Genomic DNA, 55,417 nt, shown 5'->3' with positions numbered 1-55,417 from the left:
GGGTGGGGGCGATGGGGTGCGTGTGGGTGACGCCGCCGTGGGTGTGGGGGATTCCGTGCGTGTGGCTGTGGCCGTCCTCGTCGTGTTCGTGGTCGTGCGTGTGCCCGTGCTCATGGCTGTGGTCGTGCTCATGGCTGTGGTCGTGCGTGTGCCCGTGCTCGTGGTCGTGGTCATTGCTGTGGTCGTGCGTATGCCCGTGCGCATGCCCGCGGTTGCGCCAGGCCCGCCGGACGAGGGACGCGCCCGCCAGTGTGACGAAGACTCCGCTGGCCAGGCCGAGCCAGGCGATCACCGACGGCGCCGCCGCCGAACCGGCCGTGACCAGCAGGCCGAGGGTGACCACGCCCAGGGTGTGGGTGACCGTCACCGAGGCGGCCAGGGGCAGCACGTCCCTGAGCCCGGCCCGGCCGCCGCGGGCCGCCGCCGTCGCCGCCATCAGCGTCTTGCCGTGCCCCGGGGCGAGCGCGTGCAGCGCGCCCAGGCCGATCGCGATGACCAGGGCCAGCGCGGCGAAACCGGGGGTGAGGTCATGCCGTGCGACCAGATCCTCCAGCGCCCTGGTCCAGCGGTCGGCGCCGCGCGGCAGGACGGAGGCGGCCGGAGCGCCCCGCCGGTCGGCGGCGAGGGCGGGGCCGCCGGGCCGCACCCGCAGGGACGCCGTGACGGTGTCGGCCGGAGAGGAGAGCAAGTCCTTCGGGTAGCTGGTCAGTTCGCGGGACACGGAGGTCTTCGGAACATCCGACGCGGTGAGGGTCATCCGGTCGCCGCGTGCGGTGATCTCCCGCCAGCCCGGTCCGGTGGCCGTCCCCGCGCTGTGGAAGCCGAGGGCGAGGGTGCTCCTCCGGGGCAGCGGAGCCGTCAGCACGCACTCCACGCGCAAGGTGTGCAGTCCCGCCTGCCCCGGCCGCATCTGCGCGCGGCTCGTGCCGAGGGCGAGCGGGAGCGGGCGTCCCGAGACGGTGAGCCTGCCGCCTTCGGCCGCCCGCGCGCACCGCTGACGCGCCCATTCGGTCAGGCCGAGCCTCGTGATGTCGGGCCCGGCCTGGGTGGCGGGGATCTCCGCGAGGTCCTCGACATGGTCGATGCGCAGCTGTCCGGGAGCGGCGATCAGGCCGTCGTACCGGTTCACGGTGAAGTTGCCGAGCGGGTGGGCGCTCGCGGGGCCGGCCGGGGCGAGGACGAGGGCGCAGACGGCGGTCAGGGCGGCGGCACCGGAGGCGAGAAGGCGCCTGAGGCTCACTTCATCGCCTCCAGTGCCGTACGGGCCGCACGCTCGCCCAGCGGCGAGAAGCCGGAGTTGAGCCGCAGGGCCTCGGTGAGCGAGGCGCGGGCCTGGTCGATGTTCCCGGTGGCCCGCTCGATCATGCCGCGGTGGTAGAGGAAGGTGGCGCTGCGGTAGCCGGTGGCCGTGGCCTGCCGGGCGTACGGAAGGGCCTGCCGGTCCTGCCCGTTGACGTGCAGGGCCCAGGCGAGGGCGTCCGCCGTGTGCACGGTGTGGCGGCGCGTCCACTCGGCGCGGGCGGCCTTCAGCGCGGCCTTGCGGTCGCCGTGGTCGGCGGCGGCGAGCGCGGTGTCGAGGTCGGCGTCCACGCCGTTGGCGCGGGCCAGCGCGACCCAGGCGTCCACGAGGGAGTACTGGTCCCGGGCCTTGGCCCGGTCGCCCGCCTTCCCTCGCGCCTCGTACAACTCGCCCAGCTCGACCAGGGGCTGGGGGAGCGGATAGCGCTCGACGACCTGCTCCATGCCGCGGATCGCGTCCGCCGTGTCGCCCTGGGCCGCCTGAGCGCGGGCGCGGCCCTCCAGTGCGGGGAGGTAGGTGTCGTCCGCGGCCAGAGCCCGGGCGTAGTCGCGCAGGGCCGTCTTGTAGTCGCCCTGGTTCCAGGCGAGTTGGCCGAGCGCGGTCGCCACGTAGGCGATGTCCCCGTGCGAGGTGGCCGTGTCGAGGGCCTGTTCCAGGACACGGCGGGCGGTCTTCACATCGCCGCGCAGTTCGTGGACGTAGGCGTAGCGGGTGAAGACGGGGACGCCGGGGTGGCGCGCGTCGGCCAGGTCGGCGGCCTTCGACGCGTCGTCGTAGCGCCCGAGTTCCACGAGGGCGTCGATACGGGAGGACAGGGCCCGCTCGCTGTAGGGGTTCTGGGCGAGGGCGAGATCGGCGTACTTGAGGGCGCCGGTGAAGTCGTGACGTGCGGCGGCGAGCGCGGCCCGGCCGCAGAGCGCGGCGTCACCGCCGGGGCGCAGTTCCAGCGAGCGGTCGAGGGCCCGCCCGGCCTGCGGGTAGCGGGACGGGTCGCCCTTGGTGCGGGCCTGTTCGACGTAGGCCAGTCCGAGTGTCGCCCAGCCGCCGTAGTCGCGCGGCTGGGCGCGAAGATGGGCCTGGAGTGCGCGGATGCTCGCGTCGAGATCGTTCCCGGCGAGCAGTTCGGGGGAGACTCCGTCGGGCGAGGAGGCGACCGTGACCGCGCCGGCGCCGTCCCGTGCGGCACCGACGGCCACCGCGCCCGCGGTGAGGGCGACGGCCAGGGAGAGGGCGGAGAAGCCGAGTTGCGCGGCACGCCGGCGTCGTGCCGAGGCGGAGAACCGCCGCAGCGCCGAGACCCGTTCGCCGGTGTCGTCGGACGGCTCGCTCGCCGGATTGTCCTCGGGGCGGTCACCGTGCCCGCCCTCGGGCGCGCTCTCGTTCGTACGCGGGGACATCCCTCTCCTCAGTCTGGCGAGAAAAAAATCGGTGGTCGGGGGCGGCGCGGCCCGCCCCGTGGGGGGGGTGGGGGGTGCGGGCCGCGCCGGTCGAAGGGGACGGGCCCGGTGCGGGGCCCGTCCTGCGGGGTGGTGGGTCAGTAGGCCCGGTAGCGGGTGCGGCGGCGCCACCACATCACCGCGGTGCCGATCAGCAGGACCCCGGCCACGCCGGCCGCCGCGGAGCTCGCGATCAGCGCGGTGTCGGGGCCCTGGGAGCCGGTCGTCATCAGGCCGTCACCGAGCTGGTTGCGCACGCTGTTGCCGGTGCCCTTGGCGAGCGGACCGCGTGAGCCCGAGGTCGGCTCGGCCAGGTACGGGAAGGAGTGCCCGAAGTTCATGTCGTTCGCGTCGACCCCGTCGCCGAGGTCGTTCTTGGAGCCGACCAGTTCGCCCTCAACGACCTGGAGCGCCTCGTCGATCACGTCGTCACCGAGCCGGCGTCCGTTCGGGAAGCCCGCGTTGTCGCCGTCGAGCACCCCGAGCCGTTTCGGGGAGGCGGTGGGCTTGATGGAGGTGTTGAGCCGCAGCTCCTCCGCGGGCTTGACGTGCGGCGGCTGGTTGAGGCCCTTCACGCCCTTCAGGAAGACGTCCACCAGGTCGTTGCGCGGCTCGGCAGGCGCCTTGATCTTGTAGATCGACTCGATGAGCTTGGGCAGCTCCGGGTTGGTCACGTTCTTGAGGAACTGCGCGTCGTCCCACGGCGCGGACGCGTTGAACTTGTCCTTGTCCTTCTGCGGGTTGACGACTTCGTTGACGAGAGGGTTCCCGAGGCGTGAGACCTGTGACCAGTCGCCGTGGGCGTCCTTGCGCTGGACCGTCGACCAGATGCCGACGACCGGCTGATGCGCCGACTCGCGGATCATGTCGGTCGGCACCTGCAGGGCGAGGGAGTTGACGTTGTAGCCCTTCAGCGTGTCGTTGCCGACCTCCGACAGGTTCCCGCCGTACAGCAGGTCGAAGACGCGCAGGTCAGCGAAGAAGGGGTCGTCCGCCTGCCCTGCGAACGTGGTGGCGCCGCCCGCGAGCGGGTGGACGGCCTGGTCGCGCAGTTTGCCGTAGTCCGGCATCGACGCCTTGCCGACGTTCGACGGCGCCACCGGCACATCGTCGGCGATCCTCGTCCGCGACACCGGCTTCTGCTTGTGCAGCTTGATCAGGTCGATGTCGTACGTCTGCGTGATGTTCAGGTCCGGGTCGTCCAGGCTGGTGACCGGCCCCGTGTTGTAGAGGAAGGTGTTTCCGTTCTTGCGGTGCGTCTTGAAGGTGTAGCGGAAGACCAGCTCACCTTGTGCGTCGCCGTTGTTGTCGATGTGGATGTCGTACTGGGCGTCGTCCGCGAACGTGTAGAAGTTCGGGCCGCCCGCGGGCTCCTCGAACGGCACGAAGTTCGCGATGAGTGTCGTCGTGTCCGGCTTGTCGGGGCTCACGAACGCGTACAGATCGGTGTTGTCGTACTGCGGCTGCCCCGAGATCAGCGGCGCCTCCCGGTGGGAGGAGGCGGAGGCCGCCCGGGGTTCCAGCGCGGTCACACCGGCGGCCGCGAGCCCTCCGGCCGCCAGCGCGCCACAGATGAGGGCCGCGATACCCCTGCGTCCGGGGCCACTCCTGGAGATAGGTGTCATGCCGTCCGTCCTCCGTGCCAACTTGCCTGACGTACCGGTATTCGGAGCGGTGGGGCATGCGGATTGGCCGGATGCGGAAAAACTTTCCGTGCCCGCTCGACCCGCGTTTTCGGGCCGCTGATCCGTATCTCTTCCGTATGCGTGAACGCGGCTTGGGCCGTTCGTTCGGATCAGGCCGGATCAGGGAGAGATGCCAGGACCCGCGATCCCGGCCCGGCCCGGACGAGGGGTCCTGGAGCCGTGGTGGAGCGAGCAGGCCGTACGAGGCCGCGGAGAGGGGGGTAAGGGTGGAGGCGGACGAACTTCTGGTGCTGGTGGCCGGGGGTGACCAGAAGGCCTTCGAGGACCTGTACGGGCTGGTGTCCGGTCCGGTGTTCGGCCTGGTGCGGAGAGTGGTGCGGGATCCTGCGCAGTCGGAGGAGGTGGCCCAGGAAGTGCTGCTCGAACTGTGGCGCTCCGCCCCGCGGTTCGACCCGGGCCGGGGCAGTGCCCTGTCGTGGATCCTCACTCTCGCGCACCGCCGCGCCGTGGACCGGGTGCGCAGCGCCCGCGCGGCGGGCGAGCGCGAGCAGCGCGAGGCCCAGCGGGCACACCACCCGGCCTTCGACCAGGTCGCGGAGGAGGTGGAGGCCGGTCTTGAGCGCGAGTGGGTGCGGCGCTGCCTGGACCGGCTCACCACCCTGCAACGACAGTCCGTCACGCTCGCCTACTACGACGGATACACCTACCGTGAGGTCGCCGAGCGGCTCTCGTTGCCGCTCGGCACGGTCAAGACGCGGATGCGCGACGGGCTCACCCGGCTGCGCCAGTGCCTGGGAGGTGCCGCATGAGCCTGTTCTCCCGCCTGCGCTCCGGCGATCTGCACTCGCTCGCGGCCCCCTACGCGCTCGACGCCCTGGAACCCCGTGAGCGGCAGCGGTTCGAGAAGCACCTGGCCGGCTGTGAGCGCTGCGCCGCCGAAGTACGGGATCTGTCCGAGGACGCCGTGCGTCTCGCCTGGACCACCATGGCCCTGGCACCGCCCGGGCTGCGTGACCGCGTGCTCACCGCCGTACGCGAGATCCCCCAGGACGCCCCGCCCGCCCACAGCGCCGCCCGGGGGCGGGAGCCGCATCTTCCGCCGCATGTGTGGGGCACGGGACCGCTGCCCGCACGCGCTGCCCGTACGCCCCGGATGCGCCCCTTCTTCGCCCCGCTCGCCACCGCGACGGCCGCCGCGGCCCTCGTCGTCGCCGCGCTCTTCGCCGTTCAGGCCACGCAGGCGCGGAACAGCCTCGACGCCGAGCGCGCTCAGTCGCGTGAGATCGCCCACGTTCTCGCCGCCCCGGACGCCCGTGCGACGAGTGACCGCGATGCCGGGGGCCGAGGAATCGGAGTGATCGCTTCCGTGTCCGAGGGGCGCGCGGTCGTCACCCTCAGCGGACTGGGTGCGCCGTCCGGCGGACGTGTGCATCAGCTCTGGCTCATGCGCCCGGGCGCGCAACCGCGCTCCCTCGGGCTCTTCCATGACGACACGCCCCTGATCGCGAGCGGTCTGGCCAAGTCGGCGACGTCACTCGCCGTAACCGTCGAACCGGGCGGTGGCTCGGCTCAGCCCACCAGCCAGCCCATTGTCCAACTCGCCCTGCAATCCATTGGATTCGGACAGTAATCGTCAACACCCTTACCTGGAAGGTGAATCATGCGCCCGAGATACACGAGTGCCATGGTGGAGCGATAGGGTTACTCTGCCCGGGCCGGGTGGACTCGTACGGGTGGGGAGTGACATGGAACAGATAACAGTGCGCAGCAGGGCACGGGTCCCTGCGATCACCTGCGGGAGCAGCGCGACCAGTTCGCGCCTCGACCGCCATCTCTCGGTGCTGGGCGGCCCCGCCGTTCCGCAGCGGGACGCGGCCGAGGCGACCTTGCTGATGCGTGAACTGACCACACGTGACCGTGCGCACGAACGCAGCGGCAGGGGTGCGCGGGTGAGCAAGGTCTCGCTCTTCGCTCCGCTGCGCCGACTGCGCCGCTCGCTGTTCGGCGGGCACTGAGTACCGGCGTTCCTCACGGCGCCCGCGACGCGGGCGCTTGGGCAAGGACCCGCGCTCAGGCCGCCACACCGTCCCGGCGCAGCGCTGCGATCTCGTCGTCCGTCATCCCCACGGCACGCAGCAGCGTCTCGGTGTGCTCCCCGAGCGCGGGCACATCCCCCATGCACGCCTCCTTTCCGCCCGGCAGCGTGATCGGAGGCAGTAGAGCCTTCAGCGGTCCCACCGGTGTTCCCACCTTCCGCCACCGCTCCCTGGCGGCCAGCTGCGGATGCTCGGCCACCTCCCCCAGCTCCCTGAGGCGGGCGCACGCGATACCGGCCGCCTCCAGCCGGGCCACGGCCTCGTCCGTCCCGAGCGCCCCCAGCGCCTTCCCGACCAGAGCGTCCGTCTCGCCACGGTGGGCGACGCGCGCCGCGTTCGTCGCATACGCGGGATCCGTCGCGAGCTCCGGCCGACCGAGGACCTGCGCGGCGAGCCGCTGCCACTCCCTGTCGTTCTGCACGGAGAGCAGTACCCGCCCGCCGTCCGCCGTCGGATAGGCGTCGTACGGGGCGATGACGGCGTGCGCCAGACCCGTGCGCGCCGGGGACGTGCCGCCATGCATCGTGTGGTGCAGCGGATGGCCCATCCATTCGGCGAGCGCCTCCAGCATGGAGATCTCCACCGGGCCCCCGCGTCCCGTCGTACCCCGCCGCACCAGGGCCGCCAGCACCCCCGAGAACGCGTACATGGCCGCCGCGATGTCCGCAGCTGGGATGCCCGCCTTGGCCGGCCGCTCCGGTGTTCCGGTGACCGACACCAGGCCCGCCTCGCACTGCACGAGCATGTCGTAGGCCCGCTTGTCCGCGTACGGCCCCCACGCCCCGTAGCCCGAGATGTCCACGGCGATCAGCCGGGGGTGCGCCGCGCACAGCGTGGCCGCGTCCAGACCGAGCCGGGCCGCGGCCCCGTGCGCCAGGTTCTGCACGAACACGTCGGCGCCCGCGATCAGCCGCCGTACGGCGTCGAGCCCGCGGGGATCCTTGAGGTCCAGTGCGATCGACTCCTTGCCGCGGTTGCACCACACGAAGTGCGAGGCGAGACCGCCGGCCGTCGTGTCGTAGCCGCGCGCGAAGTCGCCGCCGTCGACCCGCTCGACCTTGATGACGCGGGCCCCGAGATCGGCGAGCTGACGGGTGGCGAACGGCGCGGCTACGGCCTGCTCGACGGCGACGACGGTGATGCCCTCCAAGGGCAGGGGGAGCTGATCCATGCCCTGGATCATGTCCCGTGCGCCGTGCCTTTGTCAGCAGGCGCCATGCCGGGGGCTGTCAGCGGCTTCCGCGCGTGTACCCGCGAACCGCGAGCGGACAGAAGACCAGGAGCAGCACCGCGCACCAGCCCAGTGCCCCGGCGACCGGATGGGCCACCGGCCAGGCGGCGCCGTGCGGCGCGGAAGCGGTGTTTCCGAAGAGCTCCCGCAGGGCGGTGGTCACCGCGCTGATCGGGTTCCACTCGGCGAGCACGCGCAGCCAGCCCGGAAGGTTGTCCGTGGGGATGTACGTGTTCGACAGCAGGGGCAGGACGAAGGTGGCGCCGCCCAGCTGCCCGGCCGCCTCCTCGCTGCGGGTCAGCAGTCCGAGGAAGATCCCGGCCCAGGTGCACGCGAACCGGAACAGCAGCAACAGGCCCACGGCGCCCACCACTTCGGGCCCCGATGCCTCGACGCGCCAGCCCACGGCCAGCCCGACCAGCAGCAGGGGGACCGTACCGGCGGCCGTGACGACGAGGTCGGCCACCGCCTGCCCGAGCGGCACGGCGGCCCGGCTCATCGGCAGGGTGCGGAACCGGTCCATCACCCCCCGGTGAGAGTCGTGGGCCGCCTGGAACATGCCGTTCATGATCCCGCCCGCTGCGGTCGCCACCAGCAGCCCTGGTACCAGGAAGCTGCGGTACTCGTCCCCGGGCATCGTGACCGCGCTGCCGAAGACGTACCCGAAGAACAGCAGCATCATGATCGGCATGGTCTGGCTGAGGACCGCCAGACCCGGGTTGTTCCGGACCTTCTGGATCTGGCGGCCGAGCATCGCCCCGCCGTCGTACACCCATGCGGTCATGCGGCAAGCTCCTTGCTGTCGGTGCGGTCGCTGTCGGGGAAGCCGCCGGTGAGGCGAAGGAAGACATCGTCGAGCGTGGGCGGTTTGAGGCTCGCGTCGAGCAACGGCACGCCTGCCGCGTCGAGTTCGCGCACGAGCCGGGGAAGGGTCAGCGTTGCGTCCGTGGTGACCGCGCCGACGGTGTTGCGGTCGAGGTCGAGGGACGGCTCGGAGCCGGTGAGCCGGTCGACCACGCCCGCCGCCTTCACCAGTGCGTCCGGATGCGCGACGAGCACCTCCGCGTACGACCCGATGAGCGCCTTGAGCTGCGCGGGCGATCCCGTGTGGGCGATGCGGCCCCGGTCCATGACGGCGATGTCGTCGGCGAGCCGGTCGGCCTCCTCCAGATACTGCGTGGTCAGCAGCACGGTCGTGCCCTCCTTCTTGAGGGCGCGCACCTCCTCCCAGATCCGGCCCCGGCTCTCCGGGTCGAGGCCGGTGGTGGGCTCGTCCAGGAACAGCACGTCCGGGCGGCGGATCAGACTGGCCGCCAGGTCGAGGCGGCGCCGCATTCCGCCGGAGTAGGTGGACGCCATCCGGTCGGCCGCCTCGGTGAGACCGAAGCGGTCCAGCAGTTCGCCGGCCCGAGCGGCCGTGTCCCGGATGCGGTGCAGCCGGGCGAAGAGCCTCAGGTTCTGCCGACCGGTGAGGTCCCCGTCGACCGACGCGTGCTGCCCGGTGACTCCGATCTTGCGGCGCACCTCGGCCGGCTCCCGTACGAGGTCGTGGCCCGCGACCCGCGCGGACCCCGCGTCCGGGTGCAGCAGCGTCGTGAGCAGCCGTACGGCCGTGGTCTTGCCCGCGCCGTTCGGCCCGAGCAGTCCGCAGACGGTGCCCTCGGCCACGGCGAGGTCCAGCCCGCGCACGGCGTGCACATCTCCGAACCGCTTCTCCAGACCCTCACTGAGTACAGCGTACGTAGTAGTCATGTCTCGACCATAGCGCACTACGTACGGTGTACGTAACTACGATGAGGGGAGAGGTGATGACCGATGGCGGGCCGAGCGGCCGAACCCGAAGTGATCTGGACGCGGCCCGAACGCGCGGGCCGGGGCCCGAGGCCGGCCTACAGCCGTGCCGACATCGCGGACGCCGCGGTGCGCATCGCCGACGCCGGAGGGCTCGACGCGGTCTCGATGCGGCATGTCGCGGCCGAACTGGGATGCGGCACGATGTCGCTGTACAACTACGTCCCCCGCAAGGAGGACCTGTACGAGCTGATGGTCGACGCGGTGAGCGGTGAGCACGAACTGTGGGAGCCCTCGGGCGACTGGCGTGCCGACATGCTGAGGGTCGCGCACCAGACCCGTGGCCTCATGCGGCGCCATCCCTGGCTTCCGCGCCTGATGTCGTCCCTGTACGGCTTCAGCCCCAACGTCCTGCGGTACGTCGAGCACTCACTGGCCTGCCTCGACCCGCTCGAGGTGTCCTACGGGACCAAGCTGGAGCTGTTCGCGATGCTCAACAGCACGGTGACCATGTACGTGGCCAATGAGCTGGCCACCGCCGAGCGCGCGCGAGCGTTGCCCTGGTCGGAGGAGCGGGAGAACGCCGTGCGGGCCGCGTATCTCGATGGGCGGCTCGCCACGGGCGCGTATCCGCGGCTGGCGGCGGCGTTCGCCGAGGCCCCCGGGCCGGTGGACCTTGAAGCGGTGTTCGAGAGGGTGGTGGGGCGACTGCTGGACGGGTTCGGAGGCGGCTGAGGGGGCGCGTGCGGCCGCCGGTGCGTCACAGCAGGGCGAACTGGCCCTCCGGGCCCTCCTCTTGATGGTCAAGTACTGAGGCCGGGCGGCGGGAGGACGGCGGGGGCGGGAGAACGCCTGCCTTGCGCAGAGAACCCGCCGTGAGGGGGGACGTCGCGTCCAGAACCGACTGCCGGGGACGCAGTTCCGCCAAGAGGGCCAGGACCGTGATCAGTTCCAGGAGCTCGGACGTCCAGGGCTGGGGCCAGGCCGGCGGGCGGATCGCCTCCAGCGTGCCGCGGGGTGCCTCGACGGTGCGTGCCGCGAACCACTGCTCCAGGACGCGTACCCCGCTCACCTCGAATTCCCAGGCCTGGGACGGCACCGGGCTGATGCGGCCCTCGCCGATGCACAGGGCCTCCTCGCCCTGGTCGTAGTGGAGCGTCAGCGGGCGCTTGGGCAGCGGCGCGCGCACGTACGGGCGCCGGCCACCGGGCAGCTTCGGGCGTTCGCCGTCCCGGCGCATCAGCCAGAGCACGCGACGGCCCAGTTCCACTCCGCGCGTCCACACGTCCGGGTTCCCGGTGAGCGGGACGGCCGGACCGTCCGGGCCGGGGCGTACCACCGACAGAATCCACGCGAGGACGTCGATCGGTGCCACGGGCAGGCCCAGACGGGCGCCGAGATGCTCCAGCAGGCCCGGCGCCAGGTTGGGTTCGGTGCCGCCGGGGCGGCGGTAGAGCGGGCGGATACGTCCGGCACGCAGCAGGGGCGGCAAGGAGGTCGCCAGCAGGAGCGGGCCGTCGGCACCGGGCGCCGGGGACGTCTCCACGGCGAAGATCTGGTGCTCGTCCGCCACACGCCACAACTCCGGCCGCGCCGCGTCGATCAGACGATGGTCCGGGATCAGCCACTGCTCGTCGAACGGCGCGCGCAGCACGCGTTCCGGCTCGGGGCAGCGGCCTGTGGCGCGCGCCAGCTTCTCCGTGCCGCCCGCGGGACGGCCGGGCAGCTGCCCCACGGCCGAGTGCAGCGTGCGCGCACGCGTGGGCTCGAACAGGGCCTCACGGTCGGGTCCTTCGGCCTTCACGAAGGCCTCCCACCGTGCCCTGAGCGAGGCCGCGTCGGGCGCCGACGGCCAGGCGCGGCCCGGACGCAAGGGGGCGACGGACCACGGCATGAGGTCCGCGAGCAGCGGAGTGTCGTCGTGCGTCACGCTGGGCATCGTACGACGGCTCTCAGGTCGCCTCGAGGGTGACCGTGAAGGAGAACCGGTCCCCGCGGTAGTGGATCACCGCGACGTCGAGAGGCCGGCCAGCGGTGTCGTAGGTGACGCCCGTGTAGTGCAGGATCGGGCTGAGCAGCGGGACTTCGAGCAGCCTGGCGGTGTCCGGATCGGCCAGCCGCGCCTCCACGGTGTCCGTGATGCGGCTGATGTCCGCCCCGACCACATCCCGCAGCACCTTGGTCATCGGCCAGCGCACCAGGTCCTCGCGGTCGATGCGCTCGGCCAGTTCGGGGCGTACGTAGTTGAGGGCGTGGTTGGTCGGTTCGCCGGTCTTCTCGTCGCTGCGCAACCGGTGGTACGTCGTCACCTCGGTGAGGTCCGGGAAGTACTCGGCCAGATCCGGCGGTACCGGCGACGTGCCGTGGTCCAGCAGTTCCGTCGCCATGCCCGACTGCTGGGCCACGATCGCGTCCACCGAGCCCAGCAGCCGCACCGGGGCGCCCCGGACCGCGCTGGGCTCGATGAACGTGCCGCGCCGGCGGTGACGCGTGATGAGTCCCTCGTCCTCGAGCTCCTTCAGCGCCTGCCGCATGGTCAGCACACTCACCCCGTAGTGCCCCGCGAGCTGCTCCTCGGTGGGCAGGCGCAGCGGGTCCTGGGGCGAGCGGCCCAGTATCGAGGCGCGCAGCGACTGCGACACCTGATACCAGAGCGGCAGCTTGCGGTTCAGGACGAGGGAGTCGGGGGCGAAGGAGGTCACGGGGCTATCCGTATCGGTCCGCGGCGCTCAGTGCAACGGGCGGAAGTGGCGCTCGAGGCCCTGCCACACCCCGTCGTACCCGCGCTGCAGATGCTCCGCGCGTGCGGCCCCTGGCGTCAGGGTCAGCGGCCAGCGCGTCTCGAACATGAACGCCACCCCGTCATCGACCTTCTGGGGCCTGAGCTCGGCGGCACTTGCCTTGTCGAACGTCTCCCGGTCCGGACCGTGCGCCGACATCATGTTGTGCAGCGAACCCCCGCCCGGCACGAAACCCTCCGCCTTGGCGTCGTAGGCGCCCTCGATCAGGCCCATGTACTCGCTCATCACGTTCCGGTGGAAGTACGGCGGCCGGAACGTGTTCTCCCCCACCAGCCAGCGCGGAGCGAACACCACGAAGTCGACGCCCGCGAGACCGGGGGTGTCGCTCGGCGAGGTCAGCACCGTGAAGATCGAGGGGTCCGGGTGGTCGTAGCTGATGGTGCCGATGACATTGAAGCGCCGCAGGTCGTAGACGTACGGCACATGGTTTCCGTGCCAGGCGACGACATCGAGCGGCGAGTGGTCGTACATCGCCGTCCAGAGGTTGCCGCAGAACTTGTTCACCACCTCGACCGGGCCCTCGACATCCTCGTACGCGGCGACCGGCGCCCGGAAGTCCCGGGCCGACGCGAGGCCGTTGGCGCCGATCGGGCCGAGGTCGGGGAGGTGGAAGGGGGCGCCGTAGTTCTCGCATACGTAACCGCGGGCGGAGCCGTCCAGCAGCTCCACGCGGAAGCGGACGCCGCGCGGGACCAGCGCCACCTCCCAGGGCTCCACGCGCAGCATCCCGAACTCCGTGCGCAGCAGCAGCCCGCCGTGCTCGGGAACGATCAGCAGCTCACCGTCGGCGTCACTGAAGACGCGGTGCATGGAGGCGTTGGCGTGGTACAGGTGCACGGCCATGCCGGTGCGCTGGGTGACGTCGCCGTTGCCGCCGAGGGTCCACAGCCCGCCGAGGAAGTCGGTCCCGGCCGGAGGCTCGGGCAGCGGGTTCCAGCGCAGCCGGTTGGGGTCGGGCACCGTCTCCGTGAACGGCCCCGAGCGGATCGTCCCGTTGTCCGTCCGGCTGAACTGCGGGTGGGCGGCCGAGGGGCGGATGCGGTACAGCCATGAGCGCCGGTTGTGTGCCCTCGGCTCGGTGAACGCCGTGCCGCTCAACTGCTCCGCGTACAGCCCGAGCGGCGCGCGCTGCGGTGAGTTGCGCCCTTCGGGCAGCGCGCCCGGGATCGCCTCCGAGCTGTGCTCGTTGCCGAAACCGGAGAGATAGGACAGCCCCTCCGCGATCTTCCTCGCGTCCCCGTTCATCACCGCTCCCTCGTCACTCACTTATTCCTATGCATCACCGTAGGATTCAGCAGGCGGGTGCGCAAGGGGGCGCGTGAGCGCCGCGTCGCCCGACGGGTGGCGAATGAGCGTTCGGGCCGCTGATTCCCGTACACACGGGGGAGGTTCACCGGCACCAGGCAAAGAGGCATCATGAATCCCGTGCCCCGAGCGACATCGCTGCGCCGCGCGCCCGTCCAGCGCCGCAGCGCCGAACGACTGACCCGGATCCTCGACGCGTGCGCCGATCTGCTCGACGAGGTCGGCTACGACGGCCTGAGCACCCGGGCCGTGGCCCTGCGGGCCGGAGTGCCCATCGGCTCCGTGTACCGCTTCTTCGGCAACAAGCGGGCGATGGCGGACGCTCTCGCGGAGCGCAACCTGGAGCGTTACATCGAGCGCGTCACGCGGCGCCTTGCCGGCGCGGAGGGGGGCGGCGAGGGGGGCTGGCGTGCGGCCATGGACGTGGTGCTCGACGAATACCTGGACATGAAGCGCACGGTGCCGGGGTTCTCGCTGGTCGACTTCGGCAACCAGATTCCGGTCGGGGCGCGACGCGCCGAGCCGAACCACCGGGTCGCCGACCGGCTGACGGAGCTCTTGCCGGCGTACCTCGGGCGCGAGCCGGACGACGATCTGCGCCGAGCGTTCCTGATCGCGGTCGAGACCGCGGACACACTCGTCCATCTGGCCTTCCGGATGGCCCCGGAGGGCGACGAGAAGGTCATCGACGAGACGCGGGTGCTCTTGCGCGCATATCTCGAAAGGCTCCTCGACTGAGGGCCCCGCACGACTCACACGACGCCACCCCTTGCGAGCGCTGGCGGCCACCCCGAAAGGGGCGCGGGGAACTCCGCGAGGAACCACGACGTGCCCGCAGATCAAGACACGCGCACCCCCCGGCAGGGCCCCGCCCTGGCGCCAAAAAACTAACGTCGCTAGTTTGGTCGTGATCGCCAGTTGAGGCATCTCGGCTCGGGAGGAAGACGATGAAGGCACACGAGGGCATGTACATCGGCGGCGCCTGGCGACCTGCCGTCGGCTCGGACATCATCGAGGTCGTCAATCCGGCCGATGAGCAGGTCATCGGCCAGGTCCCGGCCGGCATCGCCGACGACGTCGACGCCGCCGTGCGCGCAGCCCGTGCCGCCCTTCCGGCCTGGGCCGCCACGCCGCCGGCCGAGCGCGCCGCCCGGCTCACCGCCCTCAGGGACGTGCTCGTGGCCCGCAAGGACGAGATCGCCGAGACCGTGACGGCCGAGCTCGGTTCACCCCTGCCGTTCTCGCAGGGTGTCCACGTGGGCGTGCCGATCCTGGTCGCGGGCTCCTACGCCGAACTGGCCGCGACCCACGCCTTCGAGGAGAAGGTCGGCAACTCCGTCGTCCGCCAGGAGCCGGTCGGCGTCGTGGGTGCCATCACGCCCTGGAACTACCCGCTCCACCAGATCGTCGCCAAGGTCGCCCCGGCTCTCGCGGCGGGATGCACGGTCGTCCTCAAACCCGCCGAGGACACCCCGCTGACCGCCCAGCTCTTCGCTGAGGCCGTCCACGAGGCGGGCGTGCCGGCCGGGGTGTTCAACCTGGTCACCGGCCTCGGTCCGGTCGCGGGTCAGGCGCTCGCCGAGCACGAGGGCGTGGACCTGGTCTCCTTCACCGGCTCGACGGCCGTGGGCAGGAAGATCGGCGCGACGGCCGGTGCGGCCATCAAGAAGGTCGCCCTGGAACTGGGCGGCAAGTCAGCGAACGTCATCCTGCCGAGCGCCGACCTCGCCAAGGCCGTGGGCGTGGGCGTCGCCAACGTCATGTCCAACTCCGGCCAGACCTGCAGTGCCTGGACGCGGATGCTGGTACACCGCGAACAGTACGACGAGGCGGTCGAACTCGCCGCCGCCGCGGCGGCGAAGTACGGCGACCGCATCGGCCCCGTGGTGAACGCCAAGCAGCGCGAGCGGGTGCAGGGCTACATCGACAAGGGGGTCTCGGAGGGCGCCCGCCTGGTCGTCGGCGGGACCGAAGGCCCGGGTGAGCGCGGCTACTTCGTGCAGCCGACCGTATTCGCCGACGTGAACCCGGAGATGACGATCGCGCAGGAGGAGATCTTCGGCCCGGTGCTCTCGATCCTCCGCTACGAGGACGAGGACGACGCGGTGCGCATCGCCAACGGCACGGTGTACGGCCTCGCCGGTGCCGTCTGGGCGGGCGACGACGCCGAGGCCGCGGCGTTCGCCCTGAGGCTGGAGACCGGCCAGGTCGACATCAACGGCGGGCGCTTCAACCCCCGTGCCCCATTCGGCGGTTACAAGCAGTCGGGGGTCGGCCGCGAACTCGGCGCGCACGGGCTCGCCGAGTACCTCCAGACCAAGTCCCTTCAGTTCCAGGAGCGTTGAGTCAGATGGTCCGTGCCGCTGTTGTGCCCGCCATCGGTGCCCCGCTGGAGGTCACCGACATCGAACTCCCCGAGCCCGGACCCGGCCAGGTCCGCGTCCGGCTGGCCGCCGCCGGGGTCTGCCACTCCGATCTGTCGCTCTCCGACGGCACCATGAACGTGCCGCTGCCCGCGGTCCTCGGCCATGAGGGCGCGGGCACCGTGGTCGCCGTGGGCGACGGCGTCGCCCATGTCGCGCCGGGTGACCCCGTGGTACTGAACTGGGCTCCCTCCTGCGGAAGTTGCCATCTCTGTGCGCTGGGCGAGGTGTGGCTGTGCGTCAACGCGCTGAGCGGCTCGGGTGAGGTGTACGCCCGCCGCGCCGACGACGGCACCGACCTGTATCCCGGCCTGAACGTGGCCGCCTTCGCCGAGGAGACGGTGGTGCCCGCGTCCTGTGTGCTGCCGATGCCCGCGGGGATTCCGCTGACCGACGCGGCCGTGCTGGGCTGCGCCGTGCTCACGGGATACGGGGCGGTGCACCACTCGGCGAAGGTACGGCCGGGGGAGACCATGGCGGTGTTCGGCGTCGGCGGCGTCGGCCTCGCGACGCTCCAGTCCGCGCGGATCGCGGGCGCGGAGCGGATCATCGCCGTGGATGTGTCCCCCGAGAAGGAGGAACTGGCGCGGCGGGCGGGCGCGACGGACTTCCTGCTCGCCTCCGGCACCACGCCCCGTGAGATCCGCGGACTCACGGACAAGCAGGGTGTCGACGTGGCCGTGGAATGCGCCGGACGGGCCGTCTCGATCCGCGCCGCGTGGGACTCCACGCGGCGCGGTGGCCGTACGACGGTCGTCGGGATCGGCGGCAAGGACCAGCAGGTCGCGTTCAACGGCCTGGAGCTCTTCCACTGGGGGCGCACGCTCTCCGGCTGCGTCTTCGGCAACTCGAACCCGTCCGAGGACATCCCTGTGCTCGCCGAGCATGTGCGGTCCGGGCGCCTGGACCTGGACTCCCTCGTCACGGAGCGGATCACGCTGGAGCAGATCCCGGAGGCGTTCGGGAACATGATCGCGGGCAAGGGTGGCAGGGCCCTGGTGGTCTTCTAGCGTCTTTCGGACGAACCCCGGCGCCGCAACAGGCAACGTTCGCCCCGTGCAGACGTTTCCTGCCGCGGCACTGGGCAGTGGGCACTGGGCATTAAGCACGTGGTGCCGGGGCGGGCTCCAGGACCGGGGCCCGTCGCGGCCGGGACCGCGACACCGCCACACCCGCCAGGCACAGCGCACCGCCCCCGAGCGTCAGCAGCCCGGGCACCTCGCCGAGGAACAGCCAGGACATCAGGACGACCAGCGCGGGCACGGCGTACGTCGTCGCGCCCATACGGCTCGCGGTCGTACGGGCCAGGGCGTACGCCCAGGTCGTGAACGCGAGCGCGGTCGGGAAAACGCCCAGGTACACCATGTTGAGCGTGGCGGACAGCGGGGCGCCGGCCGCGTCGTGGACCAGCTGTCCGGCGAACGGCAGACAGGCGACCGCGCCGACGAGGCACCCGAACGTCGTCACCTGCAGTGCGCTCGCCGTGCGCAGAGCCGGCTTCTGGGCGACGACTCCGGAGGCGTACGCCATCGCGGCGAGCACGCACAGCGCCACCCCGAGCACGGACGAGCCGCCGTCCCCCGACATCGACACGCCCACGGTCACGGCGCCCGCGAACGACACCGCCATCCCCGTGAGCAGCCGCGGAGGCATCGCGTCGCCCAGCAGCCGCGAACTCAGCAGCGCGATCAGGATCGGCCCGATGTTGACCACCAGCGCGGCGGTCCCGGCGTCCACCTGCCGCTCACCCCAGTTGAGAACCACCATGTAGAAGCCGAACCACAGCAGCCCGGATATCGCGATGCCACGCCATGCCGACCGTGGTGGGGGCCCCTCCCGCCGTACGAGACAGAACACCCCCAGCGTCAGGGATCCGGCCAGCAGCCGTCCGAGTGCCAGTGCGCCCGGTGAGTACGCCGCGCCCGCGCTGCGGATCGAGACGAAGGCGGAGGCCCACAGCAGCACGGAGACCAGGGCCGCGCCCGCGGCCAGACGGGATGGAGGAGTGCGCATCATGCTCCCGGATACGAGGTGGGACAGGGTCGGGGGACAAAGACCAGGGTGGAGGGGACCGGGCAGGAGTACTCGCGGGAATCGGACGGCGAGGGCTGGACGCCTCGGGCTCAGCGCAGAGCCTTCGCCTCGATGCCCAGCAGTTCGGAAAGGGCGCGCTCGCCGGCCGGCGTGACCTTCACGGCCCGTTCGGAGCCGATGCGCACGCACCAGCCCGCGTCCAGGGCGTGCCGGCACAGGGCGGCGCCCGCCACGCCCGCGAGATGGGGACGGCGCTCGGTCCAGTCCAGACAGGCGCGGGCCAGCGGGCGGCGGCCCGAGTGCCGCAACCCGATCCCGGCCGCCTCGAACCATGCGAGGCCCGCGTCCGTGAGCGCGAATCCGGTGTCCTGGCGAAGCAGCCCGCGCCCGGCCAGGGCGTCGGTGACGGTGATGCCCAGCCGTCCGGCGAGGTGGTCGTAGCAGGTGCGGCCGTGCGCCATCGCGGAACCGGCGCTCGCCTCCCGCAGTGTGCGCGGGCGTACCGCCTCGCCGCCCGGGGCGACCTGCGCTGCCAGATCCTCGATCAGCTGAGCGACCCGGGCGTCGGCCAGGCGCACATACCGGTGCCGTCCCTGCCGCTCCTCCGACAGCAGCCCGCCCGCCACCAGCTTGCCCAGGTGCTCACTCAGCGTCGACGCCGCGACGCCGGTGTGCCGTGCCAGTTCACCGGCGGTCCAGGCCCGGCCGTCGAGCAGGGCCAGCAGGCACGCGGCGCGCGTCTCGTCGGCCAGCAGCCGGGCGAGCCCGGAGAGCCCGGTCACGCGGAGATCCTTCCGTCCCGTCATGCGTCCAGCATGGGGGACGGACCGTTCGGCGCCCGCCGAAGTGTGCCGGACGCCCGGGGGCTCCGCCGCCCTACGCGGAACGTCCCGCCTGTGCGAACTGTTGTTCAAGCCCGTCGAGCAGCGCCGTGAGTCCCGTCTCGAAGGCCCGCTCGTCGATCTTCCTCTGCTGCTCGGCGAGGAGGTGGGCCTGGCCGAGGTGGGGGTAGTCGGCAGGGTCGTAGGCCCCCTCGTCGTCGACGAATCCGCCCGCGAACGAGCCGAGCGCGGACCCCAGGACGAAGTACCGCATCAGCGCGCCGATGGAGGTGGCCTGCGCGGGCGGCCAGCCCGCGTCGACCATCGCGCCGTAGACGGCGTCCGCGAGGCGCAGTCCGGCCGGGCGGCGGCCGGGGCCGCGGGCCAGCACCGGCACGATGTTGGGGTGGTCGCGCAGCGCCGCCCGGTAGGAGACCGCCCAGTCGTGGAGCGCGGTCCGCCAGTTCCGGCAGTCCTCGAACATCGACAGGTCGACCTGGGCGCTGACCGAGTCGGCCACCGCTTCCAGGATCTGGTCCTTCGTGCGGAAGTGGTTGTAGAGGGACGGGCCGCTCACCCCGAGTTCCGCGGCGAGGCGGCGGGTGGAGACGGCCGCGAGGCCCTCCGCGTCCACCAGGTCCCGTGCCGTGGCGACGATGCGGTCGATGCTGAGGAGGGGCTTGTGCGGTCGGGCCATGGCGCACATAGTAGGGCTGCGCACTGGAAACTAGCAGTGTTAATTTAAATGTGTGGATTTCAATCACTCTGTCTGAGGTGAGGCGTCGTGAACCTGGAGCTGAGCGAGGAGCAGACGGCGGTCCGGCGGCTGGCCGAGGACTTCGTGGCACGCGAGGTCGCCCCGCACGTGGTGGCCTGGGACCGGGCCGAGGAAGTGGACCGGTCCCTCGTCAAGAAGCTGGGCGAGGTGGGCTTCCTGGGTCTCACCATCGACGAGGAGTACGGCGGCTCGGGCGGTGACCACCTTGCGTACTGCCTGGTCACCGAGGAGCTGGGCCGGGGGGACTCGTCCGTCCGCGGGATCGTCTCCGTCTCGCTGGGGCTCGTCGCCAAGACGATCGCCGCATGGGGGAACGAGGAGCAGAAGCGGCGCTGGCTGCCCGGGCTCACCTCCGGCGAGTACGTAGGCTGCTTCGGGCTCACCGAGCCGGGCACCGGCTCCGACGCGGGCAACCTCGTCACCCGTGCCGTCCGCGACGGCGGCGACTACGTGATCAACGGTGCCAAGATGTTCATCACGAACGGCATGTGGGCCGACGTGGCGCTCGTGTTCGCCCGCTCCACGGACGCCCCCGGCCACAAGGGCGTCTCCGCCTTCGTCGTGCCGACCGACACCCCCGGGCTGACCCGCCGCGCCATCCACGGCAAGCTCGGCCTGCGCGGACAGACCACCGCCGAACTGGTCCTGGAGGACGTCCGGGTGCCCGCTTCCGCGATGCTGGGGCCCGAGGGCAAGGGATTCTCCGTCGCCCTCTCGGCGCTCGCCAAGGGGCGCATGTCGGTCGCGGCGGGATGTGTCGGCATCGCCCGGGCGGCCCTGGACGTGGCGGTGCGGTACGCCACGGAACGTGAGCAGTTCGGCAAGACGATCGCCCACCACCAGCTCGTCCAGGAACTCATCAGCGACATCGCCGTGGACGTGGACGCGGCACGGCTGCTGACCTGGCGGGTCGCCGATCTGGTCGACCGCGGCCAGCCGTTCGCCGTCGAGTCCTCCAAGGCCAAGCTCTTCGCCTCGGAGGCCGCCGTCCGTGCCGCGAACAACGCCCTCCAGGTGTTCGGCGGCTATGGCTACATCGACGAGTACCCGGCCGGCAAACTCCTGCGCGACGCCCGCGTGATGACCCTCTATGAGGGCACGAGCCAGATACAGAAACTGGTCATCGGCCGCGCGCTGACGGGGGTCTCGGCGTTCTGAATGTTTCGCCCCCGGCTGAGCGAGTGGACTAAGCGCTCGCTCAGCTTCAGGGGTATGGTGTTCGTCCTGGCGTGGGAAGGGGCGAGCGATGAGTACGGCGGAGGAGACGGCCGGCGGCGAGATGCAGCCGTGGGGCGAGGTCAGCCCGGATGCGGCCCGGCGGCTGCTGGTCGCCGCCGTGGCCGCCTTCGCCGAGCGCGGCTACCACGCCACGACGACGCGGGACATCGCGGGCCGCGCGGGCATGAGCCCGGCCGCGCTCTACATCCACTACAAGACCAAGGAAGAGCTGCTGCACCGCATCAGCCGGATCGGGCACGAGAAGGCGCTCGACATCCTGCGCACCGCGGCGCGCGGCGAGGGCAGCGCGGCCGAGCGGCTCGCCGACGCCGTGAGCTCCTTCGTGCGCTGGCACGCGGCACAGCACACCGTCGCGCGGGTCGTGCAGTACGAACTGGACGCGCTCGGTCCCGAGTCGCGGGCCGAGATCGTCGCCCTGCGCCACCAGGTCGACGCCGAGACGCGCGGGATCATCGAGGACGGGGTGGCGGCCGGCGAGTTCGACGTGCCCGATGTGCGCGGCACCACCCTCGCCGTGCTCTCGCTGTGCATCGACGTGGCCCGCTGGTTCAAGGCCGACGGAGCCCGCACCCCCGACGAGGTCGGCGCGCTCTACGCCGACCTCGTGCTGCGCATGGTGGGGGTGCGCGACCAGCGCCTCCAGGGTCTTTCGTTTGGATCAGACCCCGCTCCCTGATCCGGCCTGATCCAAACGAAAGACCCCAGGGCCGCGACGATGCTCGGGTGCTCAGAAGTAGTAGCGCGCCACCGACTCGGCCACGCACACCGGCTTGTCGCCGCCATCGCGCTCCACGGTGAAGGCCACGGACACCTGCACCCCGCCCTGCACGTCCTCCACGCCCGTCACCTTCGCGGTGGCGCGCAGCCGGGAACCGACCGGCACCGGGGAGGGGAAGCGGACCTTGTTGGTCCCGTAGTTGACGCCCATCTTCACGCCCTCGACGCGCATCAGCTGGGGCCCGAAGAGCGGGAGCAGCGACAGCGTGAGGTAGCCGTGCGCGATGGTCTTCTTGAAGGGGCCCGCGGCGGCCTTCTCCGGGTCCACATGGATCCACTGGTGGTCGCCCGTGGCCTCCGCGAAAAGGTCGATCCGCTTCTGGTCGATCTCCAGCCAGTCGGTGTACCCCAGCTGCTCACCCACCGCAGCCTTGAGCTCGTCGGCGGACGTGAAGGTCCTCGGCTCTGCCATGTTCCCGGCCTCTCGCATCACGAAGTCAACAACCCTAAGCAACTGCTTAGCATGGTCCGGTGCGCCGACTATGTCAACGGACCGGGCGCGTGGCGCGGTCGGTAGGGTCTGAGGGGTGCCACAGATCCCCGAGAAGATCCACGAGCTGACCGTCGGCCAGTTGTCCGCGCGCAGCGGGGCCGCCGTCTCCGCTCTGCACTTCTACGAGTCCAAGGGCTTGATCAGCAGTCGCCGCACCGCGGGCAACCAGCGCCGCTACCAGCGTGACGCGCTGCGCCGGGTCGCCTTCGTGCGCGCCGCGCAACGAGTGGGTATCCCGCTGGCCACCATCCGTGCGGCGCTCGCCGAACTGCCCCAGGAGCGGACCCCGACCCATGAGGACTGGGCCCGGCTCTCCGCGGCCTGGCGCTCCGAACTCGACGAGCGCATCAGCCAGCTCAGCCGCCTCCGCGACCACCTCACGGACTGCATCGCCTGTGGCTGTCTCTCCCTGGAGACATGCGTGCTGTCCAACCCGGACGACACCGTCGGCGCACAGCGGTCGGGCTCGCGTCTGATGGTGGAGCGCGGCGGTGACCGCCGGAAGGTGACCCGTGGTCCGGGGGAGAGGGCGGACGGCTGCTGTTGATCCTGCTGAGCAGCCGGCAGTCCCTCAGGCAGGTTCTGCCCGGACGGACCGGCGTCCTGTCACTCGCTGGTCCCGCGGTTCATCGGCAAAGGGGGCACGGCATCCCCGGCGCACCCCCACACCCCCACGCTCCTCTTCGTCACACCGAGACCAGCATCCGTGCCCGCCTGGCCTCCGCCAGGGCGTCGGGCGTCAGCACGGGAGCCGGAACCACGATGCCGCAGTCCGCGCACACCGGACCCGATGACGGCTCATGGGCCAGTTCGTCGTTCCAGACAAGGCGCCCCCCGGCGCACACCGGGCAGACCGCGCCCGGTTCACGCTCCAGTGCCGCGATGAGCTGGCGCAGCACCTCGGCCAGCGGCTCATGCGGATGGACGCGCGGGTCGTCGCACCATGCGACCCCGAAACCTCCCCAGGTCAGCCGGTGCCAGTCGTCCACACTGCCCGGCCTGCGCAATCCGTCGTGCTTCTCCTTCCTGCGGCGCTGCGTGAAGTCCGCCTCGTAGGCGAGCCAGACGGAGCGGGCCTCCTCCAGTTCGACCAGTGCGGCCACGAGCCGCGCTGGGTCGGGGGACCGGTCCTCCGGGCCGAAACCGGCCCGGGAGCACAGATGGTCCCATGTCGCCCGATGCCCGTAGGGGGCGAACTTCTCGAGGCACTTGCGCAGTGAGTAGCGCCGAAGTGCCAGATCGCACCTCGGATCGCGCACCTGTCTCGCCAGACTCCGGAAACCGGCCATCGCCCTGCACCTCCGTCACACCTGCATCTGTTCTGCGGTCACTTCGGCGTCGTCGTAGGGACGTCGCCGAATAGACGTATCGACAAGCGGATCGGCTCCATCCGTTTTCGGGATCGTCCTCCCGGTGCAACACCGTTGATCCTGGAAAAAGTTGACGCATGCTCATGTTCAATCTCGGCCATACCGGCGGTAACATCCCGCCCACCAACGTCGGGAGGAGCTGCCATGCCACAGCGCACCCCACGCACCACCCTCGACAGACTGAGAACTCCTCGCAGATTCCCCAAGTTCCTCAAGACCGCTTCGATATGCGTGCTCGTCGCCGGTCTCTTGTCCCCGGCCGCCGCGGGCACCGCCGAGGCGGTGGGCGCCACAACATCGACGGCCGCCAACGACTACTGCGGCGGCCAGTGTTCGGACATCCTCCCGCCCGGCGAGAACGGCAACGCCACCCTCGCCCAGATCCTGCTCAACCAGGCCTTCGGTACCCAGCCGGGTCATGCCGAGGACCAGCTCGGCACCTATGCCAATCTGGCGACGGGCTATTCCTCGCTCACCGATGCGAAGATCAACGACTTCTTCAACGACGCGTCGTTCGGCGTACCCTCCACCCAGGTCGCCTCCACCGAGAAACCCGCGGGCCGCAGTGATGTGACGATCGTCCGTGACAAGAAGTCGGGCGTTCCGCACATCACCGGTACCACCAGGTACGGCACCGAGTTCGGCGCAGGGTACGCCGCCGCCGAGGACCGGCTGTGGCTGATGGACGTCTTCCGCCACGTCGGACGCGGCCAGCTCACGTCCTTCGCGGGCGGCGCCGCCGCCAACCAGGGCCTCGAGCAGGAGTTCTGGCGCAACGCCCCCTACACCGAAGCCGATCTCCAGGCGCAGATCGACCACGCGGTGGCCTCGGCGGGCGACCGGGGCCAGCAGGCCCTCGGCGACGTCAACGCCTACGTCGCGGGCATCAACGCCTACATCGACGCCTCCGACAGCGGACGCTACTTCCCCGGCGAGTACGACCTGACCGGCCACAAGGACGCCATCACCAACGCCGGCACCATCGACCACTTCAAGCCCACCGACCTGGTGGCGCTCGCCGCGGTCATCGGCTCGCTCTTCGGGTCCGGCGGCGGCGGTGAGGTCAACAACGCGATCTCCCTGCTCGCCGCGCAGTCCAGATACGGGGTGGCGCAGGGCACCAGGGTCTGGGAGTCCTTCCGCGAGCGCAACGACCCCGAGGCCGTCCTCACCGTCCATGACGGCCGCAGTTTCCCGTACGCCTCGAAGCCGGACAACCAGCAGGGCGAGGCGCTGCCCGACGCCGGTTCCGTGACCTCGGAACCGCTCGTCTACGACCGCACCGGCAGCGCCGGCAGCTCGAGCGCCACCAACGCCTCGAAGACCGCCACGAGCACCGCCCTCACCTCCGCCCGGCGCGGTATGTCCAACGCCCTCGTGGTGAGCGGCAAGTACACCGCGAGCGGCCACCCGATCGCCGTGTTCGGACCCCAGACCGGCTACTTCGCGCCCCAGCTGCTGATGCTCCAGGAGATCCAGGGGCCGGGCATCAGCGCACGCGGCGCGTCCTTCGCGGGCCTGAGCATGTATGTCGAACTGGGCCGCGGCCAGGACTACTCGTGGAGCGCCACCACGTCCGGCCAGGACATCATCGACACCTACGCGGTCGAACTGTGCCAGGACGACTACCACTACCTCTATCACGGCACCTGTACGGCCATGGACAAGATCGAGCAGAAGAACTCCTGGTCGCCGACGCTGGCCGACTCGACCGCGGCCGGTTCGTACACGATGAGGGTCTGGCGCACCAAGTACGGGCCCGTGGAGTACCGCGCCACCGTCGGCGGCAAGAAGGTCGCCTACACCACCCTGCGCTCGTCCTATCTGCACGAGGCCGACTCGATCATCGGCTTCCAGATGCTGAACGACCCCGACTACGTCAAGGGCCCGCAGGACTTCCAGAGCGCGGTCCAGCACATCAACTACACGTTCAACTGGTTCTACGCCGACTCCCAGCACACCGCGTACTACAACAGCGGCGACAACCCGGTGCGCGCCGACGGCGTCGACGCGGAGTTCCCGGTGTGGGCGCAGCCGGCGTACGAGTGGAAGAACTGGGACCCGGCGACGAACAACGCCGACTACACGCCCCCGTCGCAGCATCCCAACTCGATCGACCAGGACTACTACATCTCCTGGAACAACAAGCAGGCCAAGGACTACACGACCGCGTCCTGGGGCGACGGCTCGGTGCACCGCGGCAATCTGCTCGAGGACCGGGTCAAGAAGCTGGTGGCGGCCGGAGACGTGACCCGGACTTCTTTGGTGAAGGCCATGGCGGACGCGGCTCTCGCCGATCTACGGTCCGAGGACGTACTGCCCGACCTGCTGAAGGTCGTGAACAGCTCGACGGTCACGGACCCCACAGCCGCGGCGGCGGTGAGCAAGCTGTCGACGTGGGTGTCGGACGGCGCCAAGCGTACGGAGACCACGGCCGGTTCCAAGACCTACGCCGACGCCGACGCGATCCGCATCCTGGATGCCTGGTGGCCGCTGCTGGTGAAGGCCGAGTTCCAGCCCGGCCTCGGCAACGACCTCTACACGGCCTTCGGCAACGACCTCCCGATCGACGAGTCACCGTCGGCCGCGCACGGCCCGACCGGATCGCACGCCGGAAGCGCCTTCCAGTTCGGCTGGTGGAGCTATGTCGACAAGGACATCCGGACGGTGCTGGGTGAGCAGGTGCAGGGCGCGCTGGCGCAGACGTACTGCGGCGGTGGCAGTCTCAGCGCCTGCCGGGACATCCTGATCAGCACGCTGAAGCAGGCCGCCGGCATGACCGCCTCCCAGGTCTATCCCGGCGACGACCAGTGCTCGGCGGGCGACCAGTGGTGCGCCGACTCGATCGTGCAGCGCACCCTGGGCGGCATCAAGCACGGCAAGATCAGCTGGCAGAACCGGCCGACGTTCCAGCAAGTGGTGGAGTACACGTCGCACCGGTAGAGGACCGTGCCGGCGGCGGGTCAGCTCACCCGGCCCGCCGCCAGCACCACCTGCGCCAGTTCCCGGTGGACGATGTCGCTGTGCGCCCCGGACGGCGGACCGCCATGGCAGACCACCGCGGACGCGTCGATGTTGACGCAGCCCGACGAGGGCAGCCCTCCCGCCAGGGCGTCGGCCAGCGCGAGGCCCCGGGTGCCGTCCACCGACTGCACGCCGTCGTGCCCCATCGCGCCCCACTTGGCTCCCAGGAGCTGCCCGATCCCGAAGTCCTCCGCGAGGCACTGGACCTCACCGGTCATCGACCGGTCGTCCCCGGACATCCGCGACGCCAGCGGGTACAGCGTGCCGAGCGCCGAGTCGAACCGGGACCAGCAGCACGCCACGGGGCCGTCGACGCGGTGCTGCCGCCCGCCGAGAGCACCGCTCGTATGCGGGTCGCCGGGCAGACGCTCGGCGAAGGCGTAGTGCGAGAAGGCGCCCTGGAGCAGCGTCACGGACTTCACCGTCCGCACGCCGTCGGGCAGACCCGAAAGCGCGAACGACACCAGCCGCCCGCCGAAGCTGTGCCCGACCAGATGCACCCGCACGTCCGGAGCCACCCGCGCGAGCTGCCCGATCACCGGCCCCAGGCCATGCTCCCCGACCGAGCCGGCGCGCCGCTTCATCGCGTAGTAGGTGCCCTGCCGCAGCAGTTCGCGTGCCCCGTCCCACATCCCCTTCGGAGTGAACGAGAACCCCTCGGTCCCGCCCTGCGCCTCCACCTCCTCCAGCGCCCGCGCGAAGTCCCCGCACACCTGTGCCGTGTCCCCGGTCAGGATCAGCGGGTCGCTCCCGGACCCGTCCGGCGCCGCCATGTCCGCGGCGCACGAGGCCTGCGGTCCCTCCGGCGGTACCTCCACGAGCAGTCGTACGAGCCGCCCGAACTCCTCCAGCGACTCGGTGCCGTCCGGCCGCCGTTCCAGCAGCTCCGCGATCTGCTCCACCACGGTCGCGCGTCCGGGGAACACGTCCAGGAGCGCCCGCCGGCTGCTCTCGTCCAGCCCCGGCGGCACGGGAGCGACCGAGCGCGGGAAATCGGGGATCGGCTCGTCCGAGAACATCATCGACGGCCAGATCACCCCCACGTACCCCAGACGCGCCTTCGGTGCGAGCGAGGGCACCGGGGCGAAGAAGCGGCTGTAGAGCTCGGTCGCGCCGGAGCGATCGTTGTTCCAGCCGTGCGCGAAGACCAGCAGATCCCGCACGCCGTGCCCCACGCCCGCGAGCAGCCGATCGCGCTCCGCCCCCTCCACGTCCCCGTCCGCGTCGAAGGTCAACTCCCAGTAGGGACTCACACTCACCATGACAGACCCCCTGTCCCGAGTCGGAGGTACACCGTGGACGCATGGTCCTGCTGACGACGAGAGTTGGCCATAGCCGCAGAAGCACCCGACAGGGGCGCGGGGAACCGCGCAATACCCCCAACGCACCCGCAGGCGACAACGTACCCAATGGGGGCGCGGGGAACCGCGCAAAACCCCCAACGCACCCGCAGGCGACAACGCACCTAAATCGGGGCGCGGGGAACCGCGCAAAACCCCCAACCTGCCCGCACATCGCAACGTACCGTCGGCAGGCAACCCCTTCCCCGACTACATACCGACCGGTTAGTCTGACCCGCGCAGCAGACCCGATCCGCGTCGAAGGAGACCGTCGATGGAAGCCGTGCAGGATGCGGGAGTGATCGTCACCGGCGCAGGAGGCGGCATCGGCGCCGCCCTGGCCCGCCGCTTCGCCGCCGAAGGCGCCCGCGTCGTCGTCAACGACCTGGACGCCGCCCGGGCCAATGCCGTGGCCGAAGAGATAGGCGGCACCGCGGTGCCGGGCGACGCCTCCGCGATCGTCGCCGAGGCGATGGACGCCCTCGGCGGCAGGGTGGACGTCTACTGCGCGAACGCCGGCCTCGGCTCCGGCGGCACGGAAGCCGCCGAGGAGGAGGTCTGGGCCCAGGCCTGGGACGTGAACGTCATGGCGCACGTCCGCGCAGCCCACGCCCTCGTGCCCGGGTGGCTGGAACGCGGAAGCGGCCGGTTCGTCTCGACCGTCTCCGCCGCCGGACTGCTCACCATGATCGGCGCCGCACCGTACAGCGTCACCAAGCACGGCGCGTACGCCTTCGCCGAGTGGCTCTCCCTGACATACCGCCACCGCGGACTCAAGGTCCACGCGATCTGCCCCCAAGGGGTGCGCACGGATATGCTGACCGCCTCCGGCAGCGCAGGCGAACTGGTGCTCGCACCGAACGCGATCGAGCCGGAGGACGTCGCCGACGCGCTTTTCAAGGGAATCGAGGAGGACCGTTTCCTGATCCTGCCGCACCCCGAGGTCGCCGGGTACTACCAGGCGCGCGCCGCGGATCCGGACCGCTGGCTGAAGGGCATGAACCACATCCAGCGGACATGGGAGGGCGCTCGGTGACCGCTTCCCGCTATGCGGCCAAGCCCTGGCTCTCCCTGCTCGACGACGTCCAGCGCGCCCCGGTCAGCCCTCCTGACTCGCTGGTGCACGCTCTGCGCCGGGCGCCCTCCGAGGGCATCGCCCTGTCCTACTTCGACGGCCGGATCACCTACGCCGAACTGGAGGAGCTGACCGACTCCGTCGCCGGCCACCTCGCCGCCCGCGGGCTGGAACGCGGCGACCGGGTGGCGATCCTGCTGCAGAACTCCCCGCACTTCGTGCTCGCCCTCCTCGGCGCCTGGAAGGCGGGCGCGACCGTGGTGCCCGTCAACCCGATGTACAAGTCGGGCGAGGTCACCCACATCCTCCAGGACGCCGAGGTGACCGCCCTGGTGTGCTCCGACCGTGCCTGGGAGACGTATCTGCGCGACACGGCCGCGGCCACCGCCGTCCGCATCGTGCTCACCGCCTGCGAGCTGGACCTCCAGACCCGCGACGACGCGCGCGTGCTGACCTTCGAACGGCTGGAGCGGGCCGCCGACTGCGACGATCTCGTGGCCGTCGCCCGGCAGGGCACCCCGGCGCCCGAGGGCCGCGACCCGGAAACTTCCGGCATCGCGCTCATCAGCTACACGTCGGGCACGAGCGGCACCCCCAAGGGCGCCACCAACACGCACGCCAACATCATGTACATCGCCGAGCGGCAGCGGACGGGACTCGCACTGCCCGACGCGCCCGTGTACTTCGCGCTGGCACCCCTGTTCCACATCACCGGCCTGGTCTGCCAGCTCACGGCGTGTCTCAACAGCGGGGGCACCCTCGTCCTCGCCTACCGCTTCGAGCCGGGCGTCGTCCTCGACGCGTTCGCCGAGCACCGCCCGCACTACACCGTCGGCCCTTCGACCGCCTTCATGGCGCTGGCCGCCCACCCAGGTGCCACCGCCGGGCACTTCTCCTCCTTCGAGCGCATCAGCTCCGGCGGAGCGCCACTGCCACCCGCCCTGGTGGAAAAGCTCCGGGCGGGTTTCGGACCGTACGTCCGCAACGGCTACGGCCTGACCGAGTGCACCGGCCCATGCGCCTCCGTACCGGGCAGCCGGGAGGCGCCCGTGGACCCGGTCTCCGGGACACTGGCCGTGGGGGTGCCCGGAGCCGACACGGTCGTCCGCATCCTCGACGAACAGGGCGAGGAGGTGCCGTTCGGCGAGCAGGGCGAGATCGTGGTACGGGGCCCGCAGGTCGTCCCCGGCTACTGGCGGCGCCCGGAAGCCACCGCCGAGTCCTTCCCGGACGGCGAGCTGCGGACCGGCGACATCGGCTTCATGGACGAACAGGGCTGGCTGTATGTCGTCGACCGCAAGAAGGACATGATCAACGCGTCCGGCTTCAAGGTGTGGCCGCGCGAGGTCGAGGACGTCCTCTACACCCACCCCGCGGTGCGCGAGGCGGCCGTCGTCGGGCTGCCGGACGGCTACCGCGGAGAGACCGTGAAGGCGTACATCAGCCTTCGGCCGGGCGCGCGGGCGGACCCGGAGGAGCTGGCGGCGTACTGCAGGGAGAGACTGGCCGTCTACAAATATCCGCGTCAGGTGGAGATCCTGCCCGATCTGCCCAAGACGACCAGTGGGAAGATCCTTCGTCGGGAACTGCGTTCACGCACGCAGACGCCCGGATAGGCATCGACGCTTCGGCAGTCATGCAGTCAGTCATCGAGGAAAGGCAGGTGGCGGCAGTGCCCAGAACGACGGACGGGGACGGCACACCCGTCCCGCAGCGGCTCCTGGCCGCCGCCACCCGACTCTTCGCCGACCAGGGCTACGACCGCACGTCCGTGCAGGAGATCGTCGAGGCGGCGGGTGTCACCAAGGGGGCCCTGTATCACTACTTCGGGTCCAAGGACGATCTGCTGCACGAGGTCTACGCGCGTGTGCTGCGCGTCCAGCAGGAGCGCCTCGACGCGTTCGCGAACGCTGACGAGCCAGTCGAGAAGCGGCTGCGGGGCGCGGCGGCGGATGTCGTGGTCACCACGATCGAGAACCTCGACGACGCGATGATCTTCTTCCGGTCGATGCACCACCTCGGCCCGGAGAAGCTCAAGCAGGTGCGCGCCGAGCGGCGCCGCTACCACGAGCGGTTCCGCGCCCTGATCGAGGAGGGCCAGCAGACGGGCGTGTTCTCCGACGCCACGCCCGCCGACCTGGTCGTGGACTACCACTTCGGCTCGGTGCACCATCTGTCCACGTGGTACCGGCCGGGTGGCCCGCTCTCTCCCCAGCAGGTCGCCGACCATCTGGCGGACCTGCTGCTGCGCGCCCTGCGGCCGTAGGACAGGACGCACAAGGGTGAGGGGCGGAGGCCGACCGGGCCTCCGCCCCTCACCCGTGCGCTCACAGGTACTTCTTCAGCTCCCGCCGTGCCAGCGACCGCTGGTGCACCTCGTCGGGTCCGTCCGCGATCCTCAGCGTCCGGGCAGCCGCCCAGAGCTCGGCCAGCGGGAAGTCCTGGCTCACGCCGCCCGCGCCGTACAGCTGGACCGCGTTGTCGAGGATGTCCAGGACCGTGCGCGGAGTGGCGATCTTGATGGCCTGGATCTCGGTGTGGGCACCCTTGTTGCCGACCGTGTCCATCATCCACGCCGTCTTGAGGACCAGCAGCCGCAGCTGCTCCACGGCCACCCGGGCGTCGGCGATCCAGTTCTGCACCACACCCTGCTGGGCCAGCGGCTTACCGAACGCCGTCCGTGTCACCGCCCGCCGGCACATCAGCTCGATCGCCCGCTCCGCCATGCCGATCAGCCGCATGCAGTGGTGGATACGGCCCGGACCCAGACGGGCCTGGGCGATGGCGAAGCCGCCGCCCTCCTCGCCGATCAGGTTCGACACCGGCACGCGCGCGTGGTCGAAGACCACCTCGGCGTGACCGCCGTGGGAGTGGTCCTCGTAGCCGTACACCTGCATCGCACGCTTGACGTGGACACCGGGCGTGTCGCGGGGGACCAGCACCATGGACTGCTGACGGCGGATGTCGGTGCCGTCCGGGTCCGTCTTGCCCATCACGATGAAGATCTTGCAGTCCGGGTTCATCGCCCCGGAGATGTACCACTTGCGGCCGGTGATGACGTACTCGTCGCCGTCCCGCTCGATGTGCGTGGTGATGTTGGTGGCGTCCGAGGAGGCCACCTCCGGCTCGGTCATCGCGAACGCGGAGCGGATCTCCCCGGCCAGCAGCGGCTGAAGCCACTGCTTCTTCTGCTGCTCGTCGCCGAACTGCGCGAGCACCTCCATGTTGCCCGTGTCGGGCGCCGCGCAGTTCGTCGCGGTGGGCGCGAGGTGCGGGGAGCGGCCGGTGATCTCGGCGAGCGGGGCGTACTGGAGGTTGGTCAGCCCGGCGCCGTACTCGGCGTCCGGCAGGAAGAGGTTCCACAGGCCCTGGCGGCGGGCCTCGGCCTTCAGCTCCTCCACGATCGCCGGGGTGTCCCACGGCGAGGCCAGCCGTGCCCGCTGCTCCTCGGCGACGGCCTCCGCCGGGTAGACGTGCTCGTCCATGAAGGCGAGCAGCTTGGCGCGCAGTTCCTCGGTGCGCGCGTCGAATGCGAAGTGCATGCGGATCAGCCTTCCTGAAGGGTGGTGAGGCCGTGTTCGATGAAGACGGGCACCAGTTCGCCGATGCGGTCGAAGCCCTGCCCGACGGTCTGGCCGAGCGTGTAGCGGTAGTGGATGCCCTCGAGGATCACCGCGAGCTTGAACCAGGCGAACGCCGTGTACCAGGACACGGCGCTCACATCGCGTCCCGAACGGGCGGCGTACCGCTCGATCAGCTCACGCGGATCCGGGTGCCCGGCCGCGGTGGCTGTCGTGGAGATGGGCGAGCCGGGCAGCACCAGCGGCACGCTGTACATCGTCAGCAGGCCCAGGTCGGTGAGCGGGTCGCCGAGTGTGGACATCTCCCAGTCCAGGATGGCGGTGATCCGGTCGTCCTCACCGAGCAGCACGTTGTCCAGACGATAGTCGCCGTGGATCACGGTCGGCGCGGGCGAGGCGGGCAGCGAGCGGCCGAGCGACGCCAGCAGTTCGTCGATGCCGGGCAGGTCCCGGTCACGGGAGGCGGCCAGCTGCTTGCCCCAGCGGCGCAGCTGACGGTCCAGGAAGCCCTCAGGACGGCCGAAGTCCTCGAGGCCCACCTCGGCGGGCTCCACCGCGTGCAGCTCGACCAGCGTGTCCACCAGCCCGAGGACCGCCTCACGGGTGCGCTCGGCGCCGAGCGCGGCAAGCTGCTCGGCGGTGCGGTACGGGGTGCCCTCCACGAACTCCATCATGTAGAACGGGGCGCCCAGGACCGACTCGTCCTCGCACAGCAGCACCGGGCGTGGCACGGGAACGGCCGTCGGGTGCAGCGCGCTGATCACCCGGTGCTCGCGCTTCATGTCGTGCGCGGTGGCCAGGACATGGCCGAGCGGGGGACGCCGTACGACCCACCTCGCCGCGCCGTCCGAGACGGCGTACGTGAGGTTCGACCGTCCGCCCTCGATCAGCCGGCCGCTGAGGGGGCCGCCGACAAGGCCGGGCCGCTCGCTGTCGAGGAGGCCGCGCAGCCGGTCGAGATCGAGACCTGGCGGGTGGTCTGGGCTCATCGTTGGTCCTCCCTGGGGGGAAACGGTATGTGCATCATGATGCCGACCGGTCGGTATGCCGTCCAGTATGCGGAGCGAACGTGACCGGCGCCACGGGTGCGTTCAGGGCAGAGAACCCAGTGGTGCGGATCGGGGACTCAGATGAACACCAGGCCCGCCGCGCACACCGCGAGGGCCACCGTGCACAGGGTCGCGGCGGAGGCGTGGCGGGGCGCGAGACGCGGCGGGCGGCCAGGGGGTGCCGTGGCCAGGGCGCGGATGCGCCGGTGGGCGAGCGCGAGGAAGCCGAGCCAGAGCAGACAGCACAGGCCGGCGGCGGCGAGCCCGGACGCCGTTTCGCTGTGCAGCCCCGCTTTCGCGGCCAGCACGGCGGCCACGGTGCTCGACAGGGTCGTACGCCGCCAGGCCAGCCGGGTGCGCTCCGGCTGGAGCCCCGGGTCGCGCTCCGCTGCCGGGGTGCTCATCCCGCCCAGCCGATGAGGACGACGATCACCATGGCGATGGCCACCACTGCCACGACGATGCTCAGCAGTGCCGGGAAACGGGACACCGGAAGGTCCTCGCCGCGCCGCATCGCCTGTTCGCAGCGCACCCAGTGGTTGATGGCGCGCAGCGAGCACAGGACGCCCGCGGCGAGCAGCGCGAGAGCCAGCCCGGCACGCCAGGCCCAGCGCAGGTGCGGAAGGAACTGGTCCACGGCGAAGCCGCCGCCGATCAGCGCCAGCGCGGTGCGCAACCAGGCCAGAAAGGTGCGCTCGTTCGCCAGCGAGAAGCGGTAGTCGGGCGTACGGCCTTCTCTCCGGACCTCCTGGGGCGCGAACCACAGCCGGGCGTTCCGTACGAATTCGATCACGTGCAGGACCCTACCGGGCCACCCCGCGCAGGGCGGCCCGGGGGAGCGCCCGCCGGGCTCAGCCCGCGGAGCGGCGGTACTCCTTGAGCCGTTCGTAGGCGGCGAGGCCGTCCGGCACCCACGCCCAGCCGGACTCCTCGGACAGCCGGCGCTCCACTTCGTCCTCGGGCAGGAAACCGTGCCAGGCGACCTCCTCGGCCTGGGGGCTGACCGGCAGCTCGCAGCGGACCTGGTAGACCGCGGACCACCAGGTCCGGCCTTCGCCGCCGTCGTACAGGAACTTGAACAGCGGCTCGGGCCGGGCCAGACCGCTGACGCCGAGCTCCTCCTCCGCCTCGCGCAGCGCGGCCTCGTCGTAGGACTCACCCGCGCCGACGACGCCCCCGACGAACATGTCGTAGAGGGAAGGAAAGACCAGCTTGGTAGGGGTGCGGCGATGGACGAAGATGCGCCCCTGGGCATCCCGCGCCTCGATGAACACACACCGGTGGCGCAGCCCGCGCGCATAGGCCTCACCGCGGGGCGACTGCCCGATGACCCTGTCGTTCTCGTCCACGATGTCGAGGAGTTCGTCGGCGGCACTCATGGCCCCATCCAAGCAGCCCCGGGACGACGGGCCGAAGCTTGCCATGCCGGGGGCGTCGCCCGTGGCTTCCTCGCCGCGACCGGAGGTCCTCACCGCGACTGGAGGTCCTTCTCCCGTTCCGGCTCCGCCAGTCCCCTGGGCATCGCCGGGTGCAGCCCGAGCAGCACGATGCCGAGCACGATCGCCGCGAGCCCCGCCGCCTCCCAGGCCAGCGCCCCCGTGTCGGTGCGCAACCGGTCGCCGAGAAACCCCACCCCGCACAGGATCCCGGCCAGCGGCTGGGCCGCGGTGAGCGCGGGCAGGGACATCCGCAGCGGCGCCGTCTCGAACGCGCTCTGCACCAGGATCAGGCCCGTCACGCCGAGCACCAGGACGCCGTACGGCTGCCAGCCCGTGATGAGCTCCGTCCATCCGCCGTCCGCGAACTGCTGCCCGCTCACCCGGGTGAGCGCGTCCTGGACGCCGTACAGCAGTCCGGCCGCCAGCCCAAGCAGCACCGGGCCGATGATCAGACGCGACTTCTTCGCGCATGTCGTCAGCAGCAGCGCCACGCCGACCACCACACCGATGATCAGCCAGTGCCTCAGCGGATCAGTGATCGCGTTGCCGCCCTTGGGACGGCCCCCGACGATGAACGCCGTGACGCCGCCCGCGAGCATTGCGAGCCCTGCCCAGCCCTGCCGCCCCAGCGGCTGCCGGGTCTGCCGGCGCGACTCCGCCAGCGCGAACAGCAGGTTCGTGGCGACCAGCGGCTCGACCAGGGAGATCTCACCGTGGGCCAGGGCTATCGCGCTGAGGATCATGCCGGCCACCATCAGCGCGATACCGCCGAGCCAGCGCGGCATCCTCATCAGGTCCAGCAGCAGCCGAGGCGTCAGGAAGTCGCTCAGAGGGGCCTGCTGGGCGGCGCTCTGCTGGAGCACGAACCCGGTGCCCAGGCAGCAGGCGGCGCTCAGGGCCAAAGCCATAACCAGTACTGACACGCTGTACCTCGATGATTCAGCGGAGTCACGGGAGGCGTATCACGCCGACTGTAGCGCTCCCCGGTGCGCCCTGCCCGTGCTCGACCGCTTCCCGGGCCTGCCCGGGGCACGCCCCGCCCCGTGAAGCGCCAGGGCGCCGCCGGCCGCACCAGCCCACTGCCAGGCGGTTGACTCGGTCACGCTTCTGCCGAAGGATCTGGCCCGTCAGATGCACGCTACCGACCGGTAGTCACCGCGGACCGAACCGTGAGAGGACGGCACATGGCCTACGACGCAGATGTGATCGTGATCGGGGCGGGCCTCGCCGGGCTCGCGGCGACCGCGGAACTGGCGGACGCGGGCCGGAAGGTCATCCTCCTGGACCAGGAGCCGGAGCAGTCGATGGGCGGCCAGGCGTTCTGGTCGTTCGGCGGACTGTTCTTCGTGGACTCCCCGGAGCAGCGGCGGCTGCGGATCAGGGACAGCCACGCGCTCGCCCTCCAGGACTGGATGGGCAGCGCCGGGTTCGACCGTCCTGAGGACCACTGGCCCCGCCGGTGGGCCGAGGCGTACGTCGACTTCGCGACCGGTGAGAAGCGGGCCTGGCTGCATGCGCAGGGCATGCGCTTCTTCCCCGTGGTCGGCTGGGCCGAACGCGGCGGCTACGACGCCACCGGGCACGGAAACTCGGTCCCCCGCTTCCACATCACCTGGGGGACAGGACCCGGCGTCATCGAACCGTTCGTGCGGCGGGTCCGGGCCGGGGCCGCACGCGGCCTGGTCGACCTGAGGTTCCGCCACCGCGTCACCGGACTGTCCCGCAGCGCGGGCGCCGTCGACACCGTCACCGGCGAGATCCTGGAACCGTCGGACGTACCGCGCGGCAAGGCCAGCAGCCGGACCGTCACCGGAGCCTTCGAACTCAGGGCCCAGGCCGTGATCGTCACCTCGGGCGGCATCGGCGGCAACCACGACCTGGTACGCGCCAACTGGCCCAGCCGCCTGGGCACGCCGCCCGAGCGGATGGTCGCCGGTGTGCCCGCGCACGTCGACGGCAAGATGCTCGGCATCGCCGAGGAGACGGGCGCGCGCCTGATCAACCGGGACCGCATGTGGCACTACACCGAGGGGCTCCACAACTGGAACCCCATCTGGGACAACCACGGCATCCGCATCCTGCCGGGCCCCTCCTCCCTCTGGTTCGACGCGCGCGGCAAGCGGCTGCCCGTCCCGCTCTTCCCCGGCTTCGACACCCTCGGCACCCTCGAGCACATCATGAAGACCGGGTACGACTACACGTGGTTCGTGCTCGACCAGAAGATCATCGGCAAGGAGTTCGCGCTCTCCGGCTCCGAGCAGAACCCCGACCTCACGGGCAGGTCGGTCAGGGACGTCATCGGGCGGGCCCGCGCGGACGTACCCGGGCCGGTCAAGGCGTTCATGGACAACGGAGTCGACTTCGTCGTGGAGAAGGACCTCGGCGCCCTGGTACGCGGCATGAACGCGCTGACCAAGGAGCCCCTCATCGACGAGGCCGAACTGCGCCGCGAGATCGTCGCCCGCGACCGGGAGATCGCGAACCCCTTCACCAAGGACCTCCAGGTGACCGCGATACGCGGCGCCCGCGCATACCTCGGCGACCGGCTGATCCGCACCGCGGCCCCGCACCGCATCCTCGACCCCAAGGCGGGCCCGCTGATCGCGGTGCGTCTGAACATCCTCACCCGCAAGTCGCTCGGCGGTCTGGAGACCGACCTCTCCTCGCGGGTGCTGACCGAGGGCGGCGAACCGCTCCCCGGCGTCTACGCGGCCGGGGAGGCGGCCGGCTTCGGCGGCGGCGGAGTGCACGGCTACCGCGCCCTCGAAGGCACCTTCCTCGGCGGCTGCCTCTTCTCGGGCCGCACGGCGGGGCGCGCGGCGGCGAAGGCGGTGTGACCGGGTACTCGCACCGCTTCGGACACGGCCGACCACGAGGCGACCGATGCCGGACGCCCCGGGCTCCGGATGAGAAGCTCATTACAGAACTCTGACGGCATCCACAGCCGCTGGCCCCGACGGGGTGCAGAGTGGTCGAATCGTGGGGTGAACCCTGAACCTCCCGGTGCGCACCCCGAACCACCCGAAGAGCGGGAGGCACCGCAACCTCTGGACCGGGACACGCCGCACCCCCCGGACCAGGAGACGCCGGAACCCCCGGCGGCCGGCTCCCCTATCGGCCGCCGGGTCCTGCTCGGCACCCTGGGCCTCGGCGCACTCGGTGTCGTGGCCGCGCCCACGCTGCAACGCGGCCTCGAAGGGTTCCTCGGCAGTGTCTCCGGAGAGGACCCCACGGGGCTGACCGGACTCCTGCCCAACGGCGGCGGATTCCGCTACTACTCCGTCACCGCGGGGGTCCCGCACGTGGACCAGTCGAACTACCGGCTGAGCGTGAGCGGCCTGGTCGACCACCCGGGGACGTACACACTCGCGGACCTGCGGGCCCTGCCGCAGACCCGGATCGTGCACGACGTCCAGTGCGTCACCGGGTGGCGCGTGCCGAAGACCCCGTTCGAGGGCGTACGGCTCTCCACGCTGCTGGACGCCGCGGGCGTCCACCCTTCCGCGGGTGCGGTCCGCTTCACCTGCTTCGACGGCGCGTACACCGAGAGCCTCACCCTCGACCAGGCGCGCCGCAGCGACGTCCTGGTCGCCCTCAGGATGCAGGACAAGCCGGTCAGCCACGATCACGGCGGGCCGGTCCGCCTGTACGTAGCCCCCATGTACTTCTACAAGTCGGCCAAGTGGCTCTCCGGTATCAGCGTGACGCGCGACGTGCGCCCCGGGTACTGGGAGGAGCGCGGCTACGACGTGGACGCGTGGGTCGGCCGGTCGAACGGACGGGACGATGCCCCCACAAGCTGACACCCAGCACCCCGTGTCCGCCCCCGCGCGCGTACGCCGCTTCACCCGCGCCGAGCACTGGGTCCACCGCGTGACGGCCGTGCTGATGGGCGTGTGCGTGGTCACCGCCGCCTGCATGTACATCCCCGGCCTCGCCGTACTGGTGGGGCGCCGCGAACTGGTGACCAGGATCCACGAGTGGGCCGGAGTGATGCTCCCGGTCCCCGTTCTCGCCGGACTGATCTCCCGCGCGTTTCGCGTCGACCTCGGTCACCTCAACCGCTGGGGACCGCACGATCGCGTCTGGCTGCGCGCCGCCCTGCGCCGCGACCACCGCCGTTCCGCGCGGCCCGCGGGCAAGTTCAACGCGGGCCAGAAGACCTACGCGGCCTGGATCGCCGGCGCCACCCTGGTCATGCTCGGCACAGGGGTGCTGATGTGGTTCACCCACCTCACTCCGCTGAGGTGGCGCACCTCGGCGACCTTCGTGCACGACTGGCTCGCCCTGACCATCGGCGTGGTCCTGGCCGGCCATGTCGGGATGGCCCTCGGCGACCCCGAGGCCCGCCGGGGACTGCGCACGGGACTGGTCAGCCGGGAGTGGGCGGAGCGCGAACACCCGCTGTGGCGGCCCTGACCGCCACAGCGGGTGCTCCCGCTCCCTGATCCGGCCTGATCCGAACGAAAGACCCTAGACCACGAGCGACAGCAGCAGGACCAGGCCCCCGGCGACCACCGAGATGATCGTCTCCATCACCGACCAGGTCTTGACGGTCTGTCCGACACTGAGCCCGAAGTACTCCTTGACCAGCCAGAACCCGGCGTCGTTGACATGGCTGAAGAACAGTGAACCGGCGCCGACGGCCAGTACCAGCAGTGCGGTGTGCGTGGTCGACATGCCCGCCGCGAGGGGCGCGACCAGGCCCGCCGCCGAGACGGTCGCGACGGTCGCCGAGCCCGTCGCCAGCCGGATGACCACCGCGATCAGCCACCCCAGCAGCAGTGCCGGAACGGACCAGCTCCTGGATATCTCCAGAACCATCTGGCCCACACCGCAGTCGATCAGCGTCTGCTTGAAGCCGCCGCCCGCGCCCACGATGAGCAGGATTCCGGCGATGGGCGCGAGGCCTTTCTCGACGGTTCCCGATATACGTTCCTTGCTGAATCCGGCCGGGCGGCCGAGTGTGAAGATGCCCACGAGGACCGCGACGAGCAGGGCGATCAGCGGCGAGCCCACGACATCGAAGACGCGCTGCACCTTCTTCGCCGGATCGTCCACGACGATGTCCACGAGGGCCTTGGACAGCATCAGCACGACAGGCAGCAGCACGGTGGCCAGCGTGGCGCCGAAGCCGGGGCGCCGCTCCAGTTCCTCCGAGGGGCGCGCGGGGATCATACGGTCGGGGACCGGGACGTCCACCCAGCGGGCGGCGACCTTCGAGAACAGCGGACCGGCGACGATCACCGTGGGGATGGCGATCAGCACACCGAACGCCAGTGTCACACCGAGATTGGCCTTGACGGCGTCGATGGCGACCAACGGGCCTGGGTGCGGCGGAATCAGACCGTGCATCACGGACAGACCAGCGAGCGCCGGGATGCCGATGCGCATCACCGAATAGTTGCCGCGCTTCGCGACCATCAGCACCACCGGGATCAGCAGCACGATGCCCACCTCGAAGAACAGCGGCAGCCCGATCACCGAGGCGATCAGCACCATCGCCCATGGCATCCCGCGTCCGCCCGCCTTGGCGAGGATCGTGTCGACGATCTGGTCCGCGCCGCCGGAGTCGGCGAGCAGTTTGCCGAGGACGGCCCCCAGAGCGATCAGGACACCGACACCGGCCACGGTCGTGCCGAGCCCGGCGGTGAAGCTGAGGATGGACTTGTCGAGCGGGGCCCCGGCGAACGCGCCGAGCGCGAGCGAGCCGATGGTCAGGGCCAGGAACGCGTGAAGCTTGTACTTGGTGATGAGCACCACGATGACGGCGATGCCCGCCAGTACCGCGATTCCGAGTCGAGCGTGGCCCGCCGAGGTGATCGGTGCGACGGGGTCCGCTGCCAGCATCTCGACGCTGAGTCTGGTCACGGAGGGGTTTCCTTGCGTGAGGAGAGGAACTCTCGGTTTCGGTTTGACGTGCGGCTGTGCGGCTACGCCTCGGAGGACCGCGCAAGGTCCCGCAGGGCGCGTACGGCGCGGTCCGTGATGTCCTCGGGACTGCCCGAGACATTCACCGCGACCCCCGCCTCGTCCGGCTCGAGCGGCTGGAGCGTGGCGAACTGGGAGTCCAGCAGCGCCGAGGGCATGAAGTGCCCCCGCCGGTGCGCCATCCGGTCCTCGATGAGTCCCCGGTCGCCCACGAGATGCACGAAGACGATGCCGGGAGCCGCGGCCCGCAGCCGGTCGCGGTAGTCCCGCTTCAGCGCCGAGCTGCTCACCACCCCGCCGAGACCCTCCCGCCGGTGAGCCCAGGCGCCGATGGCATCCAGCCAGGGTCGGCGGTCCTCGTCCTCGAGAGGGATCCCGGCCGTCATCTTCGCGATGTTGGCCGGGGGGTGGAAGTCGTCGCCCTCGGCGTACCGAACGCCGAGCCGGGCCGCGAGCAGGGGGCCGATCGTGGTCTTTCCCGTGCCCGCGACGCCCATGACCACGACGACGTAGGGGGTACTCATCGTTTCCTCGCTGTTTCCGTCCACTGATGCCGGTCGACGCCGGCGCATGCCGGCTGATGCCGACGTCACTGAAACCGATTACGTACGATGAATTCAAGAGTCTGTGACATTTAAGTCTGACTTTCTCTTCGCGTGACCTTCCTCGTACGCTGAGTGCATGAGCACACCGGGCCGGGGGCTGCACGGCCATGTACTGGACACCCTCGGCCCTGCGATCACCGCGGGCGAGTACCCGCCGGGCAGTGTTCTGCGCACGGACGAGCTGGCCCAGCACTTCGAGGTCTCACGCTCCGTGATGCGCGAGGCGGTCCGCGTGCTGGAGTCGATGCACCTGGTGGAGTCACGCCGCAGGGTCGGCGTGACGGTCCGCCCCAAGTCCGAGTGGAACGTCTACGACCCCCAGGTCATCCGGTGGCGGCTGGCCGGTGCCGACCGCCCGCATCAGCTGCGCTCGCTCACCGTGCTGCGCTCCGCCGTCGAACCGGTGGCCGCGGGTCTGGCCGCGCGCCACGCCACGGCCGAGCAGTGCGCCGAACTCACCGAGTGCGCGCTCGGCATGGTCGCCAACTCACGCGGTCACAGACTGGAGGCGTATCTCGTCCACGATGTGGCCTTTCACCGGGTGATCCTCAACGCGTCGGGCAACGAGATGTTCGCCAGGCTGGGCGACGTCGTCGCCGAAGTCCTGTCCGGCCGCACCCATCACGACATCATGTTCGAGGACCCGGACCCGGGCGCCGTCACCCTGCATGTCCAGGTCGCGGAGGCGGTACGGGAGGGCGACGCGGCCCGCGCCGAACGGCTCACCCGTGAGATCACCGTCGGCGCGCTGCACGAACTGGACATCCTGGCCCCGTAGCGGGGGTCCGCGAGGCGTTTGCCCGGACCGCCCGGACCGGTCAGCCGGGTCGGTCGGGTCACGCCGGTCGGGTCAGCCGAGGAACTCGCCGTCGACGTACACCCAGGCCCCGTCGACCCGCTCGAACCGGCTGCGCTCATGCAGGCTGCCGCCCCCGTAGGAGGCGCGGAACGTCACGGTGCCCCGGGAGTGGAAGGCGGACCCGTCCGTCGTGTCCAGCACCTCCAGCCCGTTCCAGCGCATGCCGGGGTCCAGATCCAGCCTCGCGGGCCGGGTGCGCGGATGCCAGGTCCGCAGCAGATAGCCCGTGTCCTGTCGTACGAACGCGCTGTACCTCGACCGCATGAGCGCCTCGGCGGTCGGCGCGGCGGCGGCACCCGTATGGAATCGGCCGCAGCACTTCTCGTAGGCCTCGGGCAGCCCGCACGGGCAGGAACGCGTCGTCATGACCGACATTCTGCCCTTCCGGAAAGAACGTCCCGCGGGCACAGTGCGGCAGCCGCCCAACGGGTTCACAGTGGAAGGAAGCCGAGCACCCCTGTGCCCGTTGCTCCGCCCCGGTGTGAGGAGGACGGAAGATGACTCGAGCCGCGGGCAGCAGCCCTCCGTCCGCCAAGGAATGGCGGCTGCAGCTCTACCTGTCCGAACACGATCCCGGCACCACCGCCCGGGTCGTCCTGGACACCGGGGACAACCTGCTGGAGTGCTGTGCCCGGGCACGCCGCAATCCCCACGACATGGCGATCCCCGAGGTGGGCGACGAACTCGCCGCGGGACGCGCCCTGATCTCGCTGGGCCAGCAGCTGCTGCGCGCCGCCGAGGGCGACATCACGGCGGCCGGGGCCCTCGAGGAGTCCTCGCCCGCCCCGCTGTGGAGTTCCAGGGAGTGAGGAGGCCGCATCGTGGTCTTCATGGACCGTCTCGAAGCCGGCCGGCTACTGGGTGAACACCTCGCGCGGCTCGGCCGCCTCCGGGACGAGGATGTGGTGGTCCTGGGGCTGCCCAGGGGAGGGGTGCCGGTCGCCGCGGAGGTCGCGGAGGCACTCGGTGCCCCGCTCGACGTCTGCCTGGTCCGCAAGCTGGGCGTGCCGTACCAGCCGGAGCTGGGCATGGGGGCGCTCGGCGAGGGCGGTGTGCGGGTGATCAACGACGCGGTGATGCGGGAGGCGCACGTCACCCCGGAGCAACTGGCGCTGGTCGAAGTGGAGGAGAGCGCGGTACTCGAGAGCCGGGCCCGCCGCTACCGGGGCGGGCGCGCACCGGCCGCTGTCGAGGGGCGCACGGTCGTGGTGGTCGACGACGGGGTGGCCACCGGATCGACCGCCCGGGCGGCCTGCCGTATCGCCCGCGCCCGCGGCGCGCGTCGGATCGTGCTGGCCGTGCCCGTCGCACCGCATGACTGGACCGAACGCCTGGGCGAGGAGGCCGACGAACTGGTCAGCCTGGAGACGCCGCGCGACTTCTACGCCGTCGGCCAGTTCTACATCGACTTCGCCCAGGTCGAGGACGAGGAGGTGGCCGCCTGCCTGGAAGGCGCGGGCAGCCGCCCCGGATCCGTCGCGCGGGCCCCCGGGCCCGCGGACCACGAGGCCGAGATCGACGCGGGCGCCGTCCGGCTGCGGGGCCGGCTGACCGTGCCCGAGGGGGCGGCCGGAGTCGTGGTCTTCGCGCACGGCAGCGGCAGCAGCCGGCACAGTCCGCGCAACCAGTTCGTCGCCGAGGGCTTGAACCGGGCCGGGCTCGGCACCCTGCTGTTCGACCTGCTTACGGAGGAGGAGGAAGGCGACCGGGCCAAAGTGTTCGACACCGGCCTGCTGGCCGGGCGGCTGACCGAGACCACCGACTGGCTGCGCGGACAGCCCGAGGCCGAGGGGCGGCCCATCGGGTACTTCGGTGCCAGCACCGGTGCGGCCGCTGCGCTGTGGGCCGCCGCGGAGCCGTCTGCGCATATCGCCGCGGTCGTCTCCCGTGGCGGCAGGCCCGACCTGGCCGGGCCACGGCTGCCCCAGGTCACGGCCCCGACCCTGCTGGTCGTCGGTGGCGCCGACCCCGTCGTACGCGACCTCAACCGTGAGGCGCAGACCAGTCTGCGCTGCGAGAACCATCTCGCGATCGTCCCCGGCGCCACGCACCTGTTCGAAGAACCTGGAGCCCTGGAAGCGGTGACCGGCCTGGCCCGCGACTGGTTCACCGATCACATGGCCCCGGCTCACGTGTAGCGGCGGGCCGCGCGGCTTGTCGCATCACCGGTCACGCAGAGTCGTGCCGGTTCACGCCGGGGTTTGGGAAAACAGAAAGACCCCAGGTCAACTGGGGTCTTCGCTGGTTTCGCTGGTGTCCGAGGGGGGACTTGAACCCCCACGCCCGATAAAGGGCACTAGCACCTCAAGCTAGCGCGTCTGCCATTCCGCCACCCGGACAAGGTGTCTGTCGTGCGGGGTTTCCCTCGCGACGACGAAGGAAACATTACCAGGCTTTCGGGGGCGTTCGATCACGCCGTGTTCCGGGCGAACGCGTGTGACGGACCCGCAACGGCCTTGGGGTGCGGCCGTGGATGGAGGGAGGATGGGGGACCACCAGCAGCGACAGCGGGAGGAAGCAGCGTGACCGACAAGGACACGGCCAGGGGCGGCGTCACCGGCGAGGACGAGGTCGTGGACCTCTGTCGCGAGCTGATCCGGATCGACACCAGCAACTACGGCGACCACTCCGGGCCCGGTGAGCGTGCCGCCGCCGAGTACGTCGCCGAGAAGCTCGCCGAGGTGGGGCTCGAACCGCAGATCTTCGAGTCGCACAAGGGCCGCGCCTCCACGGTGGCCCGTATCGAGGGCGAGGACCCCACTCGGCCCGCACTGCTGATCCACGGCCACACGGACGTCGTACCGGCCAACGCGCTGGACTGGACCCACGATCCGTTCTCCGGGGAGATCGCCGACGGATGCGTCTGGGGGCGCGGCGCCGTCGACATGAAGGACATGGACGCCATGACGCTGGCGGTCGTCCGCGACCGGCTGCGCAGCGGGCGCAAGCCGCCGCGGGACATCGTCCTCGCCTTCCTCGCGGACGAGGAGGCAGGCGGGACCTACGGCGCCCGCCATCTCGTGGACCGCCACCCCGAGCTCTTCGAGGGTGTCAACGAGGCGATCGGCGAGGTCGGCGGATTCTCCTTCACGGTGAACGAGAAGCTGCGGCTGTACCTCGTGGAGACCGCGCAGAAGGGCATGCACTGGATGAAGCTGACCGTGGACGGCACCGCCGGACACGGTTCGATGATCCACAAGGACAACGCCATCACCGAGCTGTCCGAGGCCGTCGGGCGCCTGGGGCGGCACAAGTTCCCGGTGCGCGTGACCAAGACGCTGCGCCACTTCCTGGACGAACTCGGCGATGCGCTGGGCACCGAACTCGACCCCGAGAACATGGACGAGACGCTGGCCAAGCTCGGCGGGATCGCCAAGCTGATCGGCGCCTCGCTGCAGAACACCGCCAACCCGACCCAGCTCGGCGCGGGGTACAAGGTCAACGTCATCCCGGGCCAGGCCACCGCGCACGTCGACGCCCGTTATCTGCCGGGCTACGAGGAGGAGTTCCTCGGCGACATCGACCGTATCCTCGGCCCGCGCGTCAGGCGTGAGGACGTGCACACGGACAAGGCGCTGGAGACCACCTTCGACGGAGCCCTGGTCGAGGCCATGCAGACCGCGCTGTCCGCCGAGGACCCCATCGCGCGTGCCGTGCCGTACATGCTGTCGGCCGGCACCGACGCCAAGTCCTTCGCCGACCTCGGCATCCGCTGCTTCGGGTTCGCGCCGCTGAAGCTTCCGCCGGAGCTGGACTTCGCGGGCATGTTCCACGGAGTCGACGAGCGCGTGCCGGTGGACGCCCTCCAGTTCGGCGTACGCGTTCTCGACCGGTTCATCGACGCGTCCTGAACTCCCTTTGACCCGTCCCGGTTTGCGCGCTGAAACGAGACAGCAGTATTCGCCAGCGCGTACGGAGACCGACCGGGACGGGTGAATGCGACCATAAGCTCGTAGCTCCATTACTCCCTCCTCGTTACATGAGGTGTGATCCGAGGCTTGGATCGCTTTTGCCAACGAGGAGGAAGAATGATCAAGAAGGTCGTCGCTGCCGCCGTTGTCACCAGTGGCCTGGTGCTCGCGGGTGCGGGCATGGCTGCCGCCGACTCGGGCGCCCAGGGTGCCGCCGTGGGCTCCCCGGGTGTTCTGTCCGGCAATGTCGTTCAGGTCCCGGTGCACGTCCCGGTGAACGTCTGCGGTAACACGATCTCGGTGATCGGGCTGCTGAACCCCGCCTTCGGCAACACCTGCATCAACAGCTGACGCTGCGCCGCGTCGGCCCCGGAGCGCGCGCCATGCGCTCCGGGGCCGACCGGTTCCCGCGCGTCCGCCCGTGCAGTGTGCGGCCGCGTTCCAGAAGGTCCATGACAAGGTCGAAGAGGGAATCAGCAATGCGACAGGTCACCCGCAAGGGCCTGATGACGGTGGCGGCTGCGACCGGTGTCCTCGCCGTCACCGGCGGTTACGCGCACGCCGACTCGGGTGCGTCCGGACAGGCCACCAACTCGCCCGGCGTGCTGTCGGGCAACCTGGTCCAGGTGCCCGTGCACGTCCCCGTGAACGTCTGCGGCAACACCGTGAACGTGCTCGGACTGCTCAACCCGGCGGCGGGCAACGCCTGCGCCAACACCGGCGGCCGTCACACCGGAAGCACCGGCGGCTCGCACGCGAGCGGCCACACCAGCCATTCGCCCGGCGTCGGCTCGGGCAACACCGTGCAGGTGCCGGTGGATGTCCCCGTGAACGTCTGCGGCAACTCCGTGAACGTGATCGGGCTCGGCAACGGGGCGGCGGGCAACCACTGCGGCAACGGGGGAGGCGGCCACGCCGTCACCCCGCCCGGCGGCGGCCACCACACGCCCCCGCCCGGCGGCCACCACTGCCCGCCCACGCACGGCGGCGGCACCACGCCTCCCGGTGGCGGAGGTACGACTCCTCCCGGCGGTGGTGGCGGAACCACTCCTCCGGGTGGCGGCACCACGACGCCCGGTACGCCCACCCAGCCGGGACAGCCCGCCCAGCCCGGCGGCGGACAGCACCCCGTCCACACCGGAACGCAGGTCACGCCCCAGAGCGCATCCACCGCACAGCTCGCCCACACCGGCAGCGACATGCCTCTGGGCACCCTGCTGCCCGCCAGCGCGGGCGCGCTGCTCGGTGGCACGCTGCTCTACCGCCGGTCGCGCGCGAGCAGGTGACACGCGCGGTCGTCCGGTACGACCGGTGAAACAGATCGGGCCCCGCCGATGCGGGGCCCGATTCGTTTCAGTCACCTTCGCTCACCATGTGGCACGTATCTGGCGGATGATCCGCCGGCGCAGCCGCACCCTGCGACTGCCGTCACGCAGCAGGCTCAGGCGGTCCAACTCCCATTGTCCGTACTCGGCATGGTCGGTCAGCAGACGTGTGGCCTCCTTGCGGGACACCCCGCGAGGTACAAACACATCGACAAATTCGTATTCCGGCATCGCATCTATTGTGCGGGCTGGGGCCCGGTACGGATAGCGTCTGCACTATGTCTGATGCTGCGCAGCCCACAGCTGCCGAGGTACGCGCCGCCGCCGAGGCGGTCAAGACCGCGCTCGACCGCCATCTGGCCGCGGTGGAGCGCAGGACGGGCGAGGACGACCCGGCCGTCTACGAGGCGTTCAACGAGCTGGCCGCGGCGGCCGAGGAGTACGACGAACTGCTGTATGACCGCTACGACGAAGTCACCCCCTTCGAGATCCCCGGTGTGGAAGAGCCGCTGCCGCCGTACACGGGCCCTGAGGAACCCAACGCGCTGAGCGTGCTGATCCGCCGGGACTACGCCGTGGCGGAGCCCCATCGGCTGCTCGCGCAGGCACAGCGCGTGGAGGCCGCCGACGAGGAGGGCGGCGTCGAGTCGTCGGCCGGTACTGTCCACGGGGCGCTCGGCGTGCTCTTCGGGGAGTTCGAACCGGACGAGATCGCCTCCCGGCACCGGGATTTCGGCCTGGAGGAGGGCGACTCCACGCTGTGGGTGCTGGCCGCGGACGAACCGGCCGAGCCGGGGGAGTGGCTGGAGACCCCGTTCGAGCCGGTCGATCCGCAACGGGTCGTCTGCCGGTTCGACGTCAGTGCCGTCTTCGACGACGAGGCGGAGGACGACCTCGAGGAGGACTTCGCCATCGGGGCGGAGCTGGACGACGACGAGGATCTGGAGCCGCTTGACGCGGAGCGGTAGCGCTCCCGCTCGGGGTTCGGTGCGTTGTTGCCTGCGGGTGCGTGGGGGCTTTTTGCGCAGTTCCCCGCGCCCCTGGTTGGGGTGGGGTGCGTTGTTGTCTGCGGGTGTGTGGGGGCTTTTTGCGCGGTTCCCCGCGCCCCTTTGGGGCGCGGGGAACCGCCCTGTCCGTGATCAGGTCTGGGGCGGGAGCTGGGGGTGGAGGAGGACGGGCAGGCGGGTGGTTCGGGGCTTTGCCGGGGTTTCGGAGACGGCTCGGGGGAGGGCCTGTTCCGCCCCGTGCACCACGGACAGGTGCCGGGCCGCTCTGCCGAACGCCGTGTAGACCCAGGGGCGCGAGAGCGTCTGGGTGGCGTCGCCGGGCAGTACCACGACCACCGCCGGCCACCGTAGGCCCGCCGCCTGGTGCGCGGTCAGTGCCCAGCCGTGCCGCACGGACTGCTCGACCCGCTCCTTCGGTACGACGACGGGGGTGCCCGCGCACTCCAGATGCAGCCCCTCGGCGTCCGCACGCACGACATGGCCCGGCAGCACCCGGCCCGGGGCCGGGCAGTACGCGATCCGGTCGCCGGGGTCGAAGCCCCCGAAGCGTCCGGGGCCGGGGTTGAGCCGCTCCTTGAGCGCCGCGTTCAGCGCGTGGGTCCCCGCGGCTCCGCCATGGCCCGGCGTGATCACCTGGGTCTCCGGCACCGGGATGCCGATGGCCCGCGGCACGGAGTCCGCGACCAGTTGCACGGTCCGGTGCACCGCCTCCCCCGCGTCCCGCACCGGCACGATCACGACCTCCTTGCCGGGCGCCTCGACCTGGGGGAGCTCACCGACGCCGACCGCGGAGACCAACTCGCCGATCGGGCCTGGATCGGGGGTCCGCGAGGCGATCCGGGGGCAGGCACGGGTGGCGAGCAGATCGGCGAACACCCGCCCGGGACCCGTCGACCACAGCACCCCGGGGTCGCCGCTCAGCACCAGACGGGCGCCGTCGGGCAGTGACTCGGTGAGCAGAGCGGCGGTCTCGACGTCCAGTTGGGGTGCGTCCAGCACGATGAGCAGGTCGAGCTCCAGCGCTCCTTCCGGATCACGGCCCGGGCCCTCTGCACCGGACAGCAGACCCGCGACCGAGGCGACCGGTGGGTGTGAAGGCTCCCCGGCGGCCTCCGCCGGGGCGAGCCGGCCGACCAGCGCGGCGAACGGTTCGCGGGCGGCCGGGTTGTGCACGGCGGCCCAGGCGCGCATCCCGAGGCCGCCCGCCTCGTAGAGCACTCTCGCCGCCTCGGCGCGCGAGGCCTCCCCTCCGGTGTGGAGCACCAGGCCATGGGCGGCGACCGCGCGGATCAGCTCTCCCGCGGAGCCCTGCGCCGAGTCGGCCGCCCGCTCCCGGTCCTCGGCCGGACCGTCCTGCTTGGGCACCGAATTGATCAGACGGGCCAGTCCGTCGGCAAGGCTCTCCTCGGCCAGGGCATAGCGCTCAAGGCCGATCAGGACGCGCACCGGCCGGTCTTCGTCCTCTTCCGTGGCGCCTTCGGGCGCTCCCGGCTCCAGGGCGTCCTGAAAGGCGAGGGCCTCACCCTCGGCGAGGGTGGCCTGCACGGCCGCCTGGGTGTCCGGCACCGATCGCTGGGCGAGCGCCGCCTCGAGGGCCGGGACCTCCAGTGCGGTATGCCCGGCCAGGGCCGCCTGTTCCAGCAGCCAGACCGTCAGCGCGCGGCTCCGCCGCTCGTCGTCCGGGCGGCACTCGTCGCCGAGCAGCGCCCGGGCGAAGCCGTCGGCCTGCTCGGGGCGCACCCCGGTGACCCGCAGCAGCAGCCAGGGGTCCGTGCGCAGGCGCGCGTCCGCTTCCTCTCCGAGCACCGCTGCGACCCGGGCCGCGAGGGCCTCGGGGGCGCCCCCCTCGGCGAGCACGCTGCGCACGGCTCCGACCGCCTCGGCGCCTGGCGCGGCCGGGGCGATGGGCGGCGCGACGGGCTGTGCACGTCGCTCGGGTGCCGGTGCCGGCCTGCGCGGAGCGGAGGGAGCCGGGCCGCCGAACACGCTCGAAGACGGCTTCTGGCCGCTCTCCACGGCCCGCACGGCCGCGAGCAGATCGGCGGCCTGCCCGCTGAGATTCCTGCCCGCCTCGATCTGGCCCTTCTTCTCGGCCTTCCGACGCTCGATCCGCTCCCGCTCGACCTCCTGGGCAGCCAGCTCGGCCTCCGCCTCGGACATCCGGGCCGCGGAGGCATCGTCCTGCTCGCCGTCCCCGTCCACCCCGGAGGGCGGCGTCTCCTCGCCCGCGTCGGCGCCGGGGGACGGCGCCCCCTCGTCACCGTCGGCGCCGGGCACGGCGGATCCCTCGGTTCCCCCCGCGCCCGCTGCCGCCCCGTCCTCCGGCTCCTGCGGCCGGGGGGCCGACTCCGTGGTCTCCGGGTCCGTGCTCACAGCGTGCTCCAGTCGTGATCGGGATAGCGGTGCACCGGGGCCGACACATCGTCCAGCGCCCGGCAGATCTCGTCCGGAAGACTAAGCGTCTCCACTGACAACGCCGCCGAGAGCTGCTGTGCGGTGCGCGCGCCGACGATCGGCGCGACCACTCCCGGCCGGTCGCGCACCCAGGCCAGCGCCACCTGGAGCGGTGTCGAGGCGAGCCCGTCCGCTGCCGTCTGCACCGCGTCGACGATGCTGCTCGCCGTGTCGTCGAGATAGGGCGCGACGAACGGGGCCATGTGGTCCGACGCGCCGCGCGAGTCGGCCGGCGTCGACTGGCGGTACTTGCCGGTGAGCACGCCACGGCCCAGCGGAGAGGACGGAAGCAGTCCGATGCCGAGGTCCAAGGCGGCGGGCAGCACCTCGCGTTCCACGCCGCGCTGAAGCAGGGAGTACTCCATCTGCGTACTGGCGATGCGCGTCCGTGTGCCCTGTGCCGCGAGCTGCCAGGTCGCCGCCTTCGCCAGCTGCCATCCGCAGAAGTTGGACACGCCCGCGTACCGCGCCCGGCCGCTGCTGACCGCCAGGTCCAGCGCCTGCAGGGTCTCCTCCAGCGGCGTATGGGGGTCGAAGGCGTGGAGGTGCCAGACGTCCACGTAGTCCGTGCCGAGACGGGCGAGCGAGGCGTCGAGCGCGGAGAGCAGATGGCCGCGCGAACCGTCGAAGCGGCGCTCGGGATCCGGGATGCTGCCTGCCTTGGTCGAGATGACCAGGTCACGGCGTGGAACGAGTCCGTCCATGAGCTGCCCGAGCAGATACTCGGCCTCCCCGCTCGCATACACGTCCGCCGTGTCCACGAGGGTCCCGCCGGCCTCCCAGAACACCTTCAACTGCCCCGCGGCGTCATGCTCGTCCGTGTCGCGTCCCCACGTCAGGGTGCCGAGTCCGATCCGCGACACACGAAGGCCGGTACGGCCGAGATGCCTCTGCTCCATGAACGCCGAGATTACGGCCTGAACTTGCCTCGTGGGGGACCTGTGGACAAGCGACTTCCCGGATGCGCCGGCAGCGCGACACCGCGTGAACGGACCTCCCCACCGGGAGGACCGCCGCGCTATGGTCTGCGCACAAGGGACGTTACTGATCGGTAAGGGGAATCGGCCATGCAGCTCGGGATCAACCTCGGCTACTGGGGTGCCGGAATGGACACGGACAACCTCGCCGTGGCCCAGGAGGCGGATCGGCTCGGGTACGCGGTGTGCTGGGCCGCCGAGGCGTACGGCTCAGACGCCGCCACCGTGCTCACCTGGGTCGCCGCGCACACCGAACGTATCGACGTGGGCTCGGCCATCTTCCAGATCCCGGCCCGTCAGCCCACGATGACGGCGATGACCGCCGCCACTCTCGACTCGCTGTCCGGTGGCCGCTTCCGCCTCGGTATCGGTGTCTCCGGGCCGCAGGTCTCCGAGGGCTGGTACGGCGTCAAGTTCGACAAGCCGCTGGCCCGCACCCGGGAGTACGTCGAGATCGTACGGAGGGCGATGACGCGCGAGCGTCTGACCTACGAGGGTGAGCACTGGACCCTTCCGCTGCCCGGCGGCCCCGGAAAGCCGCTCAAGCTGACCGTCCACCCCGAGCGCGAGCACATCCCGCTCTACATCGCCGCGATCGGCCCGAAGAACCTGGAGCAGACCGGCGAGATCGCCGACGGCGCCCTGCTCGTCTTCTCCTCGGCCGATCTCCTGGAGGAGACGGCGCTGCAATACCTGCGCGCCGGGCGCGAGAAGGCGGGCAAGACCCTCGAGGGCTTCGACCTGTGCCCCACGCTCCCGCTGGCGTTCGGCGACGACAAGGACCTGGCCACGCTCGCCGACACCTTCCGGCCCTACACCTCCCTCTACGTCGGCGGGATGGGCAGCCGTAAGCAGAACTTCTACAACCAGCTCGCCCAGCGCATGGGGTACGAGAAGGAGGCGGCCGAGATCCAGGACAAGTACCTGTCCGGCGACAAGCAGGGTGCCGCGGCCGCCGTTCCGCACGAGATGATCGACCGCTGCTCCCTGCTGGGCTCCGTGGACCGCATCGCCGACCGTATGAAGGAATACGCCGAGGTCGGCGTCACCACGCTCACCCTGGCGCCCGCGGGCTGGACGCTGGACGAGCGGATCGCCGCGCTGCGGGCCGGAGCCGAGGCCCTGGAGCGCGCCGGACTGGCCTGACGGGAACGCGGAAAGTCACCACGGCCGTGGTGGGGGCTCGGGGGTCTTCCCCGCCACGGCCGTCACTGGGAACAACGCGCCCGGGCCGTCGCGGTTACGGGGCCGCGGTCCTCCGTTCGGCTCAGGAGCCCGGCACAGCTGTTGCAGTACCTCGGGGCCCGCATTTGACTCGTTCTTTGCGGAGTCCTGCAGAGAGGTGCCCCCGATGCCTTCGGTGAAGAGCCTGTTCGAGGAGATCCTCGACAACGACGAGTCCTTCCGGCTGTTCTGCTCGATCGCCGCCAGCGGCGAGTCACAGGGCGGCTGGGAGAACGGGCGCATCGCGGCACTCGTCCCGGCGAGCGAGCAGCGGCTCGCCCCCAGGATCGCCCGCCATGGCGCGGACGAGGACAAGCACGGACGGATCTTCAACGCGCTCTTGAAGAAGCGCGGACTCACGCCCGTTCCGGTGCCCGCGGAGACCGACTACACGATGCTCCTGGAACGCCGGGGCATCGGGCTCGCGCACGAGAGGCTCAAGGCCGACCAGCCGCTCACCGTGCAGGACGTCATCACCTACCTGGCGCACAGCAGGGTCACCGAACAGCGCGCCGCCGAGCAGATGGCGACGCTCCGCAGGCACTTCGCCGAGCACCCGGACGTGGGCAGGGCCGTTCGCATGATCTCCGGCGACGAGGACAACCATCTCGCGTACTCCCATGAGGAGCTGCTGTACTTCGTGACCGCAGGCCACGGCCGGTTCATCCGGCGGACACTGCGCGCGTGCGCGCTCGCCGAGATCCGTGTCCACCGGGACGTCAGCCTCGCCGTGATGGCCCACATGGGGCTCATCCTCGGCTGGTCCCGGGCCAGGTCGTCGCTGCTCGCGGCCGGAATCCGGGTGATGTACGCCTACGAGCGGCTCATCGGCTGGCGGCGCATGGTGAGCCTGAGCATGCCGGAACGGCGCGACGCGCTCGGCGGGCCCGCCGAGCGCGCCCCCGAGTTCGCCTGAGCCCGGCCCCCCTCCCCGGCACCGTCACAGCCACCCGCGCCGCTTGAACGTCCGGTACAGCACGACTTCGAGCGCCGCCATCACCAGGATCACCGCGGGATAGGACCACACCCAGTGCAGCTCGGGCATGTGCTCGAAGTTCATCCCGTAGATACCCGCGATCATGGTGGGCACCGCGGCCATCGCCGCCCACGCCGAGATCTTCCGCATGTCGTCGTTCTGCCGGACGCTCATCTGCGCCAGATGCGCCGACAGGACGTCGGAGACCAGCCGGTCGAGAGCCTCCACCGACTCGTTCACCCGGATCAGATGGTCGTTGACGTCACGGAAGAAGGGGCGCGACTTCTCCTGTACGAAGGGCACCGCCGCACCGTACGCCGCCTGCCCCGCCAGCCGGGACAGCGGCGGCCCCAGCGGTACCGTCGCCCGCCGGAACTCCTGGACCTGCCGTTTGAACATGTAGATCCGCGAGGCCGTGTGGCGTGACACGCCCCCCGAGGGCGAGAAGACCTCGGTCTCCACCTCGTCCAGATCGGTCTGGAGTTCGGTCGCCACGTCCAGATAGCGGTCGACGTTCGAGTCCGCGATCGAGTACAGCACCCCCGTCGGCCCGTGCCGCAGCATCTCGGGCTGCTCCTCCAGATGCCGCCGGATCGATGCGAGAGGCATGTTCTCGCCGTGGCGCACGGTGACCACGAAGGAGTCGCCCAGGAAGATCATCAGCTCGCCGGTGGAGACGGTGTCGCTGTCCGAGTCGTAGGACACCGGCTTGAGCACCACGAACAACGAGTCGTCGTACACCTCCAGCTTGGGCCGCTGATGTGCTTTCAGCGCATCCTCCACGGCCAGCGGATGGAGCCCGAACTCCTGGGTGACCAGTTCGAACTCTGTCTCGGTCGGCTCGTGCAGACCGATCCAAAGGAAGGTGTCGGAGGAGGCACGCGCCTCGGCGAGGGCGTCGGAGAGGTCCTCGGGGCCCTCGGTCCGGCGTCCGTCGCGGTAGACGGCACAGTCGATGATCACGGAGCGTATTCTCCCGTCAGGCGTACGGCTGTGCATGCCGGGGGGGGGGTGCCTCTATGTCTTTCGTCAAGCGAGGCGTGGGGTTCTGGGTTCGTAGAAGGTGCCGTCGCGGAGCATCGCGAAGAGCACGCTGATG

54 protein-coding genes and 1 tRNA gene (1 of these 55 cut by a window edge) are annotated in these 55,417 nt (G+C 71.0%); 26 read left to right on the top strand and 29 right to left on the bottom strand.

From position 1 onward, the window contains the following. From ABZ845_RS19840 to ABZ845_RS19830, 3 genes are all read right to left on the bottom strand, one after another. On the bottom strand, nt 1-1,240 hold the 5' portion of the coding sequence (locus tag ABZ845_RS19840; RefSeq protein ID WP_360981215.1) for a nickel transporter. It extends 338 nt beyond the left edge of the window; the window shows 1,240 of its 1,578 coding nt (coding positions 1-1,240); its start codon is at nt 1,238-1,240; its stop codon lies beyond the left edge, outside the window. After that, nucleotides 1,237-2,697, bottom strand: coding sequence for a tetratricopeptide repeat protein (locus tag ABZ845_RS19835; RefSeq protein ID WP_360981212.1), 1,461 nt, complete (start codon nt 2,695-2,697; stop codon nt 1,237-1,239). Before ABZ845_RS19835 ends, ABZ845_RS19840 begins: the two co-directional genes overlap by 4 nt. A gap of 137 nt (nt 2,698-2,834) precedes the next feature. Further along, nucleotides 2,835-4,361, bottom strand: coding sequence for a DUF4331 domain-containing protein (locus ABZ845_RS19830; protein ID WP_360981209.1), 1,527 nt, complete (start codon nt 4,359-4,361; stop codon nt 2,835-2,837). Nucleotides 4,362-4,648: 287 nt separating this feature from the next. Between ABZ845_RS19830 and ABZ845_RS19825 the strand changes: the two genes are divergently transcribed. The 3 genes from ABZ845_RS19825 (at nt 4,649) to ABZ845_RS19815 (ending at nt 6,397) form a co-directional block, all read left to right on the top strand. Then, nucleotides 4,649-5,191 (top strand): sigma-70 family RNA polymerase sigma factor, encoded by a 543-nt coding sequence (locus ABZ845_RS19825; RefSeq protein WP_360981206.1) that lies wholly within the window; start codon nt 4,649-4,651, stop codon nt 5,189-5,191. Next, nucleotides 5,188-6,012 (top strand): anti-sigma factor, encoded by an 825-nt coding sequence (locus ABZ845_RS19820; RefSeq protein ID WP_360981203.1) that lies wholly within the window; start codon nt 5,188-5,190, stop codon nt 6,010-6,012. Before ABZ845_RS19825 ends, ABZ845_RS19820 begins: the two co-directional genes overlap by 4 nt. A gap of 115 nt (nt 6,013-6,127) precedes the next feature. Next, entirely contained in the window at nt 6,128-6,397 is a 270-nt protein-coding gene (locus ABZ845_RS19815) for a hypothetical protein (protein ID WP_360981200.1), read from the top strand. A 55-nt stretch (nt 6,398-6,452) separates the two neighbouring features. On the opposite strand, the gene ABZ845_RS19810 is transcribed toward ABZ845_RS19815, so the two are convergent. The 3 genes from ABZ845_RS19810 to ABZ845_RS19800 are packed head-to-tail and all read right to left on the bottom strand — an operon-like array spanning nt 6,453 to nt 9,461. Continuing rightward, nucleotides 6,453-7,649, bottom strand: coding sequence for a CaiB/BaiF CoA-transferase family protein (locus ABZ845_RS19810; RefSeq protein ID WP_360981197.1), 1,197 nt, complete (start codon nt 7,647-7,649; stop codon nt 6,453-6,455). A gap of 58 nt (nt 7,650-7,707) precedes the next feature. After that, a complete protein-coding gene (locus ABZ845_RS19805) occupies nt 7,708-8,493 on the bottom strand; it encodes an ABC transporter permease (RefSeq protein ID WP_360981194.1) in 786 nt (261 codons plus the stop codon). Next, nucleotides 8,490-9,461, bottom strand: a complete 972-nt coding sequence (locus tag ABZ845_RS19800) for an ATP-binding cassette domain-containing protein (RefSeq protein WP_360981191.1) — start codon at nt 9,459-9,461, stop codon at nt 8,490-8,492. Before ABZ845_RS19800 ends, ABZ845_RS19805 begins: the two co-directional genes overlap by 4 nt. 63 nt (nt 9,462-9,524) lie before the next feature. Here ABZ845_RS19800 and ABZ845_RS19795 point away from each other — a divergent pair, with 63 nt between their 5' ends. After that, nucleotides 9,525-10,235: a TetR/AcrR family transcriptional regulator gene (locus ABZ845_RS19795; RefSeq protein ID WP_360981188.1), complete on the top strand. Its 711-nt coding sequence runs from the start codon at nt 9,525-9,527 to the stop codon at nt 10,233-10,235. 25 nt (nt 10,236-10,260) lie between these two features. On the opposite strand, the gene ABZ845_RS19790 is transcribed toward ABZ845_RS19795, so the two are convergent. From ABZ845_RS19790 to hmgA, 3 genes are read right to left on the bottom strand one after another with little or no spacing between them, the layout of a single operon-like run. After that, nucleotides 10,261-11,439, bottom strand: a complete 1,179-nt coding sequence (locus tag ABZ845_RS19790; RefSeq protein WP_360981185.1) for a type ISP restriction/modification enzyme — start codon at nt 11,437-11,439, stop codon at nt 10,261-10,263. Between the two features lie 13 nt (nt 11,440-11,452). Next, the gene (locus tag ABZ845_RS19785; RefSeq protein WP_360981182.1) at nt 11,453-12,202 is read right to left on the bottom strand and encodes a GntR family transcriptional regulator; all 750 of its coding nucleotides are present in this window, start codon (nt 12,200-12,202) and stop codon (nt 11,453-11,455) included. Nucleotides 12,203-12,229: 27 nt separating this feature from the next. Continuing rightward, nucleotides 12,230-13,546 (bottom strand): homogentisate 1,2-dioxygenase, encoded by a 1,317-nt coding sequence (gene hmgA / locus ABZ845_RS19780; protein ID WP_360981396.1) that lies wholly within the window; start codon nt 13,544-13,546, stop codon nt 12,230-12,232. Between the two features lie 171 nt (nt 13,547-13,717). Between hmgA and ABZ845_RS19775 the strand changes: the two genes are divergently transcribed. The 3 genes from ABZ845_RS19775 to ABZ845_RS19765 all read left to right on the top strand — a co-directional run bounded on the left by ABZ845_RS19775 (nt 13,718) and on the right by ABZ845_RS19765 (nt 17,039). After that, nucleotides 13,718-14,344 (top strand): TetR/AcrR family transcriptional regulator, encoded by a 627-nt coding sequence (locus ABZ845_RS19775; protein ID WP_360981180.1) that lies wholly within the window; start codon nt 13,718-13,720, stop codon nt 14,342-14,344. A gap of 209 nt (nt 14,345-14,553) precedes the next feature. Next, nucleotides 14,554-15,951, top strand: coding sequence for an aldehyde dehydrogenase family protein (locus tag ABZ845_RS19770; protein WP_360981177.1), 1,398 nt, complete (start codon nt 14,554-14,556; stop codon nt 15,949-15,951). 5 nt (nt 15,952-15,956) lie between these two features. Continuing rightward, entirely contained in the window at nt 15,957-17,039 is a 1,083-nt protein-coding gene (locus ABZ845_RS19765; protein ID WP_360981174.1) for a Zn-dependent alcohol dehydrogenase, read from the top strand. Between the two features lie 91 nt (nt 17,040-17,130). On the opposite strand, the gene ABZ845_RS19760 is transcribed toward ABZ845_RS19765, so the two are convergent. From ABZ845_RS19760 to ABZ845_RS19750, 3 genes are all read right to left on the bottom strand, one after another. Then, the gene (locus ABZ845_RS19760; protein ID WP_360981171.1) at nt 17,131-18,042 is read right to left on the bottom strand and encodes a DMT family transporter; all 912 of its coding nucleotides are present in this window, start codon (nt 18,040-18,042) and stop codon (nt 17,131-17,133) included. Nucleotides 18,043-18,152: 110 nt separating this feature from the next. Next, nucleotides 18,153-18,869, bottom strand: a complete 717-nt coding sequence (locus tag ABZ845_RS19755) for a winged helix-turn-helix domain-containing protein (protein WP_360981168.1) — start codon at nt 18,867-18,869, stop codon at nt 18,153-18,155. A 70-nt stretch (nt 18,870-18,939) separates the two neighbouring features. After that, entirely contained in the window at nt 18,940-19,581 is a 642-nt protein-coding gene (locus ABZ845_RS19750) for a TetR/AcrR family transcriptional regulator (RefSeq protein WP_360981165.1), read from the bottom strand. Nucleotides 19,582-19,668: 87 nt separating this feature from the next. Here ABZ845_RS19750 and ABZ845_RS19745 point away from each other — a divergent pair, with 87 nt between their 5' ends. Beyond that, the gene (locus ABZ845_RS19745; protein WP_360981162.1) at nt 19,669-20,820 is read left to right on the top strand and encodes an acyl-CoA dehydrogenase family protein; all 1,152 of its coding nucleotides are present in this window, start codon (nt 19,669-19,671) and stop codon (nt 20,818-20,820) included. A gap of 88 nt (nt 20,821-20,908) precedes the next feature. Next, nucleotides 20,909-21,577, top strand: a complete 669-nt coding sequence (locus tag ABZ845_RS19740) for a TetR/AcrR family transcriptional regulator (protein WP_360981159.1) — start codon at nt 20,909-20,911, stop codon at nt 21,575-21,577. A 51-nt stretch (nt 21,578-21,628) separates the two neighbouring features. On the opposite strand, the gene ABZ845_RS19735 is transcribed toward ABZ845_RS19740, so the two are convergent. Beyond that, entirely contained in the window at nt 21,629-22,090 is a 462-nt protein-coding gene (locus tag ABZ845_RS19735; protein ID WP_360981156.1) for a MaoC family dehydratase, read from the bottom strand. Nucleotides 22,091-22,205: 115 nt separating this feature from the next. On the opposite strand from ABZ845_RS19735, the gene soxR reads away from it, so the two are divergent. Further along, nucleotides 22,206-22,718, top strand: a complete 513-nt coding sequence (gene soxR / locus ABZ845_RS19730; RefSeq protein ID WP_360981153.1) for a redox-sensitive transcriptional activator SoxR — start codon at nt 22,206-22,208, stop codon at nt 22,716-22,718. A gap of 139 nt (nt 22,719-22,857) precedes the next feature. On the opposite strand, the gene ABZ845_RS19725 is transcribed toward soxR, so the two are convergent. Further along, nucleotides 22,858-23,460, bottom strand: coding sequence for a hypothetical protein (locus ABZ845_RS19725; RefSeq protein WP_360981150.1), 603 nt, complete (start codon nt 23,458-23,460; stop codon nt 22,858-22,860). Between the two features lie 225 nt (nt 23,461-23,685). Here ABZ845_RS19725 and ABZ845_RS19720 point away from each other — a divergent pair, with 225 nt between their 5' ends. After that, nucleotides 23,686-26,484: a penicillin acylase family protein gene (locus tag ABZ845_RS19720; RefSeq protein WP_360981147.1), complete on the top strand. Its 2,799-nt coding sequence runs from the start codon at nt 23,686-23,688 to the stop codon at nt 26,482-26,484. A gap of 20 nt (nt 26,485-26,504) precedes the next feature. Here ABZ845_RS19720 and ABZ845_RS19715 read toward each other — a convergent pair whose 3' ends face one another. Further along, nucleotides 26,505-27,827: a serine-threonine protein kinase gene (locus tag ABZ845_RS19715; RefSeq protein ID WP_360981143.1), complete on the bottom strand. Its 1,323-nt coding sequence runs from the start codon at nt 27,825-27,827 to the stop codon at nt 26,505-26,507. 352 nt (nt 27,828-28,179) lie between these two features. Here ABZ845_RS19715 and ABZ845_RS19710 point away from each other — a divergent pair, with 352 nt between their 5' ends. The 3 genes from ABZ845_RS19710 to ABZ845_RS19700 are packed head-to-tail and all read left to right on the top strand — an operon-like array spanning nt 28,180 to nt 31,246. Beyond that, nucleotides 28,180-28,941 (top strand): SDR family oxidoreductase, encoded by a 762-nt coding sequence (locus tag ABZ845_RS19710; protein WP_360981140.1) that lies wholly within the window; start codon nt 28,180-28,182, stop codon nt 28,939-28,941. Then, entirely contained in the window at nt 28,938-30,596 is a 1,659-nt protein-coding gene (locus ABZ845_RS19705; RefSeq protein ID WP_360981137.1) for an AMP-binding protein, read from the top strand. Before ABZ845_RS19710 ends, ABZ845_RS19705 begins: the two co-directional genes overlap by 4 nt. A 56-nt stretch (nt 30,597-30,652) precedes the next feature. Continuing rightward, nucleotides 30,653-31,246, top strand: coding sequence for a TetR/AcrR family transcriptional regulator (locus ABZ845_RS19700; RefSeq protein ID WP_360981134.1), 594 nt, complete (start codon nt 30,653-30,655; stop codon nt 31,244-31,246). Between the two features lie 61 nt (nt 31,247-31,307). Here ABZ845_RS19700 and ABZ845_RS19695 read toward each other — a convergent pair whose 3' ends face one another. The 6 genes from ABZ845_RS19695 to ABZ845_RS19670 all read right to left on the bottom strand — a co-directional run bounded on the left by ABZ845_RS19695 (nt 31,308) and on the right by ABZ845_RS19670 (nt 35,972). Then, nucleotides 31,308-32,522, bottom strand: a complete 1,215-nt coding sequence (locus ABZ845_RS19695) for an acyl-CoA dehydrogenase family protein (RefSeq protein WP_360981131.1) — start codon at nt 32,520-32,522, stop codon at nt 31,308-31,310. Nucleotides 32,523-32,527: 5 nt separating this feature from the next. Further along, nucleotides 32,528-33,550, bottom strand: a complete 1,023-nt coding sequence (locus ABZ845_RS19690; protein ID WP_360981128.1) for a phosphotransferase family protein — start codon at nt 33,548-33,550, stop codon at nt 32,528-32,530. Between the two features lie 137 nt (nt 33,551-33,687). Continuing rightward, nucleotides 33,688-34,014 (bottom strand): DUF202 domain-containing protein, encoded by a 327-nt coding sequence (locus tag ABZ845_RS19685; RefSeq protein ID WP_360981125.1) that lies wholly within the window; start codon nt 34,012-34,014, stop codon nt 33,688-33,690. Then, the gene (locus tag ABZ845_RS19680; protein WP_360981122.1) at nt 34,011-34,403 is read right to left on the bottom strand and encodes a DUF202 domain-containing protein; all 393 of its coding nucleotides are present in this window, start codon (nt 34,401-34,403) and stop codon (nt 34,011-34,013) included. The genes ABZ845_RS19685 and ABZ845_RS19680 overlap by 4 nt, the downstream gene beginning before the upstream one ends. A 58-nt stretch (nt 34,404-34,461) precedes the next feature. Next, the gene (locus ABZ845_RS19675; RefSeq protein ID WP_360981119.1) at nt 34,462-34,989 is read right to left on the bottom strand and encodes an NUDIX domain-containing protein; all 528 of its coding nucleotides are present in this window, start codon (nt 34,987-34,989) and stop codon (nt 34,462-34,464) included. Nucleotides 34,990-35,078: 89 nt separating this feature from the next. Next, complete coding sequence (locus tag ABZ845_RS19670; RefSeq protein ID WP_360981116.1) at nt 35,079-35,972, bottom strand: DMT family transporter; 894 nt, start codon at nt 35,970-35,972, stop codon at nt 35,079-35,081. 261 nt (nt 35,973-36,233) lie between these two features. Here ABZ845_RS19670 and ABZ845_RS19665 point away from each other — a divergent pair, with 261 nt between their 5' ends. The 3 genes from ABZ845_RS19665 to ABZ845_RS19655 all read left to right on the top strand — a co-directional run bounded on the left by ABZ845_RS19665 (nt 36,234) and on the right by ABZ845_RS19655 (nt 39,468). Next, complete coding sequence (locus tag ABZ845_RS19665; protein ID WP_360981113.1) at nt 36,234-37,886, top strand: FAD-binding dehydrogenase; 1,653 nt, start codon at nt 36,234-36,236, stop codon at nt 37,884-37,886. Between the two features lie 210 nt (nt 37,887-38,096). Beyond that, complete coding sequence (locus ABZ845_RS19660; protein ID WP_360981393.1) at nt 38,097-38,852, top strand: molybdopterin-dependent oxidoreductase; 756 nt, start codon at nt 38,097-38,099, stop codon at nt 38,850-38,852. After that, nucleotides 38,836-39,468: a cytochrome b/b6 domain-containing protein gene (locus tag ABZ845_RS19655; protein WP_360981110.1), complete on the top strand. Its 633-nt coding sequence runs from the start codon at nt 38,836-38,838 to the stop codon at nt 39,466-39,468. The genes ABZ845_RS19660 and ABZ845_RS19655 overlap by 17 nt, the downstream gene beginning before the upstream one ends. A 54-nt stretch (nt 39,469-39,522) precedes the next feature. Here the strand turns inward: ABZ845_RS19655 and ABZ845_RS19650 are convergent, their stop codons facing one another. Together ABZ845_RS19650 and ABZ845_RS19645 are read right to left on the bottom strand one after the other, a co-directional pair. Next, the gene (locus ABZ845_RS19650) at nt 39,523-40,920 is read right to left on the bottom strand and encodes a gluconate:H+ symporter (protein ID WP_360981107.1); all 1,398 of its coding nucleotides are present in this window, start codon (nt 40,918-40,920) and stop codon (nt 39,523-39,525) included. A 62-nt stretch (nt 40,921-40,982) separates the two neighbouring features. After that, nucleotides 40,983-41,504, bottom strand: a complete 522-nt coding sequence (locus ABZ845_RS19645) for a gluconokinase (RefSeq protein WP_360981104.1) — start codon at nt 41,502-41,504, stop codon at nt 40,983-40,985. A 157-nt stretch (nt 41,505-41,661) separates the two neighbouring features. On the opposite strand from ABZ845_RS19645, the gene ABZ845_RS19640 reads away from it, so the two are divergent. Further along, nucleotides 41,662-42,363, top strand: a complete 702-nt coding sequence (locus tag ABZ845_RS19640; protein ID WP_360981101.1) for a FadR/GntR family transcriptional regulator — start codon at nt 41,662-41,664, stop codon at nt 42,361-42,363. Between the two features lie 72 nt (nt 42,364-42,435). Here ABZ845_RS19640 and ABZ845_RS19635 read toward each other — a convergent pair whose 3' ends face one another. Next, entirely contained in the window at nt 42,436-42,810 is a 375-nt protein-coding gene (locus ABZ845_RS19635) for a YchJ family metal-binding protein (protein WP_360981098.1), read from the bottom strand. Between the two features lie 131 nt (nt 42,811-42,941). On the opposite strand from ABZ845_RS19635, the gene ABZ845_RS19630 reads away from it, so the two are divergent. Together ABZ845_RS19630 and ABZ845_RS19625 are read left to right on the top strand one after the other, a co-directional pair. Continuing rightward, entirely contained in the window at nt 42,942-43,253 is a 312-nt protein-coding gene (locus tag ABZ845_RS19630; protein ID WP_360981095.1) for a dsRBD fold-containing protein, read from the top strand. Between the two features lie 12 nt (nt 43,254-43,265). Then, nucleotides 43,266-44,582 carry a phosphoribosyltransferase family protein gene (locus tag ABZ845_RS19625; RefSeq protein WP_360981093.1) on the top strand — a complete coding sequence of 439 codons (1,317 nt, stop codon included), beginning with the start codon at nt 43,266-43,268 and terminating at the stop codon, nt 44,580-44,582. A gap of 113 nt (nt 44,583-44,695) precedes the next feature. Here the strand turns inward: ABZ845_RS19625 and ABZ845_RS19620 are convergent. Next, nucleotides 44,696-44,783: transfer RNA gene (locus tag ABZ845_RS19620), tRNA-Leu, on the bottom strand. A gap of 183 nt (nt 44,784-44,966) precedes the next feature. Here ABZ845_RS19620 and ABZ845_RS19615 point away from each other — a divergent pair. The 3 genes from ABZ845_RS19615 (at nt 44,967) to ABZ845_RS19605 (ending at nt 47,641) form a co-directional block, all read left to right on the top strand. Continuing rightward, nucleotides 44,967-46,295, top strand: coding sequence for a M20/M25/M40 family metallo-hydrolase (locus ABZ845_RS19615; RefSeq protein WP_360981090.1), 1,329 nt, complete (start codon nt 44,967-44,969; stop codon nt 46,293-46,295). 177 nt (nt 46,296-46,472) lie between these two features. Further along, complete coding sequence (chpH, locus tag ABZ845_RS19610) at nt 46,473-46,706, top strand: chaplin ChpH (RefSeq protein WP_360981087.1); 234 nt, start codon at nt 46,473-46,475, stop codon at nt 46,704-46,706. A gap of 128 nt (nt 46,707-46,834) precedes the next feature. Then, a complete protein-coding gene (locus tag ABZ845_RS19605; RefSeq protein ID WP_360981084.1) occupies nt 46,835-47,641 on the top strand; it encodes a chaplin in 807 nt (268 codons plus the stop codon). Nucleotides 47,642-47,722: 81 nt separating this feature from the next. Here the strand turns inward: ABZ845_RS19605 and ABZ845_RS19600 are convergent, their stop codons facing one another. Beyond that, on the bottom strand, nt 47,723-47,911 hold the full coding sequence (locus ABZ845_RS19600; RefSeq protein WP_360981081.1) for a DUF5703 family protein: 189 nt from the start codon (nt 47,909-47,911) through the stop codon (nt 47,723-47,725). A 47-nt stretch (nt 47,912-47,958) separates the two neighbouring features. Between ABZ845_RS19600 and ABZ845_RS19595 the strand changes: the two genes are divergently transcribed. Continuing rightward, a complete protein-coding gene (locus ABZ845_RS19595) occupies nt 47,959-48,648 on the top strand; it encodes a hypothetical protein (protein ID WP_360981078.1) in 690 nt (229 codons plus the stop codon). 171 nt (nt 48,649-48,819) lie between these two features. On the opposite strand, the gene ABZ845_RS19590 is transcribed toward ABZ845_RS19595, so the two are convergent. Next, complete coding sequence (locus tag ABZ845_RS19590) at nt 48,820-51,060, bottom strand: ATP-dependent RecD-like DNA helicase (protein ID WP_360981075.1); 2,241 nt, start codon at nt 51,058-51,060, stop codon at nt 48,820-48,822. Continuing rightward, on the bottom strand, nt 51,057-52,040 hold the full coding sequence (locus tag ABZ845_RS19585) for an aldo/keto reductase (protein WP_360981072.1): 984 nt from the start codon (nt 52,038-52,040) through the stop codon (nt 51,057-51,059). The genes ABZ845_RS19590 and ABZ845_RS19585 overlap by 4 nt, the downstream gene beginning before the upstream one ends. Before the next feature lie 168 nt (nt 52,041-52,208). On the opposite strand from ABZ845_RS19585, the gene ABZ845_RS19580 reads away from it, so the two are divergent. Further along, entirely contained in the window at nt 52,209-53,264 is a 1,056-nt protein-coding gene (locus ABZ845_RS19580; protein ID WP_360981069.1) for an LLM class F420-dependent oxidoreductase, read from the top strand. A gap of 205 nt (nt 53,265-53,469) precedes the next feature. Further along, nucleotides 53,470-54,258, top strand: a complete 789-nt coding sequence (locus tag ABZ845_RS19575; RefSeq protein ID WP_360981066.1) for a ferritin-like domain-containing protein — start codon at nt 53,470-53,472, stop codon at nt 54,256-54,258. A 24-nt stretch (nt 54,259-54,282) separates the two neighbouring features. Here ABZ845_RS19575 and corA read toward each other — a convergent pair whose 3' ends face one another. Beyond that, the gene (corA, locus tag ABZ845_RS19570; protein ID WP_360981063.1) at nt 54,283-55,281 is read right to left on the bottom strand and encodes a magnesium/cobalt transporter CorA; all 999 of its coding nucleotides are present in this window, start codon (nt 55,279-55,281) and stop codon (nt 54,283-54,285) included. Nucleotides 55,282-55,417: the final 136 nt, after the last annotated feature.

Origin of the sequence: Streptomyces sp. NPDC047022 (assembly GCF_040644155.1) — a bacterium.
GTDB lineage: Bacteria > Actinomycetota > Actinomycetes > Streptomycetales > Streptomycetaceae > Streptomyces.
The sequence above is the reverse complement of the archived record's forward strand: the minus strand, read 5'-3'. Positions and strand labels throughout refer to the sequence as shown.

Bases quoted from the DNA above. Each gene is read 5' to 3' on its own strand.
- ABZ845_RS19605 (WP_360981084.1), top strand. From the start codon at position 46,835: ATGCGACAGGTCACCCGCAAGGGCCTGATGACGGTGGCGGCTGCGACC.
- hmgA (WP_360981396.1), bottom strand. From the start codon at position 13,546: ATGAACGGGGACGCGAGGAAGATCGCGGAGGGGCTGTCCTATCTCTCC.
- ABZ845_RS19630 (WP_360981095.1), top strand. From the start codon at position 42,942: ATGACTCGAGCCGCGGGCAGCAGCCCTCCGTCCGCCAAGGAATGGCGG.
- ABZ845_RS19695 (WP_360981131.1), bottom strand. From the start codon at position 32,522: ATGCACTTCGCATTCGACGCGCGCACCGAGGAACTGCGCGCCAAGCTG.
- ABZ845_RS19755 (WP_360981168.1), bottom strand. From the start codon at position 18,869: ATGACGGGACGGAAGGATCTCCGCGTGACCGGGCTCTCCGGGCTCGCC.
- ABZ845_RS19575 (WP_360981066.1), top strand. From the start codon at position 53,470: ATGCCTTCGGTGAAGAGCCTGTTCGAGGAGATCCTCGACAACGACGAG.
- ABZ845_RS19835 (WP_360981212.1), bottom strand. From the start codon at position 2,697: ATGTCCCCGCGTACGAACGAGAGCGCGCCCGAGGGCGGGCACGGTGAC.
- ABZ845_RS19775 (WP_360981180.1), top strand. From the start codon at position 13,718: ATGAATCCCGTGCCCCGAGCGACATCGCTGCGCCGCGCGCCCGTCCAG.
- ABZ845_RS19765 (WP_360981174.1), top strand. From the start codon at position 15,957: ATGGTCCGTGCCGCTGTTGTGCCCGCCATCGGTGCCCCGCTGGAGGTC.
- ABZ845_RS19655 (WP_360981110.1), top strand. From the start codon at position 38,836: ATGCCCCCACAAGCTGACACCCAGCACCCCGTGTCCGCCCCCGCGCGC.
- ABZ845_RS19675 (WP_360981119.1), bottom strand. From the start codon at position 34,989: ATGAGTGCCGCCGACGAACTCCTCGACATCGTGGACGAGAACGACAGG.
- ABZ845_RS19635 (WP_360981098.1), bottom strand. From the start codon at position 42,810: ATGACGACGCGTTCCTGCCCGTGCGGGCTGCCCGAGGCCTACGAGAAG.
- ABZ845_RS19715 (WP_360981143.1), bottom strand. From the start codon at position 27,827: ATGGTGAGTGTGAGTCCCTACTGGGAGTTGACCTTCGACGCGGACGGG.
- ABZ845_RS19760 (WP_360981171.1), bottom strand. From the start codon at position 18,042: ATGCGCACTCCTCCATCCCGTCTGGCCGCGGGCGCGGCCCTGGTCTCC.
- ABZ845_RS19600 (WP_360981081.1), bottom strand. From the start codon at position 47,911: ATGCCGGAATACGAATTTGTCGATGTGTTTGTACCTCGCGGGGTGTCC.
- ABZ845_RS19795 (WP_360981188.1), top strand. From the start codon at position 9,525: ATGGCGGGCCGAGCGGCCGAACCCGAAGTGATCTGGACGCGGCCCGAA.
- ABZ845_RS19710 (WP_360981140.1), top strand. From the start codon at position 28,180: ATGGAAGCCGTGCAGGATGCGGGAGTGATCGTCACCGGCGCAGGAGGC.
- ABZ845_RS19810 (WP_360981197.1), bottom strand. From the start codon at position 7,649: ATGGATCAGCTCCCCCTGCCCTTGGAGGGCATCACCGTCGTCGCCGTC.
- ABZ845_RS19805 (WP_360981194.1), bottom strand. From the start codon at position 8,493: ATGACCGCATGGGTGTACGACGGCGGGGCGATGCTCGGCCGCCAGATC.
- ABZ845_RS19645 (WP_360981104.1), bottom strand. From the start codon at position 41,504: ATGAGTACCCCCTACGTCGTCGTGGTCATGGGCGTCGCGGGCACGGGA.
- ABZ845_RS19640 (WP_360981101.1), top strand. From the start codon at position 41,662: ATGAGCACACCGGGCCGGGGGCTGCACGGCCATGTACTGGACACCCTC.
- ABZ845_RS19585 (WP_360981072.1), bottom strand. From the start codon at position 52,040: ATGGAGCAGAGGCATCTCGGCCGTACCGGCCTTCGTGTGTCGCGGATC.
- ABZ845_RS19665 (WP_360981113.1), top strand. From the start codon at position 36,234: ATGGCCTACGACGCAGATGTGATCGTGATCGGGGCGGGCCTCGCCGGG.
- ABZ845_RS19790 (WP_360981185.1), bottom strand. From the start codon at position 11,439: ATGCCCAGCGTGACGCACGACGACACTCCGCTGCTCGCGGACCTCATG.
- ABZ845_RS19735 (WP_360981156.1), bottom strand. From the start codon at position 22,090: ATGGCAGAGCCGAGGACCTTCACGTCCGCCGACGAGCTCAAGGCTGCG.
- ABZ845_RS19740 (WP_360981159.1), top strand. From the start codon at position 20,909: ATGAGTACGGCGGAGGAGACGGCCGGCGGCGAGATGCAGCCGTGGGGC.
- ABZ845_RS19685 (WP_360981125.1), bottom strand. From the start codon at position 34,014: ATGAGCACCCCGGCAGCGGAGCGCGACCCGGGGCTCCAGCCGGAGCGC.
- ABZ845_RS19580 (WP_360981069.1), top strand. From the start codon at position 52,209: ATGCAGCTCGGGATCAACCTCGGCTACTGGGGTGCCGGAATGGACACG.
- ABZ845_RS19725 (WP_360981150.1), bottom strand. From the start codon at position 23,460: ATGGCCGGTTTCCGGAGTCTGGCGAGACAGGTGCGCGATCCGAGGTGC.
- ABZ845_RS19770 (WP_360981177.1), top strand. From the start codon at position 14,554: ATGAAGGCACACGAGGGCATGTACATCGGCGGCGCCTGGCGACCTGCC.
- ABZ845_RS19820 (WP_360981203.1), top strand. From the start codon at position 5,188: ATGAGCCTGTTCTCCCGCCTGCGCTCCGGCGATCTGCACTCGCTCGCG.
- chpH (WP_360981087.1), top strand. From the start codon at position 46,473: ATGATCAAGAAGGTCGTCGCTGCCGCCGTTGTCACCAGTGGCCTGGTG.
- ABZ845_RS19720 (WP_360981147.1), top strand. From the start codon at position 23,686: ATGCCACAGCGCACCCCACGCACCACCCTCGACAGACTGAGAACTCCT.
- ABZ845_RS19830 (WP_360981209.1), bottom strand. From the start codon at position 4,361: ATGACACCTATCTCCAGGAGTGGCCCCGGACGCAGGGGTATCGCGGCC.
- ABZ845_RS19815 (WP_360981200.1), top strand. From the start codon at position 6,128: ATGGAACAGATAACAGTGCGCAGCAGGGCACGGGTCCCTGCGATCACC.
- ABZ845_RS19800 (WP_360981191.1), bottom strand. From the start codon at position 9,461: ATGACTACTACGTACGCTGTACTCAGTGAGGGTCTGGAGAAGCGGTTC.
- ABZ845_RS19595 (WP_360981078.1), top strand. From the start codon at position 47,959: ATGTCTGATGCTGCGCAGCCCACAGCTGCCGAGGTACGCGCCGCCGCC.
- ABZ845_RS19690 (WP_360981128.1), bottom strand. From the start codon at position 33,550: ATGAGCCCAGACCACCCGCCAGGTCTCGATCTCGACCGGCTGCGCGGC.
- ABZ845_RS19750 (WP_360981165.1), bottom strand. From the start codon at position 19,581: ATGGCCCGACCGCACAAGCCCCTCCTCAGCATCGACCGCATCGTCGCC.